The organism is Rahnella inusitata, from assembly GCF_003263515.1.
Classification (GTDB): domain Bacteria; phylum Pseudomonadota; class Gammaproteobacteria; order Enterobacterales; family Enterobacteriaceae; genus Rahnella; species Rahnella inusitata.
The window spans coordinates 1-57,671 of sequence record NZ_JYDE01000023.1 but is presented as its reverse complement, the minus strand read 5'-3'; the positions used below and the strand labels follow the sequence as shown (position 1 = coordinate 57,671).

Below are 57,671 nucleotides of genomic sequence, written 5' to 3'. Positions count from 1 at the left end.
ATCAGGATTTCATGCAACCGCTGGTTGCGACGTTGCAGAATCTCATTATGCAGGCCAAAACGAATCGGGTGTCTTCAGCATTTCGCAGCCTGCCTTCCAAACCGGCGGGCGCTGCGGCGAAAGGCAAAAGCGCCCCTAAACGCCGCAAAGCGAGCACCAAAGGAAAGGAAGCAAACAGTGATGAATAATCTCAAAAAAGTGCTGATGGTTTTACTGACCGGCTCTGCTTTACTGACGACACCGGCAATGGCAAACCGCACCGGTTTCAATAACGGTGCAGACGTTGTCGTGCCGCTGCCGCCGCAAATCTGGGAAAACAGTGGTAACAATAACAACAACGCGGCGCCGACCTGCCACAACTGCTGCGTTTATAATAACCAGAGCTACAGCGAGGGCGCGGTCGTTACCGCCGACAGCGTAGTACTGCAATGCGTGCGCGATCCCAACGTGGTCGGCACCAACGAACTGAAGTGGGAAGTGCTGAAGAAGTAAGCACTGTACACAGACAAAAAAGGCGCGGTACTGAAATCAGTCCGCGCCTTTTTTTATTCGATCTATCCCTTCAGCCGGAAAATCGTTTCAGATATTGGTCGATGAGCGGAATATCTGCCGGTGCCAGTTCAAACGACATCACGTCAGCAGGCGATACCCAGCGGATTTCAGAGTGACACTGTAACCTAATCACGCCGCTGAAACCGCTTACGCGCCACCCGTGCAGACGGATCAGACGCTGAGGTTGTTGCAGTTCGCTGGTGGCGACGAACTCTTCTACCGTCGCCGTAATCCCCATCTCTTCCTGCAACTCCCGCACCAGTGCGGCCTGCTGGCTTTCCCCGGCTTCGACTTTCCCGCCGGGGAACTCCCACAAACCGGCCTGATCGCTTGAGGCATCACGGCGTGCGAGCAGCAATTCGCCGTTGCGCTCAATCAGTGCGGCCACCACGTCGATCGTTTTCACCGGCATTATTTCAGGTCAAACGTCGCCCAGATTGGCGCGTGGTCAGACGGTTTTTCCATACCACGGATATCGTAATCAATACCGGTTTCAATACAGCGCGACGCCAGCGGCGTGCTCGCCATGATCAGATCGATACGCAGACCACGGTTTTCGTCAAAACCGCGTGAGCGGTAGTCGAACCATGAATATTTATCCGCGGTGTCCGGATTTGCAGCGCGGAAAGTGTCAATCAATCCCCAGCCTTTCAGGCGTTCCATCCACTCACGCTCTTCCGGCAGGAAGGAGCATTTGCCGGTGCGCAGCCAGCGTTTGCGGCTATCTTCACCAATACCGATGTCGAGATCGGTCGGGCTGATATTTACGTCGCCCATGACCACAACCGGATTATTGACCGACAGGCTGGTGTTCAGATAATCCTGCAAATCGCGGTAGAACTTCTCTTTAGCCGGGAATTTGGTCGGATGGTCACGGCTTTCGCCCTGCGGGAAGTAGCCGTTGATGACGGTCAGAATGCCCTGCGGCGTTTCGATATCGGCCATGATGATGCGGCGCTGAGACTCTTCGTCATCGCCAGGGAAACCACGGCGTACAGCAACCGGTTCCTGTTTCGTCAGCATGGCAACGCCGTAATGGCCTTTCTGGCCGTGGTAGAAGACGTGGTAGCCGTACTGGCTTACATCTTCCAGCGGGAACATGTCGTCATGAACTTTGGTTTCTTGTAAACCAATGACGTCAGGCTGGTGCTGTTCGATAATTGCCGCGAGCTGATGCGGGCGGGCGCGCAATCCGTTGATATTAAAGGAGACAAACTTCATAGTCGGGAACCATTTGGCGATGAAATCAGAAGGGCGATAGTAGCAGATAAAGGCGCGGATGGCGAAAACCGGTGCGTTGCTGAAAAAGTCAGCAAACCGAGTTTTTGCGGCAAAAAACATGCCCAAACTTTGTGACAATCCGGATTGAGTTGTACAATTATTTTGTCAACTTTTCGTGACAGTCTCTTCTTACGCTGTACACGAAAGAGTATTATGCCACTCAGCGATTTCCGCACCGGCAGAAAAAGGTCAACACTGATGCGTCTGGAAGTTTTTTGCGAAGACCGCTTGGGTCTTACCCGTGAACTCCTCGATTTACTGGTTTTACGCAGTATTGATTTGCGCGGCATCGAGATTGCCTCGATTGGCCGTATTTACCTGAACTTTTCCCAACTGGATTTCGATACTTTTCGCGCCCTGATGGCGGAGATCCGCCGCATCGACGGCGTGACTGACGTCCGCACCGTGCCGTTCATGCCTTCTGAGCGTGAGCATCGCGCACTGCGTGCTTTGCTGGTGTCCATGCCGGAACCGGTGTTTTCCATTGATATGAAAGGTAAAATCGAGCAGGCCAACCCGGCGGCGATGGCGCTGTTCGAACTCGATGAAGACAAAATTCATACTTACAACGCCGCAAACCTGATCCCCGGTTACAACGTCACGCGCTGGCTGGAAAATGAAAGCACGCAGCCGCACAGCGAACGTGTGGTGATCCGCAGTCAGGATTTCCTGATGGACCTGACCCCGATCCACATGGATGACGAAGAGCGCACCGGCGTGATGGCGGGTGCCGTGATCATGCTGAAGTCCGCTGCGCGCATGGGGCGTCAGTTGCAGGATCTGACTGTCAATGATGACAGCGAATTCAATCACATTGTCGCGGTAAGCGGCAAAATGCGTCAGGTTGTGGATCAGGCGCGCAAACTGGCGATGCTGGATGCGCCATTGCTGATTGTCGGCGATACCGGCACCGGTAAAGATTTGCTGGCGCATGCCTGCCATCTGCGCAGCGCGCGCGGCAAAAAGCCGTTCCTCGGTCTGAACTGTGCGTCACTGCCGGATGACGTGGTAGAAAGCGAGCTGTTCGGTTATGCCGCCGGTGCTTATCCGAACGCGGTTGAAGGCAAAAAAGGCTTCTTCGAACAGGCCAACGGCGGCTCGGTGCTGCTTGATGAAATCGGTGAAATGTCACCGAGAATGCAGATCAAACTGCTGCGCTTTCTTAACGACGGTACATTCCGCCGCGTGGGTGAAGAGCATGAGGTGAAAGTGGACGTACGCGTGATGTGCGCCACGCAGAAGAATCTGGTGGAATTGGTTCAGCGCGGTGAATTCCGTGAAGATCTTTACTACCGTCTGAACGTCCTCAGTTTGACGCTGCCGCCGCTGCGCGACAGGCCGGCTGACGTCATGCCGCTCACCGAGCTGTTTGTGGCGCGTTTCTCTGACGAGCAGGGGATGCCGCGCCCGAAACTCTCTTCGCAACTGGCAAATTATCTGACGCACTACGGCTGGCCGGGCAACGTCCGTCAGCTGAAAAACGCCATTTATCGCGCGCTTACGCAGCTTGAAGGCGGCGAACTGCGCCCGCAGGATATCGTGTTGCCGGACTTTGATGCGGAAGTGACGATTGGTGAGGAAGCGCTGAACGGTTCGCTCGACGACATCAGCAAGCGCTTCGAACGCTCGGTGCTGACCCGTCTTTACCGGACTTATCCAAGTACGCGAAAACTGGCAAAACGTCTGGGCGTCTCGCACACGGCGATTGCCAATAAATTGCGGGAATATGGCTTAAGCAGCAAAAAATCTGACAGCAGCGAAGAGTGATATCGTGACGCAAGTTCTGTAATCTTTGCATTCCATGGGATAAAAGCCCCATGGAATGCCCGTCCTTAAGGAACCAGACACACGGCACCGTTTTTGGATGATTTGCCGTTTGTCGTAATGTAACCGTCAGAGATATCCATATAATCCGCGTGAAGCGAGCCGGGAGACCATTCAGTACCAGACCAGAAAAAATACCCGGCAACGTTGGCTCCTTCTACCGAAACATTCCCCCATTCCTGCCACAAAGCAGCAAAAGGTATCTCCCTTTTATTAGCCCCGGTCGATAGCTGGCCGATTGCTGGCATGCTGTATCCTTGTTCCGCACACCAGTCAGAAGCTTCATACCAGGTACGTTCTACCGTACTGAAAACATAGAAAAGGTCGGGATTGAACGTAATCCTGTTAGTGGCTTCCCCATTACTGACCGTGAAAGTCACTGCGCCTTTTGCTTTGAACGTCACCAGACCGCTGGATGAAACGGTCGCAATCTCCTCATTACTGCTTTTCCAGGTCACCTCAGAGGCCACATTGTCGGTTTCCAACTGTAATTTGGCGCCATTCCAGCCAGTATGCAAAATGAGATCGGCTTCTACAGTCTTACTTTGTGTGGTGCCGGGAGCCACGGTGTATTCGGTGATAGTGATAGCATGCGGATTGAAAGCAACAGGGCCATCAACAATATTGTCATCCTGATAGTAACTACTGATGTCGTCTATCGTCAGAAGATCGTTTTCACGTGGGGCACCGGTTAACGTTTGGGGTTGCAGACTGATGCCGATAAAACAACCCAGATCCTTCGAGGTAATGGTGTAACTGTCCACGCCGGTTGCCAAAATACGCTGCCCTTTTTGCGGATGATCGCAACGCCAGACAACAGAAGATACTGAGTCATCGGCATCACCTTCACTGTCGATTAAATTCCACGACAGAGTTACGTTATCGCCCACGTATAACTGGCGGCTGGGATCGTGTTTATCATTTTTATAAAATCGATTTTACCGGTTTCCCCCGAAGCATTAGAAACAGAAGGAACCGTGCCGATAAGCGTACCTGCGGCCCCGGTCAGATTGGAATCTGCACCTCCGGTGAATGGCGCTGCAAAAGATGTATTCAAAGACATTGCGATTAAAAGGATGAAGACAAAGTGTTTAATTAATTTTTTAATCATGCTCCATCCTTTATTTCGAAGAGGATATGAAAGTTGAGCACCGGAATGCCCAACTTTTATTTTTAACTACGATTAAAGGGTATTAACGACTGAATCACCTGTTTATTTATTTACACTTTTCAGCAGTGGTGTGAAGTCAACTTTCAGACTGTAACCCTGAACACCGTCTGCACCGGCCGCCGCAAAGACATTTTTCGCCAGAGCATTGGTTGCAGGGATAGACAGATCTTTATTATTCGTTGAAGTAACCGCATAACCGCCCGCTGTACCGGTAGTGGCACTGGTGCCATCAAAGACCCATTTGTAGCTGTAGTTATTCGTTGCTTCAATTTCGCCAGCGTCCCAAACGTTGTTGTTATTAGCGTCATACCAGGCTTTAAACTGATAGGTATGACCAACCAGTAACTGACTATCTTCCTTACCAATGAGGTTAACAGTAGGTGATGCGGAATCGACGATCATCACGCCAACCGTACCGCCGACTACCGGACCGGTTGGAATACCATCGGTCGCATCATTGGTACTGACATCAGCAATGGTAATGACCTGGCCTTTCGCCGGTGTCCCCGTTGAAGTTTGTTCGGTTATCTCTGCTCCCAAGTAACGACCGGCATCGGATGCCTGCAGGGTATAACTGTCTTGGGCATCATTATCTAAGGCTTTTTTATCACCGCCTTTACCGTCACTGGTGGTGTACCACTTGATGGTGGTTTTACTGTTATCCACATCCCCTTCAGAATCACTGAAAGTATAATTAAGGGTGATTTTATCGCCTGGCGACATCGCTTCGGTAGAACCACTTTTATGGTCGTTAGAGAAAGAGACGCTGTGGTCGGCAGGACTGCTGCCTGTTCCTTTTAATACCGGAACCGTACCGATCAATTGCCCGGCGGACTCTGTCATTTCTGCCATCGCGAGATGTGAACAGCCTACAAATAACAGGCTGGCGAGAAGTGTTTTTTTGAAGGTTTTCATATCAGTTATCACTCAGTAAGTTTATGTTAATTTGAATCATGTCATTGACTGTCAGATTTATGAGTTGCCTGAGCCATTCATTACTTTAAAACCGGCTTCTGATGCTTCAAAATCGACCTTTAATTGATATCCCTGAATTCCGCTATTGCCTGCTGACGCAAATACTTGCGTGGCTTGAGCATTTTCTACAGGAATTTTCAGGTTGTGGTTATTGGTATCCTGGTTGGCATAACCGCCTTTTTCTCCCTGGTCGTTCACTCCATCGAACACCCACTTATAATTTATGAGTGAAACAATAGGCGTGAAATTTTCGTCCGTAAGATTCTCACGATCAGAGGTGTCCCATTTACCGTTTCCATTACTGTCATATGCTGCCCTAAATTGATATTCATGGCCTGGCAGTAATTTATTATCCTTGATTTCAGTCAAGTTCAAATTCGGATTCTGTACGTCGACAATGGCCGTTACAATATCTTTATTTCCTTTGCTAAAATCGATGTACACAGAATTTGTCTTTTTAGTATCGTCATCTGCCGGCGTTGCAATGGCGGTAAATATGCCGGGTAACGTACTGGCAATAGAGGTATTCCCCTGGTTCGGCGATTTAACATAGTAAATACAGCCAGTTGTCTTATCACATTCACTTTGCGAATTATGAATTGTGACTTCGTGCTCCTGGTTTTTATCTGAAGCGGAATAAATATGGAATTTCATATTGGTACTTTCCGCAGGCAGTGGCGTAGTTTCACCTTGCAGGCCTGAAACTTTAGTCCCTGTTGCCGCCAGCTCAACAGAATTCTTACCGTTGGCAGTTCGTTTAATTGCCTTGTCATTATCTGGTGAGTTGCTAATCAATAATTGATAATTTACTGGCGCTTCCACGACTTTAATTTTCACGAGATTTGACTGTTTCGTGTTGCCTTTATCATCGGTAATCGTCACGGCTAATTGATACTGATTTGCATTGCTCGTAGTAGCATTAACCCAGGCGGGGAAAGTGAGTGTCCAATGATTATCCTTTCCTGACCCGATATTATTTTGTGGCGATAACGCCGGTAACCCCAGCGTAGATTCTGCTGAGAATCCGCCGATCGGCACCCACTGTGCTGATGTGATTTTGCGGTGGGATTTGATATCAGCATTCAATGTCCAGTGGCAACCTTCATAAGCTTCGGCAAGATCCGGCTGGTCGGAAATAATACACGGCTGCGCGGTCCCGGTCGGCTTGAGATAAGTATCAATATCCAAATCTTTGACTTCGCGGTACTCAAGGACAATGTCATTGTTGCGGTCAACGAAGTCCATGCGACTCCCGGCCAGCGTACGCATTGCACTGACTGCCGACGGATCCAACTGCTTAGCTATCGGCACACCGATGTGGTAATCCAGGGCAATATCAGCTGTCAGTTCAGTGCTGTCAGTGTTGCCTTTTTTATAGCCCACTCCCATGGTGATCAACGGTACCGGGGTGTAATCCACACCTATCGTTACTGCTGAAGGGTCTTCCTGCAAATCATCAGTACCAAACAGTGCAACCTCATCACCATAATATTGTTCATATACCAGTGAGGAACCCAATTGCGGATATGAAGGCAGATAGGTCTGCAGACGCATATCCCAACCTGCTGCTGGACGTTCTTCATAATTCGCAAAATCCTTCGACTTTTTCCACCCGGAAAGGGGCATATAATAATTGCCGCTGAACTTCAAATAATTAGTCCAGACCTCTGTCCCCAAACTTCCGCGACGATGACCACGACTGATATCGTAATCATAGAATGAGTTAATACCCACCAGCCAATCTTTATTGATATTATATCTCAGCCCTGCACCGAGATTGGCAATGTTTCGGCCATCTTTACTGTGCGTGGAGAATTGATTAAATAATAATGTGCTTTCACCCGCATACCAGGGGATTAAGTAATCCAATGATGAACCATCAAGGCTGCCATCATTAAGGGTTAAATTGGTTTTTACATGCCCATAGGGTGACAACAATTCTTCCACTTTCGATTGCGCCGCACTGGTCGCTGTACTTTTACCATATTGGTATAGCTGACTCGTTGCACCTTCAACCGTCAAATTCTGGAAGTTTTGCTGAGCTTCATTCATTAGAACTTGTGCAGACCGATTCTCTAAACCTTGATCGTTTTTTTTACCTAATGTAGAGGGCGATTTCACTTCTGTTTTATCCGATAAAACATCCTCGCCACCCAAAGTAGGTAACGAGAGTTCATCATGCGCATAGGCAGAAAAACTCAATAAAATACAAACAACCATCTTTGCATATTTGAAGTATTTATTTGTTTTCATATCGTAATGTCAACGTTAGATTAAAATTTCAAAATATGGTCGATGGATGTATCGTGAGACACTCTGTAATAACAACACCCCTATGAACAGGAGGCGCGTTTATGAACATTAATTTCAGGCATCCCTTCGCCAGGATAAAGAGTTACGTGAGCTCAGAAAAATAAATCATAGTGCTCTTCTTTATTAATATATTTATAAAAATGGATAAACAAGATTTTGTTTACATCAACTCAGTGAATGCATCATACCTATAATCATCTCTTAATCATATATCCAAAAATGGATACTACTTGTTGGTGATGCGCAACATGCAGCAGTCATTGGTCCTGACCAGTCGTTGCTTAATGCTATTTGAGCGCATACGGCTGTATTTGATCGATACCAAAGATCAGCACTACACCCATCTAACGCTCTGACGGACACAGGCTGGTTAAGCAGGTGATAGAGGAAGGCAGGGTAAGTGGCGAATTTAGAGTGGTGAGTGCGCAGATGATATTGCCTGGCGCGCCTTGCTTCCGTGGCCTGACGGAACTTAAGAAATTTCAACTGAACGCCCAGACGCTGGCGGGTTTGCGCCTGCAACAGCGCCTGACGCACCAAAGATCTCACACGTAGTCATCGGGCAACAAATCTAAGCAAGATTTTTACGCAGGTTTTTTTGCCTTTTTATTAACCCACAGAAGTGCCGTGCGTAATTCATCGCAATATAAACAGTATGTTGTGTGGTTGACAGACGATATCGAACTTATCGCGACTATAAAATTTCTCTATAAAGTAATTGATGGCATATCAATTGTCACAACCACTTTATTCATTAAAAGGAATTTATTATGGATACGTCATCAACATCAATGATGTCTACAGAAAAAGAAACCAGTCATGTTACGGCATCAAATAAAAGCGCATTACTAGGTGTAAGCGACGGACAGGAATTTAGCCAGTCTGATGCTCTGTCCTTCTCCAGTTTCCGCCGGGGCACTGTTGACCCGCGTACCGGAAGTTTTAATTACGCGATACCTGTCGCCAGGATCACCGGAAATCGTCGCAGAGGGCCATCGCTGGATCTTGTGTTAAAACATAATCATTTTTCCAGCAGAAATGAAGGGTTCGGTGCGGGCTGGTCTCTGGGGTTAAGTAAGTTTTTTAAAGATAACGATCGTATGAAACTGTTGTTGAGAGACGGGAGAATTATCGATCTTATTGAAAAAAATGGGACTTACCTTGTCGAGACAGTTGATCTGAAGAACTTCATACTGACTAAATTAGCCAGCCCGGAAAAGGGTTATAAAATATCCTATAAAGATGGGTCAACAGAGATATTAAAATCCGTCACGTCAGATGACAGATTTATTTATGTAACAGAAATAATTCAAGAGGATGGTTATAAGCTTAATATTGAGTATACGTTTAGAGAATCTGTATCCCCGTCCCCGTTTGTCAAAAGAATTATTGATGAACTTGGGGAGGAATTGTTGCTTGTTTCTCGTACAGGTCTCAATTCAAGGTATAATGTCACGATAGAAACCTTCAAAAACATCAGTAAGTTAGCCTGTAAGTTAATTTTAACAGTAAAAGAGTCGGCCAGTAATTCTATCGAATATTGTCTCGCTGTATCAAACAAAAGCACCAATATATTAACATTCACTTACCAGCAGGGGACTTATTTCAGGTTAATCACAAAGGTCGAAAGTAATTTCTTTGGGCCAGCAACTGAAATCATAAACTATGATATTCCACTTACAGCACCGCTAGGCTCACCTGTCGGTTCATTCCCCGCCGTGAGTTCATACCAGTTCACCATGGTTTCCCCTGTGACTGGACAAATCAGTACCGAAGAGTACAAATACAGTTATGGTGAGAGTATTTGGTCGAATAATTTTCTTGGGAATAATGGCGTAACGGCCTGGGATAAAAATGCCATCGATAATATTTATGCTTGCCCGGCGGATTATACCTATTTTGCGCAAGAAACATTATGGATAGATAATCTGGAAGAGTATAAAAACAAATTCACCTATGATAAATACCATCGTGTTATCAAAGAGGAAGTGAGCGCGTCCCGTGTCGTTGCCCCCGTCTTAGCTCAAACCATAACAACTAAATATATTTATCAAGGAAACACTTCCGCTAAGTATTCATCACTTCCTGCCACTTATAAACTTCCTGTTTCTATCAAAAAAGATTATTTTGAGAAAGACAGCGAAGATAGCCATATCAGGAGTGAAAGCTCTTCGTTTACCTATGATCAGTACGGTAATATCGAAACCAGTACCGATAGTGGTGGTATTTCAATGGATTATATCTATTATCCCGCAGCCGGTGTGACAGGTAAATGCCCAAAAGATAAAAATGGATTTGTCCGCTATCTGCATTCTAGTAATAAATATCAGAATGATATGTCGGTAGATTCGATTGAAAATACCTATACCTATCTCGCTATGCAAGTCAAAGTGGGGTATGACTATGTTGTGGAGAACAGTGAGACGGAAAGAAAAATAATTTCCATGCACTGGAGCGATAACTCTAAAGAAACGACTAAAACTTACTATGGTATGGAAGAGGTGAATCCTTTCAATCGAGGTAAGTTAAAAACCACAAAATTGATTTTAAATGGTCAGCCCGGTATCACCACCCGCTATGATTATTCGCTGAGTACTGACGGTAATGAATTTACACTAACCACAACGCAAACAGGGGCGGACGGCAAGCAATTAGTTTATTCAGAGACCGCTATGACCCGTACCGGGTGGCCAGTTTGTATGACGGATGCATTGGGTGTGATGACCACCCTTACTTACGATAATGTTGGACGTATTGAATCTACAACCAGAGCCAAAGGAACCCCCTATGAAAGCACAACAAATTACAGTTATGCTTTTGATCCCATAACAAATTTTTTCACAAAAACCACTCAGGCTCCGGCAGCGAGCGCGGTGGCTGAAATCTACGACGCATTAGGGAATGTGGTTAAACAGGTTGTAGACGGAAAAGTCGTACACATTGCTAATTTCAACACCCGGTCGCAGTTATTATCAGAAGTACATTATGACTATGACGTACCTATGTTAAATAATAAACTCGGAGACCTGACACTTACCAGGACTCATCTTTATGATGCATTAGGTAATGTGCGTGAGGTGAGAAACAATGATGACTCCGTCAATTTTAGCCGATTTAATATCGGAGATTCCGTACTCACTGAATACACAAAATTGCCTGGGAATAGTTTTCGTTACTGTTATGAAGAGAATGAATATGACCGTAGGAATGGGCTTCCTTTAAGTTCTATAGAGTACAATAAAGACGGTAAAACAAAAGTATCACAGAAAAATTATTATTATGATGCTTTTCATCGGGTCAATAAAATTTCATCCAATGATTATATCAGTGGTTCCACGCTCACTGAAAATTATGAATATGATTTTTTCGACCGGCCAATATTAAGAATGGAAAGTGGGGAGGAGGGCACTGGCCGCACGCTGAAAATGCAGTATTGGGCAAGTAGTCAGGAAAGTAAATTGACTGAAATTACTATCGATGACACGTCGGTCGGTTATCAGGACTATGATTCTTTAGGGCGAATGGTCAAGCAGGACCGCAATCCGTCGCAGAAAGACAAGTTCGTCACTCGCTATAAATATCAGGATAACTGCACGGCTGCCTATGAGAAAATCACGCCTAACGGAGAGGTTATTAACTATGAGTATATCCCTGAGTTAGACCTGCTCCCGGCTAATATAGCGATGCCGGATAATGAGGAAAGTTATCGTTATACTTATGATAAAAATACAGTAAAACTTATCGAAGAAACTCATAAGGTAGGTTTACGTGAATTCATTCGCACGCTTGGCTATGATAATCAACTAAGGCTTATTTCTGAAGAGGTTTCCGATGAACTCGGCAAGGAGAGTAGCAATAATATCTTTTCTTATACCTATTGTGGCCGGTTAATCTCGAACACTAAATCTTTAGCAGAGCAGCCTACTCAGACAACCCATTACCGTTACGATGAGAAGGGGCGTTTGGCAATGATTTCAGCAGGGCATGATAATGAAATCGACCTCGAAATAGAGGTGTCATACCTTGCAGGGAATTACCCTTCGGTCATCAAGTATCGGTTGATTAACACTGATGGGAAGGTGGTGAAGTACAGTATGCAACTGCTTTATGACTATAAATTAAGAATGTCAGAAAAGTGTTATTACGATGAGGCTGGGAATCTTATCTCAAACAATTCTGAAAAATTCAATGGTGCTGGGAAAACAATAAGCAAAGAGTTTTTTGTTAAACCGGATAAAAGAAATATAACAAACTTCAAGTTCGATTACCTTGGTCGGTTAATCAGCGCAGCAATAGAAGAGTCATCGACTCATTATCCTCTGGATCTCAATGCAAAAGAGGTGAGTCGGTTCGATTATCAGTATGATAAATTTAATAATATGACGTCCAGCAGTGCCAGAGAGAGACTCTCTGGGTATATTAGTCAGACCAGCTATTCCTACGCAGGGAAAAACCCTTTTGAGCTGACATCTGTTTCTCTGAGTGGAAATAATCCCAATAGTCCTGTGCTACTTACTTATGACGCCAGTGGTAACGTCATTAAGAAAAAAACGGGGAATGTGGACGCCGCAGAATATCAATATGATACATTCAATAAACTCATTAGATCCAACTTCTCCAGTAATATTATCGATTTAGGTTACAACAGCAGCGGGAATATGCAAAGTTCAGCATTGAGTATCAGCAGTCCCGAAACTCCCTCTCGTTCAAGTTCTTATCATTATAGCAATGGTGTTTTTGACGTATCAGACAGAAAACAATCACCTGGTGCTCGTCGTCAGGATATTGCTGCCTATATTAAAAGTCCTGTTGGCACAGAGGTTATTAATCTTCTTAGTGGCAGTTCTGGTACTTATACGAAAGAACAAACATTAATGTTAAGCGACCGTCTTGGTTCCGTCTACGCGGAATTAAATAGTCAAAATACGGATAATGTTACCGCACTTACCTATACACCTTATGGGCATCTGTTAAACAGTGCATCCATCCCTGCTTATGATCCGGTACGTTTTGCCGGAGAAAAATATGATGATCTTACTGAGTTATATCATTTAGGTAATGGAACACGATCCTATGATCCACTTCTCATGCGTTTCATGCAGTACGATTCGATGAGTCCCTTTGGCGAGGGGGGAATCAACCCTTATAGTTATTGTGGCGGCGATCCGATTACGTTCTCAGACCCTTCAGGACATGGTCGTGATGTTGCCATTTTATTCGCCGCGATGGGGTTGGTGTTTTCGGTGCTCTTCCTTGGGCTTGGTGTGTTGGCGCTGTTAGGGGGGGCGGCACTCCTGCTGGCCGGAATTGCCATTACTTCTGGCATATTGGGCACAACGGGCAGTGCATTAGGCGTCGCTGCTGCCGCTGTTGAGGATGAGGAACTCTCGCAAAAACTATCACTCGCCAGCGGAGTTTTTACCGGCGCATCGTTTGTTTTAGGTTTATTCCCGGCACTGATGTTTGGCGGTCATAAATTATCGTGGAAATTAATGCAAGCCTTCTCGAAGGGCCGGGTATTCCAGGCAAGGGTGCAGAATGTCAGATTCTATTCTGGCGCCAGCTATCGTATTTCTGCGCCGGTTAGATATAACAATCAGTCAGTCAGAGTTATAAATGCACATGGAAATGGAGATAAAGGGCTACTCTCTTACGCCGTTGAAAGTACGTCTAATCCGGGTCAGTGGATCGACAAACCGGCTTCTGTCGAAGAGTTCGCAACCTTTACCCAGAATATTTTGGTCAATAAACTGAGGGACAGCGATAGCGCGCTCTTTATTACCGCCTGTGGCGGTTCCCAGGCCGGTGCGAACAGTAATGCCCAAAGCCTGGCTAATTATATGAACCGCAGTGTTTATGCTTTTCCATCTGGCGTGGTTTCGTCTAATTTTCAAGGGTCAATGGCTGGGGCGAATGTGACATATTATGGCGTGCCGTGGTTTGCAAAACCTAAACTATTTACCCAGGCCACAACCATGGGCAATGCAGTACCTATGTTACCTTTAGCGTAAATATTTAAAGAAGGAGTTCGCTATTTTCCGATATTGCAATGAGGTAATGGCGGGTTAGTTAAAATAAAAACGCACCGAAAATAGAATGTCGGTGCGTTTTTTTATTGCATGCTTAATTACTTTAACACAGCCAGTGCAGATTCATAGTCTGGTTCGGTGGTAATTTCCTCCACCAGCTCGCTGTACAGCACGTTGTCCTGACCATCCAGAACAACCACTGCGCGCGCGGTCAGGCCGGACAGCGGGCCTTCAGCGATAGCCACGCCGTACTCAGATTTGAAATCACCGCCGCGCAGGGTGGAGAGCGTGATCACGTGGGTCAGGCCTTCCGCGCCGCAAAAGCGGGACTGCGCGAACGGCAGGTCTGCGGAAATGCACAGCACCACAGTGTTGTCGATTTCGCCTGCCAGCTGGTTGAATTTACGCACGGATGCCGCACAAACGCCGGTATCGATGCTTGGGAAAATGTTCAGGACTTTACGCTTGCCCACGAAGCTGCTCAGGCTCACATCAGAAAGGTCTTTGGCGACCAGAGTGAAAGGCTTGGCGACGTCGCCTTTTTGTGGGATTTTGCCAGCAACGGTGACCGGGTTGCTTTGAAATTTAACGGTTTGGGTCATAATGATTTCCTGTGTCCATTGGAGTCAAACGGCTTTCAGTTTAGGGTAACATTTGTAGGTTGGATATAGATTATTTGCTAAATAGTTGTATACATTGAATGTATGCCGTCGGGCATTGATCAATTAAGGGAGCCTCTATGAGAAGTGTTCGCTTTTATCCGGAAGCCTGGCCGCTGCACACCGCCTTTGTTATCTCACGCGGCAGCCGCACCGAAGCGCGTGTGGTGGCGGTAGAGATCGAAGAAAATGGTATTCGCGGGGTGGGCGAATGTACGCCGTACCCACGCTATGACGAAAGTGAAGCGTCGGTCATGGCGCAAATCGCCAGCGTGGTCACCGCAATCGAGCGGGGCGCGAGTCGCGAACAGTTGCAACATTTATTGCCCGCCGGTGCCGCGCGTAATGCGCTGGATTCTGCGCTGTGGAATCTCGAAACCCAGACCAGCGGACTGAATTTGTGGCAGCTTACCGGCACAGAACCTCTGGCGTCGATCAGCATGGCGCAAACTGTCAGCATCGGCACGCCGGAAGAGATGGCCGACGTGGCGCTGGCGTTGCAGAAAAAAGGCGCGACGTTGCTGAAAATCAAACTTGATGACCGGCTGATTGCAGAGCGTCTGGTGGCAATCCGCGCCGCCGTGCCAAATGCGTCATTGATTGTTGATGCCAACGAAGCCTGGCAAAGCGACGGTCTGGCAGAACGCTGTCAGTTGCTGGCAGATCTCGACATTCTGATGCTCGAACAGCCGCTGCCGGCCGGGGAGGATTCCGCACTGGAGAACTTTATCCATCCGTTGCCGATCTGCGCCGATGAAAGCTGCCATACGGTGGAAGGTTTACCCGCGCTGAAAGGCCGCTACGAGATGGTAAACATCAAACTGGATAAAACTGGCGGGCTGACTGGCGCACTGCGACTGGCGCAGGAGGCTCATGAGCTGGGTTTCGGCATTATGCTGGGTTGCATGTTATGCACCTCGCGGGCTGTGCGTGCCGCGTTACCGCTCACCGCGGGTGCGAAGTTTATCGATCTCGATGGTCCGACGTGGCTGGCGCAGGATGTTGAGCCGCCGATGAAGTTTCACTGTGGTGGGATCGACGTGGCAGGATCGGCCTGATTTTACGGCGGATGTCGCAGTTTTGTGCGCGGAGGCAAAACTGAAGCGAATTCTTATAGGGTATGAATTGAAGAAATGATACAACTCCTTCATTGCTCATAGTTTTTATGAATGTCAGGAGAAATTCATGCCGCAGGGAAAATCGTTTCCGCTTCTCTCATACTCCGTCTGTGCTGCGCTGGTCGCACTGAGCCTCGGTCAGACCAACGCCGCACAAGTTCCTGCCGGTACCCAACTGGCCGCTAAACAGGAAATCGTTCGCCATATCAAGGACGAGCCAGCCTCACTGGATCCCGTCAAAGTCATTGGCCTGCCGGAAGCGCAGGTAGCGCGTGATTTATTTGAAGGGCTGGTCAATCAGGACGCCCAGGGTAAAAGCATTCCGGGCGTCGCCGAAAGCTGGCAGAACCAGAACAATCAGGTTTACCTCTTCACGCTGCGCAAAGACGCTAAATGGTCAAATGGCGATCCGGTGACCGCGCAGGATTTCGTCTACAGCTGGCAGCGTCTGGTGGATCCGAAAGGGTTATCAAGCGGTGCGTGGTTCGCCGGACTTGCCGGGATCCAGAACGCGGACGCGATTATTGCCGGGAAAATGCCGGTGGATAAACTGGGCGTCACCGCCGTCAGCCCGACGCAGTTGCGCGTCACGCTCGACAAACCAGTCCCGTATTTTGTCAGCCTGCTGGCCAACTTCAGCCTTTTCCCGGTGCATAAAGCCACGGTGGAAAAATACGGCGAAGACTGGACCAAACCCGGCAATCTGGTCGGCAACGGGGCGTACGTCCTCAAAGAGCGCGTGGTGAATGAAAAACTGGTGCTGGAACCCAATCCGCATTACTGGGATCACGCCCGCACGGTGCTGACCAAAGTGACGTTCGTGCCGATCAACAAAGAGTCCAACGCCACTAAACGCTATCTGGCGGATGACATCGACATCACCGAGTCTTTCCCGAAAGATCAGTACAAAAAACTGATGCACGATATTCCGGGGCAGGTCTACACGCCGTATCAGCTTGGTACCTATTATTACGCTTTTAACACCCGCCGGGCGCCGACCGACGATGCCCGCGTGCGTCTGGCGCTGTCGATGAGTATCGATCGTGCGGTGATCAGCGATAAAGTGCTGGGCACCGGTGAAAAACCGGCCTGGCATTTTACGCCTGACGTGACGAATGGCTGGAAACCGGTCAAAAGTGAAATGCAGCAATATTCACAGGAAGAGCTGAATGCGCAGGCAAAAGGCCTGCTGGCGGCAGCCGGTTATGGCCCGTCCAAACCCCTGCATCTGACACTGTTGTACAATACGTCCGAAAGTCACCAGAAAATTGCCATCGCCGTCGCCTCGATGTGGAAAAAGACGCTGGGAGCGGATGTGAAGCTGGTAAATCAGGAATGGAAAACGTATATCGACAGCCGTAACACCGGTAATTTCGATGTGATCCGCGCCTCATGGGTCGGTGATTACAACGAAGCCTCAACGTTCCTGTCGCTGCTGACTTCCACGCATAACAGCAACATCAGCAAATTTAGCAACGCTGATTACGACAAAGCCATTGCAGACGCCAGCCGCGAAACCAACGACGCGCAGCGTAACAACGACTATAACAAAGCCGAGCAAATCATCGCTGAACAGGCCCCGATCGCGCCTATTTATCAGTACACCAACGGGCGTCTGATCAAGCCTTGGGTGAAGGGCTATCCGATTGAAAATCCGGAAGACGTTGCGTATAGCCAGGAAATGTACATTCTTAAGCACTGATTTCTGAGTCTGCACTCTTAAAAAAAAAGCGCCCCGAAAAGGCGCTTTTTCTTTCGATGGAGAGTAGATGGAGATTAATCGTTGCGGCTGACCAGTCGCACCATCAGCGCGGCGGCGGCGGCCACCGTTGCAAGAAGCACTACGCCTGCCCAGCCACCGGATTCCAGCGCTTTACTGCCCAGTGCCGCGCCCACAGACATGCCGATAAACACCACGGTGAACAGCAGGGCATTCAGACGCCCGCGCGCTGCGGGCTCAAGGCCATAAACCAGCGTCTGATGTGCCACCAGCGTTGCCTGAATACCTAAATCGAAACCGATAGCGCTGAGCACAATCAATGCCAGCTGAGCATGAGGCGATAACAACGGCAGCAGGAACATTGCGGCGAAAGAGACCATCACCAGCCCGGCACCGAGTTGTGTCACGTACGCCGGTCCTTTTTTATCTGCCAATGCCCCGGCCATTGGCGCCGCCAGCGCACCGGCTGCTCCCGCCAGACCAAATGCCCCTGCAACAGCACTCCCAAGGTGATATGTATCGTTAAGCATAATTGCCAATGTTGACCAGAATGCGCTGAACGCGATGGAGAGCAAACCCTGCGCCAGCGCTGCACGCCGCAGCGTTTTATAGTGTTTCCACAGGCCGAACATAGAATGCATCAGCGCGGCATAGCTGATACCGGTCGCAGGCGCAAAACGCGGGAGTACGCGCCATAGCGCACAACCAATCAGCGCGACGCTGACTGCGGCCAGCTGATACATCACCCGCCAGCCAAAGTATTCCGCCACAAAGCCGCTGACCACGCGGGACAGCAGGATACCCACCAGCAATCCGGTCATCACCGTTCCCACCGTTTTACCGCGCTGCGCTACCGGTGCAAGATGTGCTGAAGCCGGAACGATATCCTGCGCCATCGTCGCACCGATGCCGGTGATCAGGCTCGCCGCCAGCAGCCCGTGAATGCCGGGCACAAATCCGCACAGCAGCAGCGCGGCGGCCAGCAGAATGCTTTTGAGCAAGATGATAGTGCGGCGGTCGTAACGGTCACCCAGCGGGATCAGAAACAAAATCCCCAGCGCATAACCGGCCTGCGTCAGCGTCGGGATTAGCCCCACCGACGCGGTGCTGGCGTGCAGATGGCTGCCCATAATTCCCAGCATCGGCTGGCTGTAGTAGATAGATGCCACGCTCAGACCGGCGCCCGCAGCAAGAGTGAAGATGATTTTGCCGGAAATCGCCGGTGCGGGTTCAGCCGGTGAGGTTTGAGTGAGGTCTGACATGATGTATTCCTGAGTGAATTGGGTTGTCTGGAAAACATTCTTCACCTGAATGGTCATGAGTGGTAGCCTGCACAAAGGTAAAACTGTTATACGCAGGACGTATGAATACACCTCTTACCAGCGGTATCGACCGCATAGATTTGATGCAAACGTTCATTCGCATCGTAGAAAGCGGCAGCCTCTCAGCCGCTGCCGTGCAGCTCAGTACCAGCCAGCCCACCGTCAGCCGCCGGTTGCAGTCGCTCGAACGCTTATTGGGCGCAAAACTGATTCTGCGAACCACTCATGCGATGAAGCTCACCGACGATGGCGAACGTTGTTATCAGCAGGCGAAACTTTTGCTGGATCAGTGGTCCGCGCTGGAAGATCAGCTGCGCGGGGCGGGCGATGAGCCGGTCGGCACGTTGCGCGTTCGCGCACCGCACGCCTTCGGGCAGGATCAAATGATCGAACCGCTGACGCGATATCTGCAACGTTACCCGAACGTGACGGTGGACTGGATGCTCAACGACCGCACACCGGATTTTCTCTCGGAAGACATCGACTGTGCGATTCAGGTGGGTAACGCGGCGGATCCCTCCATGGTGGCGATCCTGCTGGCTGAAGTCCCGCGTATCGTGGTGGCGACGCCGCAACTGTTGCAGCAACATCCGGTGACGCAGGTGAACGAACTGGGGCAATTACCCTGGGTGGCGTTCAGTACCTATTACCGCAATGAAGTGACACTGCGCCATGACAGCGACGACCGCACCGAAAGCTGCGCCATCTCGCCGCGCATGGCAACGGACAGCTTGTATGCCATTCGCAAAGCTGCGCTTTCCGGGCTTGGGGCGGCGATTGTATCGGCGTGGGTGGTAAAAGATGACATTAAGGAAGGGCGTTTACAGCGTGTATTACCCGGCTGGAACGCCTTGCCGCTGCCGGTCTATCTGGTTTATCCCTACGCGACGTATTATCCGGCGAGGCTGCGGAAATTCTTCGACGTTATGCGCAGCGTGATGCCGGAACTGGCAGAAATGGAGAAACCCGCCACATCCTGACACGCAAAAACTACCTCAAAAATATGGCATCATCGGTCTGGCGTATTAAAGTGGGCAGATTGCAGCGCGGTTGAGTTTTTGAACTTCAAGGGCTTAACGCTAAACTGAAAAGAATGAACGAATTATAAAGCGAGGAACGTCGTGGAAGTCATTAAGGGGAAAGAACTACAGGTAGCCGATGCCGTCTATGCCTTCCAGCTGGACGGTCACGGCGGCGTCACCGACATCAACAAAGCATGCGTCGCGACGGACGAAAAACCTTGCTGGCTGCATCTGGATTACACCCGCCCGGAAAGCGAAAAATGGATCACCAACACGCCTGTATTACCGGACACGGTGCGCGAGGCGCTGGCCGGTGACAGCGTGCGCCCGAAAGTTATCCGCATGGGTGAAGGCACGCTGATCACACTGCGCAGCATCAATCTCAATGCGGATTCACGCCCGGACCAGTTGGTGACTATTCGCGTGTATCTCACTGATAAAATGATCGTTTCAACGCGCCATCGCAAAGTCTTCTCGATGGAAGAGATGATTAACGACATGCAGCAGGGCAGCGGGCCGAAGAGTACCGGCAGCTGGCTGGTGGAAATGTGCGATGCGCTGACCGATCACACCAGCGATTTTATCGAAGATCTGCACGACAAAATCATTGATATTGAAGATGACCTGATGGAACAGCAGGTGCCGGAGCGCGGCCAGATGGCGTTACTGCGTAAACAGCTGATCGTCCTGCGTCGTTACATGGCACCACAACGCGACGTATTTTCGCGTCTTTCCAGCGAGCGTTTGCCGTGGATGAACGATGACGAACGTCGTCTGATGCAGGAAATCTCGGACCGCTTAGGGCGTGGACTCGACGATCTGGACGGCAGTATTGCCCGTACGGCGGTGCTTTCCGATGAAATCAGCTCACTGATGGCCGATTCCCTCAACCGCCGCACCTATACCATGTCGATGCTGGCGATGGTATTTCTGCCGACAACGTTTCTGACTGGCCTGTTCGGCGTCAATCTCGGCGGTATTCCCGGCAACTCGTCACATCTGGGATTTGGAATTTTCTGTGTATCGCTGGTGGTGCTGGTGGGCGGCGTTGCGTGGTGGCTGAAGAAAAGCCGCTGGCTGTAGGGCAGGGAACCTGCGAAAAAAAACCAAAAAAAAGCCGGTCAGAAGACCGGCGTCGTTCGAATCAAAAAGTGCTATGCATTAATTCTAAAAATTTGGAAATAAGACAATATGGAGCACAACGCCCATCGCTTGACGTTGCATTCACCTGCGGAATGGATAGTGCACCGATTCAGCGCTGCTAATGTTGATTTGGCTCAATCTTTTTGAGGTTTCTGTGCTATCAGCCCGGTCTGTGTGGATTTGTGCCATGCGGATCTCAAAACTTACGATCAGGAGTCTGTTTTGCACACCGGAGAAATGATTCATCAGGCGTATGAAAGTACGACCGAAAGGACGCTGGAATTATGGAATGCGCATGGAGAAACCGGTGCAGTTAGAACCGAACCCTTCTACCACCCGACCAAACTGGCTATCACCAGCGGAAACCGCGCGGGGGCAGCGATGGCCGGGCTGCTATCTGATTTAACCACCGCTGCGCAGGGCGATCCGCTGGCGGACATCGCGCCGACCGACGGCATGCATTTTACGTTCTTTGCGATCACACAGGCGCTGTACGACCGGCCTGAAGACGCTGACGATCTCGCCGGGCTGGCGGATATTTTCCAACAACACTGCGCCGGTCATGTGATGCAAATCAGCGAGTTGCAACTTGTCGCACTGCCCAATCAGCTGCTGCTGGCCGGTATTCCTGACGGGGAAAGTTTGCGCGTCAGGCAGTCCCTGGTGGAGCATCTGCTGGCGACAAAATGGGCGGGAAAAATCAAAGACCGCTACCCTGATGCCGCCATTCCGCAAATCTTCTGGCATAGCACGCTGCTGCGTTACAGCGCTGAATTTATATCTGAACCGCTGCGGGCATTCTTTCGCGAAAAACGGCAACAACCGTTCGGCTCAGTCAGCCTGCCGGTAAAACTGGTAATGACCAACTACAACTGGACTGACACGGTTTTTCTGTCCTGAAAGTAAAAAGCCCGCATCAGAGGCGGGCTTTCATTTCTTAACGGCGCGTTCGTGAAAGGTTATTTAATTTCCAGCACGTTCAGGCGCTCAACCGGGGCGACGGTTTCATCGTCTTCCGGCTGCCAGCCGACCGGTTGCATAGGAATCTCTTCACGATCGAACGCCAGATCCCCACCGTCTACCACTTCGCCACCGTGCTGGATCCCTTTAAAATCGAAGAGATTCATATCATTGAGGTGTGAAGGCACCACATTTTGCATCGCACTGAACATGGTTTCGATACGGCCCGGATATTTTTTGTCCCAGTCTTTCAGCATGTCGCCGATCACCTGACGTTGCAGGTTTGGCTGTGAACCGCACAGGTTACAAGGGATGATCGGGTATTCGCGTGCAATCGCAAAACGCTCGATGTCTTTTTCGCGGCAGTACGCCAGCGGGCGGATCACGATGTGTTTGCCGTCGTCGCTCATCAGTTTCGGTGGCATACCTTTCAGTTTGCCGCCGTAGAACATATTGAGGAACAGCGTTTGCAGGATGTCATCGCGGTGATGGCCAAGTGCAATCTTAGTACAGCCCAGTTCAGTCGCGGTGCGGTACAAAATCCCACGGCGCAGACGTGAACATAAGGAGCAGGTGGTTTTGCCCTCGGGAATTTTATCTTTCACGATAGCGTAAGTATCTTCGGTCACTATCTGGTATTCCACACCCAGCTTTTCCAGATACGCTGGCAGAATATGCGCCGGGAAACCCGGTTGCTTCTGATCCAGGTTAACGGCAATCAGTGAGAAGTTCACCGGTGCACTTTTTTGCAGATTGCGCAAAATTTCCAGCATGGTGTAACTGTCTTTACCGCCCGACAGGCACACCATTATGCGATCACCTTCCTCGATCATGCCAAAGTCAGCAATGGCTTTACCGACGTCACGACGCAGGCGTTTCTGAAGCTTATCGATGTTGTATTTTTCTTTCTGAATTGGACTGGTCACAAATTTCTCTTTCGCAAAATCGCGGCGCGCAGGCCGCCAGTGTCTATGCGCAGTAGGGTACGGATTTTGCTGCCTGCTGTCAGGTAGATTTTTGCGTAAATCAGGGTTTTTTGTGGACATAAAATCACCAAAAAACTTCCATTTGTCCGAATCTCAGATGAATGTGAAATTCCTGACTATAGTTAATAGACTCATTGTTAAGAAAAAACCCTAATTCAGGAGGGATGATATGAAAAGGAAAAACCTTATTGCCGCATCACTGGCAGCTGTCTCAATACTGTTTGTTGCAGGCTGTGCCTCGAATCAGGCAATAAAAACGACGGACGGAAAAACCATCGTAACGGACGGTAAACCTCAGGTGGATGACGATACCGGTCTGGTGTCGTACAAAAATGCAGAGACTGGTCAAACAGAGCAAATTAACCGCGATCAGGTTAAAAACATGAGCGAGTTGGATAACTAATTTATCCAATCATTTTGACAAAGGAGAGAACGATGAACAGGAAATTGATTCTGCCACTAGCCGCATTAATCAGTGTCGCAGCGTTGTCAGGCTGCACCCGTACCAGCTATGCCATTCAGACGAATGATGCGCGAACCATCATCAGCGACGGTAAACCCAAAGAAGCCGAAACCGGCCTGTTGGAATATACCGATGCTAATGGTGTGAAACAGCAAATCAGTAAAACTGAAGTTAAGCAGGTGACGGAGCTTCCGAAGTAATATCGCTTTTTGTCTGTTTTTTCCGACATCTAAACCCGCTGAAAAGCGGGTTTTTTTGCTTGTTGTAAAAAAAATGCAGAACTTCGCCACGCAAAGTCCTGCATCGTTTTCTAAACGCCGGTGATTACCGCTGCGACGTCGCGATTTTCACTTTATCCGCCGCTGCGGCTTTTTCGGCTTTCGCTGCGGTCATGCCTTTTTCTGCGCTGCGGTGTAATACCCAGCCGAAAATGAGAATCGACAGGGCGCACAGCAGGAACAGGATCCGTCCCCAGAGCGGGTTAGGGACCAGCACCATCAGCAGTAAACCAGCACCCATGTACATCGAAATACGGCCAATTTTATCGCGTTGCAGCCGGTCGAACTCATCCTGTTCGTTGTCAGCATAGACCGGCGTTTCCATATCGATGAAGAACTGTTTGCGCTGTGCCTCGCGCGAGGTATTCGCTTCACGGTAGAACAGACTTGTCAGGCAGAAGAACCCGCCGGTGAACACCATGTGTGAGAAGATATTCCACATGATAGCCACGTCCAGCAGCTCACGTGCGGTAAGTGTGATCCCCAGCGCGCGTGCAACGTCCGGTGCGGTAAAGACGTTAGCGACAACGTACGATACGCCCAGCCCGAACAGGACGGTGGCCCAACCTGCCCAGTCCGGCGTTTTACGGATAAACACGCCAAGGAACAGCGGCACGACAATCGGCGCCTGCATCAGCGTGCCGACTTTCATCATCAGATCGAAAAGGCTCACGGTCTGCATCGTATGCATGTACTGCGCGACCAGGATCACCAGCACACCGTTCACCACGCAGGCTATTTGCCCGACGCGCAACTGATACTTGTCGCTGCGCGCGCCGTTACGGTTGACGACCGGCGTCCAGAAGCTGCGCACAAAAATCCCCGAGTTACGGTTCAGCGCGCAATCCATGGAGGACATCGTTGCTGCAAACAGTCCGGCCATCAGCAGGCCAACGGTACCAAGTGGCATGGCGCGTTCGGCAAAAATCAGATACACCGCATCGGTGGCGTTTTTGCCTAACTCAGGGTGAGCGGTGGCGGCGTCCGGATACAGAACGGCGACCGCCCACGGCGGGATGAACCAGATAAGCGTACCGACAAACATCAGCACCAGCGCGAACAGCGCCGCTTTTTTGGCATTGAAACTGTCTTTGGCATTCAGAAAACGGTAGGAATCCTGAAGATTATTGATGCTTTGCACGTTCTTGATGAAGAAGAACAGGAAGCAGGCCACCAGCAGCGAGATGTAATGCGGCCCGACGTCCGGCCCGGTAAAGAAGCCGGAAGGGAACTCAGTGACCAGTTTGACCGGTCCGCCGACTTTAAACAGCGCCACCACCGCGCAGGCAATTGAAATAATCGCCACCACCAGCGTCTGAACAAAATCGCTCGCCACCACGCCCCATGCGCCACTCAGTAATGAAATCACCAGCACCACCACGCCGGTGACCCACAGTGTGAGCGTGATGTCGTGCTTGAACACCGCGCTGGCAAACACCGCCAGACTGTTCAGCCATACACCGGCGCTCAGGATGCTGAGCGGAATTATCATCCAGGTAAAAAACTGTTCGTTGCCTTTGCCGAAGCGGTGGTTGATGGCCTCAGTGGCCGTATCGACCCGCAGCTGACGAAAACGCGTGGCGAACCACCACCAGGCGATGAGATAACCGAAGACGTTACCGGCGAACACGCTAACCACATTGAAACCGTAGCGGTAGGCCTGCCCGGCGGCACCGGTGAACGTCCATGCGCTGAACTGGATCATGAACGCGGTCGCGCCAACCATCCACCAGAGCATTCGCCCGCCGCCGCGAAAATAGTGGCTCGAGGAGCCGGACGCCATCTTTTTGAAGGCATAACTGATAGCAATCATTAAGACGAAGTAACCGATCATGACCAGAACATTGATATCCATTGTCGTTACTCTCTCATTTGTAGGTGAGGTGTTTTTGGTTATGTATTGAGCAAGCGTAGAAGAGAGTAATGGAATTAAAAGTCAGACAAATAAGAAATGCTTAGTTTGTTATCGATTTGTGAAGTCGGTCACTTGCTGGGCTATTTGTGGCTTTTTCAGCCAATTCCGACTGGCGCTTATCAACATTCGTTGCTTTATTAGTAGTACTAAAGCGAACGAAAACGTTGTCACCGGAGAACGCATGAGGTTATTTAAGTACCGTACCGTTGGGGTAAAACAGCTTGTTGCAGCGTTAATTATGATGTCTGGCGGCGCAGGAGCATTCGCCGCTGAACCGGCATTTCTTAATACTGTTCAAATGGAAGTGGTGCGTCAGCAACTGCACGACAACACGGCTGCACCACAGACCTCAGACGCGTACCGTCATCTGCTGGCCGCGGCGGATTCGGCGCTAAACAAACCCAATCTCAGCGTGACCGACAAAGGCATGACCCCGCCAAGCGGGTCGAAGCACGATTATCTCAGCCTGAGCGCTTACTGGTGGCCTGACGACAGCAAACCTGATGGTCTGCCGTGGATCCGCAAGGACGGGCACGTCAATCCGGCCAGTAAAAACGATCAAAGCGACGGCGTAAGGCTGGCGGATTTCACCGCACGGGTGCAGAACCTGACGCTGGCCTGGTATTTCTCCGGTGAACAGAAATATGCCGATAAAGCCGCCAGCCTGCTGCGCGCCTGGTTTATCACGCCTGAAACGCGCATGAACCCGAATCTGAATTTTGCGCAGGGTGTGCCGGGAATTTCACCGGGGCGCAACGCCGGTGTACTAGATGGCCGCTATTTCTCCACGCGCATTGTGGATTCACTGATGTTACTGCGCGGCAATCCCGCGTGGAGCGACAACGACGAACAGCAACTCCGTGCGTGGATGTCAGAATATCTGCAATGGCTGCAGGGCAGCAAAATTGCCAGGAAGGAAGGGCGCACCGAGAATAATCACGGCAACTGGTACGTGACGCAGGTGTCGGGCATCGCGTGGTATCTCGGTGATAAAGCCGTGATCCGCGATATGGCAACGCTGATGAAAAGTAAGCTCGACGTGCAGCTCAAACCCGATGGCACGCAGCCTGCCGAACTGGCGCGCACCCGATCCTTTCATTACAGCTATTTCAATTTGCAGGCGATCAGCATGATGGCGGTGCTGGCGCAGAAAAATGGTATTGACCTTTGGCACTACAAAACGCCGCAGGGCGGCAGTCTGCTGACCTCGCTGGATTTCATGGCGCGCTTCACCGATCCGACCGTGGCGTGGCCTTACAAATCCATCGACCAGATCCGCGTTCGCCCGTTGCCGCTGCTGTCCTGGGCGGATAATTCCACCGGCCAGCCGCGCTACCAGCAGAAGATCCGCAGTGCGACTTTCACAGTGCCGCCTGCGGATAAAAGTAAAAAAATGGCCGGTGGCTATCATGAAGACGTGACGCGCGGCGCGGTGATGGAAGCCGAGCGGGAGACCTGGCTGATATCGCTGCCGTCGTTTGCGACCGGCTATGTCGCGCCTCAGCAACAGGAGAGCGGAAAATGAGTCACTGGCAGCCGTTGCTGATTTCCGTTTCTGAGGCCGAAAAACTGCGCGGGCAGAGGGAGGAGGATTCCCTGCTGGGCGCGGCGCTGCGCGGGCAAATCATTTCGCTGGAACGCTTTATGGCGCAGCCGCAGCGCATTCCCGGCCACGGTGAAGCGGGAGGCCCCGAGCATACGCAGCACAAGCAAAACTACCTTTATATCAATCTGGCCGGAAGGTTATTCCTGGTCACCGGCGAGATGCGCTACCGCGATTTCGCGCTGGCGCTGCTGACCGGTTACGCCGACATTTTCCCTTCGCTCGGCAGCGCTACCAGCAAAGACAGCAACGCGCCGGGACGGCTTTTCCATCAGACGCTCAACGAAAATATGTTTTGGCTGTACGCCGTCGAAGGCTATCACTGCCTGATCCCCTCGCTCAGTCAGGAACAATGCACCCATATTGCCGATAATCTGTTCCGGGTGATGGCCGACGACGCGCTGAACCGCCACAGCAAAGATTTCGATATCGTGCACAATCACGGCATCTGGTCGGTGGCGGCGGCAGCCATCAGCGGTTATGTGCTCGGCGATTTATCATTGGTTGAAAAAGCGTTATATGGCGTGAAGGGCGACAGTGAAAGCGGCGGATTTTTTGCCCAGCTCAGCCAGCTGTTTTCACCGGACGGTTACTACATCGAAGGGCCGTATTATCACCGCTTTGCGCTGCGACCTTTGCTGTTGCTGAGTGAGGTGATTGAACGACGTCAGCCGGAATTACAGATTTATCAGTTCCGTGATCAAATCATCCGCAAAACCTGCGAAGCGCTGATGCAGACTGCCTTCCCCGACGGAACCTGGCCAGCACTCAACGACTCCTCCAAAACCATTAATATCCGCGATGACGGCGCAGTCATCGCCGCCAGCGTGTGCTATCACCGTTATCTGCATAACCCGCAGTGGATCGCCGTCGCGCAGCAACAACAGACTGTCTGGGTCAGCCCGGCTGCGCTGGAATTATCCGCGGCGTTGCAAAGTGCGCCAGCGCAAAACGTCGACTGGGGAAGCGTCGAACTGCGCGACGGGCCGGAAGGTGCGCAGGGCGGCCTCGGGATATTGCGCAGCGCAAATCAGGACATGGCGCTGATGTGGTACGGCCAGCACGGCAGCATTCCGCGCCTGCATTCGGCGCTCAATCACGGGCATTTCGACGGCCTGCACCTCAGCCTGTTCAACCGTGGCCGCGAGTTTTTACGCGATTACGGTTTTGGTCGCTGGGTGAATGTCGAACCAAAGTTTGGCGGGCGCTACATTCCCGAAAACAACAGCTACTGCAAACAGACCGTTGCGCACAACACCGTGGTGGTTGATGAGCAAAGTCAGCATGGCGGGCAAAGTCTGGAGGCCGAGAAACGTTGGGGCGAAAGGCACTTCTTCGTCACGGACAGTCCGTCCGGACAAGCCATGAGTGCGCGGCTCAACGGCTATTATCCCGGCGTGCTGCAACAGCGCACCGTGCTGATGCTGGATTTACCCGAATTTGGCTCGCCACTTATCGTGGATGTATTCCGCCTGACCAGCCAGCAGCCGCATCGTTACGATTATTGTCTGCATCACCTCGGTCAGTTCGTGCGCAGCGACGTGGAGCTTGATGTCGCGAAAGTCCTGAAACCGCTCGGAGACAGTCACGGTTATCAACACCTTTGGGACTGTGCACGTGGCACGGTGGCGGCGGGAGATTCGGCGTTATTCAGCTGGCTGGACGGCGATGGCTACAGGACGCTGGTCAGCGCCTTTCCCGAAGGCGGCGAACTGATCGTCGCACGCACCGGCGCCAGCGATCCGCATTTCAACCTTCGCCATGAACCGGCGCTGATACTGCGTACTCACGGTACTCATGCCATTTTCGCCAGCGTGTTTGAAACACACGGGTATTTCGATGAAGCCACCGAAACTTCACTCAATGCGCGGGGCGACGTCACCAGCGTCAGCGTGGTAAGCCACGACGATCTGCAAACAGAAATCAACATTCTCTTCACGGAAAACCGGATGCTGAACGTCCGCATCAATAACCGCGCCGCGCCGACAGCGGAAAATGCGTTCAGCGCGGCGTGGCAATCTGTTTTACCTCTGAACATCCCTGAAAACTGAAGGAGCACGCATGTTTAACGATCTGAAAGGCCAGCGAGTTTTGATTACCGGTTCAACGAAAGGTATTGGTCTGGCGGCAGCAAAAGCCTTCGCGGCGGCAGGCGCGAAAGTGGGCATTAACGGTCACCGTCACGACGCCAGCCTCGAACAATTGGCGGCGGAAATCGCCAAAAATGGCGGTGAAGTCGCGTACTTCGGCGCTGACGTCACGAAATCTGCCGAATGCGAGACGTTGGTGGCAAACTTCGTTGAACGCTTTGGTGGTATCGACGTGCTGATCAACAACGCCGGGGGCCTCGGCGGGCGTCAGGGGCTGGAAAGCATTGACGACGAATTTTACGATCATGTGATGGATCTCAACGCCCGTTCGGCGCTGATGGTCACCAAATTTGCCATCCCGCATTTGCGTCATTCTGCCAGACAGAGTGGTAAAACGACGTCGGTTATCAGCACCGGTTCCATCGCCGGGCGTGAAGGCGGCGGGCCGGGCGCGAGTTTGTACGCGGCCTCGAAAGCCTGGCTGCACAACGTACACCGTAACTGGGTGAAGGAGTTCACCAAAGACAATATCCGCTTCAACGTGGTTTCACCCGGCACCATCGACACGGTTTTCCACGCGGACAAAAGCCCGGAAGTGCGCGAGAAAATCGCCGGAAGTATTGCCATGGGCCGCTTTGGTACCAGCGAAGAGCTGGCACCGAGCTTCCTGTTTTTCGCCTCACACGCGTGCAGCGGCTATATCACCGGTCAGATATTGGACGTCAACGGCGGCCAGATGGCGCCATAGCGCACAGTTCGTGAGTTTCATCGCGGCGGACGCATGCAGCGCTTCGCCGCCTGAACTATGCTGTCGGCAATCTGCACATAAAAAGGGAATAGCATGACGATGCAGTTTGAAACCGCCGCAGGTATGACGCGCGGCCTTAATACCCATATTGCCCGCGATATCGCCCGCAAAATTCTCTCCGGCGAACTGGCCTGCGGTGCCATTTTGCCGAGTGAAATCGAGCTCGGCGAGCAGTTTGGCGTCAGCCGCACGGCCTTGCGCGAAGCGCTGAAACTGCTCACGTCGAAAGGTCTGCTGGAATCCCGCCCGAAAATCGGCACGCGCGTAAAAGAACGTCCGCAATGGAATATGCTCGACCCGCAACTGCTGGAGTGGATGCAGGGCATGGAAGCGACCGAAGAGATTTATCATCAGTTTCTTGAATTTCGCAAAGCCATCGAACCGCATGCCACCGCGCTTGCTGCCGTCAACGCCAGCAAAGAACAGCGGATCGAGCTCTCGCGGATCTATCGCCAGATGTGTCACGTCGCGGAGAATTTCGACGCACAGGCGTGGGTGGACATCGATACCCAGTTTCACAGGATGATTTTCATCTCCTCCGGCAATTGTTTTTACGTCCCGTTCGGCAATGTGCTGACCACCATTTTCAAATGGTTTTTCGAATTTTCCTCAAAGGAAGGCGGAATGTGTCTGAACGAGCATAAAAGGATTTACGAAGCGATCATGGCGGGGGATGAGGGGGAAGCTTATTCAGCGTCATTGAGTTTGATGAAGGGGCATAAGCATCGGCTTGGATCGGGGGGGTAATTCAACTTCAAGTTAAATTCAAATTCAACTTGAAGTTGAATTTGAATTCAAATTCAAGGTCAACACCGTGGGTTGCCACCCACACCGGCCCAAAGGACGCGTAAACGCGCGCCCTCTGGACTCCCGCGTTTTTAAAAACACGTGCCATGCATCCTGGCTATGTTTCAGGTATTACCGCTATTGCCGCAAAATCACGCCGCTCCGCGGTGCCCTTCGCTCGGGTTACAACCCGCGCACAAAGACGCGCGGTTTTTCACCTCTCGCTACGGCGCGATTTTCGAACGCGGCCAGACACTTTTTAGGTCACAACCTCACCGACTCAGGACGAAAAAAGAAAATAAAAACAATATAAAAATAGAAAACAGCCAACAGCCAACAGCCAACAGCCAAGTAAAAATTGAAAATGACTTGGGTCTGTCTTGTCTTTAAAAATGGTGAGATGGCGCGATCAATAAATCCTGCAAAACGGAGCGGGCTGGAGACCTTAGGCTCCAGCACCGAGAGAAGGTACCGCGTAGCGGCAGGGTTTTGCGCCACCCTCCTTAGCCGCAGAACAGGTCCATCATTCCCGCGATAGCGCTTTTTAAAATAAACGCAGGATTGTTAAGGGGCGCGTTTACGCCCCTTAACCCGGTGTGGGCCGGCGCCCACGACTTTGACCTTGACGTTGATTTAAAAGCTGACCTTAGTCAGCACTTTTCCCCGCCAGCATGGCCAAAAACTCATATTTTTGTTTCAGCTCTTTCTCTGCCGCCGCATATAACGCGGTAGCGACTTCCGGCTGCTGGGCATTGAGCCGGCGGAAACGCTGTTCGTTGTTGAGCGTATCCGTCAGCCCTGCGCCCGGCGGACGGGAGTCCAGTGCCAGTGCCGGTTTACCTTCATCTGCGCGACGCGGATCAAACCGGTACAGAGGCCAGAATCCGGTAGTGGTCAGCTGTTTCATCTGATCATGGCTGAGCGCCAGGTCATAGCCGTGCTCCTCGCACGGGCTGTACGCGATAATCAGCGACGGCCCCGGATAGGCCTCGGCTTCCTGTATGGCTTTTACCGTCTGGTTCAGCTGCGCGCCGAGCGAAATCTGTGCGACGTAAACATGACCATACATCATCATGCTGACGCCCAGATCTTTGCGCGATTTTCGCTTGCCTTGTTCGGCGAATTTCGTCACCGCGCCGAGCGGGGTGGCTTTCGACTGCTGACCGCCGGTGTTGGAATAACACTGGGTATCCAGCACCAGCACGTTGACGTTTTCAGTCAGACTGAGAACGTGATCCAGACCGCCGAAGCCGATGTCGTAAGCCCAGCCGTCACCGCCAATCAACCAGATGGATTTATCCACTAAGTGATCGGCGTCGGTCGCCAGCTGACGGGCGTCAGGGGTATCGATGTCCGCCAGAATTTTGCGCAGCGCGGTGACATGCTCGCGTTTCACTTCCGGCGTGACGGTGTCGTCGCGCAGGCCGCCCAGCAATTCAGCCGGAATATGTTCTTCCAATGACGCCACCAGACGCAATACGCGGCGACGGTGCTGATCGACCGTCAGGCGAAAGCCCAGACCGAACTCGGCATTGTCTTCAAACAGCGAGTTTGCCCATGCCGGGCCACGGCCTTCGGCGTTGGTGGTGTACGGCGTTGACGGCAGATTACCGCCGTAAATCGAGGAACAGCCGGTGGCGTTGGCAATCAGCAAACGGTCGCCGTACAGCTGGGTAATAAGCTTAATGTAAGGTGTCTCGCCGCAGCCGGAGCAGGCGCCGGAATACTCGAACAGCGGGGTGATCAGCTGCGAGGTGCGGATATCGATGCGTTCCAGCGTGGTTTTATCAATTTCAGGCAGCTTGAGGAAGAAATCGTAGTTGGCGCGCTCTTCTTCCAGATGATCAATGCGGTCAGCCATGTTAATGGCTTTGATTGACGGATCCTGACGATCTTTCGCCGGACAAACTTCGACGCACAAATTACAGCCGGTGCAGTCTTCCGGTGCGACCTGAAGCACGTATTTCTGACCACGCATATCGCGGGATTTCACGTCCAGCGACTGCAATGCTGACGGCGCGTTTTCCATTTCCTGCGGCTGAACCACTTTGGCGCGGATCGCGGAATGCGGACAGGCGGCGACGCAGTGGTTGCACTGAGTACACAAATCCGGCTTCCAGATCGGCACTTCCTCGGCAATATTGCGTTTCTCCCACTGCGTGGTGCCGGTCGGCCAGGTGCCGTCCGGCGGGAAAGCGGAAACCGGCAGCGCGTCGCCAAGCCCTGCCAGCATCGCGGCAGTCACGGTTTTGACGAAATCCGGGGCGGCATCGGAGACAATCGGCGGACGTTTATGCGGATTTTCCGGGATTGGTTCCAGCGGCACGGCAACCAGCTGTTCCAGCGTTGCGGCGAGCGCCATCCAGTTGCGGGTAACCACGTCTTCGCCTTTGCTGCTGTAGCTGCGGGCAATCGCGCCCTGCAATTCTTTCAGCGCTTCATCACCTGGCAGAATGTTGGTCAGGTGGAAAAAGGCCATCTGCATGACGGTATTGATACGCGCGCCGAGGCGGCATTCGCGGGCAATTTTCGCAGCGTTGATGACGTACAAACGCGCTTCTCGCTGATGCAGCGCAGCCTGAACTTCCAGCGGCAGTCTCGCCCAGACTTCTGCGGCGCTGAACGGCGTGTTAAGCAGGAAGATACCGCCGTGGCGCAGGCGTTCGGCCATCTGATAAAGATCGATAAACTGCCACTGATGACAGGCAACGAAATGAGCCTGTGTCACCAGATAGGCGGATTTGATCGGGTTTTCGCTGACGCGCAGGTGCGATACCGTCAGGCCGCCGGCCTTTTTGGAGTCGTAAACGAAATATCCCTGCGCGTACATCGGCGTGCTGTTGCCGATTATCTTGATATTGTTCTTGGTCGCCGAGACGGAACCGTCGCTGCCCAGCCCGTAGAACAGGGCTTCCAGCGAGGCGCGTTCTGGCAACTCTTCTTCAACCACCGGCAATGAAAGACCGGTCACGTCGTCATAGATGCCAACGGTAAAGCGCGGGCGCGGCTGGCTGAGCGCCAGTTCGCGAAACACTGAAAGCACGCAGTCGGGGCCGAATTCTTTCGAGGATAATCCGTAGCGTCCGCCGATCACTTTTGGCAGCGAATCGCGTTCGCCGCGTGAAAAGGCTTCCGCCAGCGCGGTCATTACGTCGAGATACAGCGGTTCCGCCAGTGCGCCTGGTTCTTTGGTGCGATCGAGCACCGCAATGCTTTTGACACTCTGCGGCAGCACGGCCAGCAGATGTTCGGCGCTGAACGGACGATAAAGACGCACTTTCAGCACGCCGACTTTTTCACCGCGCGCGTTCAGGGTTTCGATGACTTCTTCGGCGGTGCCGATGCCAGATCCCATCAGTACAATCACGCGCTCGGCCTGCGGATCGCCGACGAATTCGAATGGCTTATATTCACGGCCTGTGAGGGCGGCAAAAGCACTCATGGCGTCGATGACGTGCTGGCAGGTGGCGTTGTAATACGGGTTGGTGGCTTCGCGCGACTGGAAGTAGGTGTCCGGATTGGCGGACGTGCCGCGAATGACCGGATGATCGGGCGAGAGTGCGCGGGCGCGGTGGGCGTCAATTTGCGCCTGAGGCAGCATCTGCTGGAGCGTGTCGTCACTCAGCGGCGCGATTTTATTGATCTCGTGCGAGGTGCGGAAACCGTCAAAGAAATGGATAAACGGCACGCGGCTGTTAAGGCTGGCGACCTGCGAAATCAGCGCGAAATCCTGCGCTTCCTGCACGCTGGCGGCAGAGAGCAGGGCGCAACCGGTCTGGCGTACGGCCATGACGTCGGAATGATCGCCAAAAATTGAAAGCGCATGCGTTGCGACGGTACGGGCAGCAACGTGGAGCACAAACGGCGTCAGCTGACCAGCCAGTTTGTACAGCACCGGGATCATCAGCAGCAGACCCTGCGACGAAGTAAAAGAGGTCGACAGCGCGCCGGTTTGCAATGCGCCGTGGACGGTGGAAATCGCACCGGCTTCCGACTGCATTTCCATTACCGTCGGGACGTCGCCCCATAAGTTTTTCTTCCCTTCGCCTGACCATGCGCCTGCGATTTCGGCCATGGTAGAACTCGGAGTGATCGGGTAGATAGCAATCACTTCGTTAGTGCGATAAGCCACGGAAGCGACTGCGTTATTACCGTCAGTGGTGATCATGGAATACCCTTTGCTTGCTCACAAAAACAGGCCAGCAAACTTTTGGTTATGCTGGCAAGAATAATAAAAGCTTAGCAGAGGGCGGAATAATCAATTTATCCTGATTGTGTGCATGGGTTTTTATTAGTCATGTGAATGATTTGGCCGACACGGGAAAGAAAAGTGTTTCGGTTTATGAACAAAAGCCCGTTTTTTAGGAAAAAGTTGATGTTCTTTCGCAGGAGGACTCGACGCAGACGAAAAACGTCGGATATGATGACCGTTCTAAAAAATTCCCCGCTACAACCCTACTTTTCAGGAGCAGGACAGATGATCACTGCGTTTCGCGTGTTACTGGCCACCGGCGTGCTGGTGTTAGCCGCATGCAGCAGCCATGAAGATTCGGCTGATGTTCCACAAAAAGGCAACAGCGTGAACGTCAGCGCGCGTACCGTGAATATGGACAGTCCGGCTTATGCAGCCTGTTCGATGGCGGGCGGGCAATTGCGACTTGCGCCGCAGCTTGATGGCAGCCGCGTTGGGATGTGCTCCATGTCGAATGGCCGCCAGTGTTCCGAAACGGCATTGATGCAAGGCCGCTGCACTGCGGGATAAACGCCAAACTCAGGTTTGGCGTTTTTGCAGGTGAAACGGGTGATTACATCCGGTCTTTCAGGCGGTATACCAGCGTATGTTTACCCTGAGTCAGGGTCAGTTTATGATCCTGCAAGTTTAAGGCTGCGCCATTGTTGAGCACTTCACCGATCACCTGATCCCATTTATTGAGATTTTCGTCGCTGCACAGCATGCGGGTCGAGGCCAGGCCTTTCACGGTCAGCACGCTGTTTTGCAGTTCGCCCTGTCCAAAGAAGTTATTACACATCTTGCCGGAAACGTGCATTTTCTCCCCGAACTCAATCTCCGGAATGCGCCCCTGCGCCGCGGGAACGGTCTGGCCGTCAACGCTCAGCAGCTCAAAACGATGATGCTGTAAGTCGGTTTGTTTAACCGCGGTGTTCTGATTCATGCTGCATGCGCCCAGCGTCATGGCCGTAGCCAGAATAAACAGTGCCTTTTTCATCTTCTCTCCTGAGAAATATTCCATCCGCATTCTTTTTGTCGATAGATTCATCTAACTAATGCGTCGTTTGCCTGCCTATTATAGCGTGAATAGGTAATAGGGTGAATAGGGTGAGGCGTTAACCCCTCTCTTCGTGCGATTTATCACCTCCGGTAACAATGTTATCCGGCTCTGAACCCAGGTCGATTGTCGAAAATAAAACTTATATCACTGTTGTTTACGCCCCAGTGCCAGCGCGCTATATAGACTTGTCATCATTATTACGGTCTAATCATTACATCGGAAATTATCGTTTATAATATGCGTGAGATATTAAGGGATACGCCATTTCACAATTAACGGTGAAGAGATGAAGATATTACGCGTCGATGATTTCTTTCTTTCAGACGATCATGCGTTCAGCTTATTTGATATGCACCATCAGATGATGGAGGATGTCCACGGGCACGAATTTGATGAACTGGTCATTGTCCGGCACGGCAGCGGATTTCATATTATTAACGATCAGGTGCAGTTTATCTGTCAGGGTGATTTCTTTCTGGTTTCTTCCTGCGATATTCACTGCTATGAATCAGCGAATGAATTATCTGTTATTAATATACTGCTGCACCGCACACGAAATTTTCATTTCATCCAAAATATAGACATCCTAAAAGAGGGGATAAGGCAGCGCACATTGTCACCGAAAAACAAACGTCTTGCACTGAATGAAAATGAATTAGAGAAAATCATCCGGCTGGCCGGAGTGGTCAATAATAAAAACGTTACGGACTACGATGCGGATTATTTTTCTTCTACCGAGTCAGCGCTGCTGGCTATTATCAGTTTACTTTATCGCTGCGCGACGACGAAAGAAGAAAAGACCGGCAGGGTGGAAAGCGGCAAGCGGTACCTGATAAATCATCTCCTTGAAAATTATCACTGCGCTATCAGCTGGCAGGGATTATGCGAAACCAGCGGTATCACCAAACGAACTATGTTTCGCTTTATTAAACAGACCACCGGATATACGCCGGAAAAATTCCAGTTACGCTACCGGTTGCTTAAAACACAGGAATTATTGCGCACCACCGATTATTCCATTGGTGAAATTGCGCTGATGTGCGGATTTACTCATCACGCCAGGCTGACCGAAGCCTATAAAAAACAATTCTCCCGAACGCCCTCTCAGGAGCGTGCACGAGTGAGTAATAGCGTGATCTGATTGCAATAATAAAAGATGAAAATAAGTCACAGGGATTAAAAAGATGAAGTATTAATGTTCACAATAACTTCTAAAGGAATCACCATGTCTATAATCAAACAACCCAATCCCTGGTACGTGGGTGTGGTATCAGGGATGGCGTCTTATATTGATTCAGCCGCAATCGTTTCAAACGGCACCGCACTGGTAATATATCAAAAAGCGATCGGCACCACTGCCTTTGAAATAGGCGTCCTCTCCGGAATATTAACCTTATGTATTGCACTCGGCGCATTATTCGGTGGCAGGATGGGGGATTGCTACGGACGCCGTACCGTGTTTATTGCGACCATGATCATGATTATTATCGGCACGCTGCTGTTAGCCTTCGGTCATCAATTTCCGATACTGTTAACGGGCACTGTTTTGGTCGGTCTGGCCACCGGCGCAGATCTGCCGGTATCGCTGGCGACCATCTCTGAAGCTGCCACGGATAAGAACCGCGGGAAAATTATCGGTCTTTCTAATCTGCTGTGGTTTCTCGGTATCGTGATGACCATGTCCGTCTCCGCCGTGGTCGGCGGCTGGGGGCATATTGGCGGACAGGTGATGTATCTGCATGTCTGCGCCGTGGCGGTGATTTTGCTGGCACTGCGCTGCACTATCCCGGAATCACCGATGTGGCTCACTGCCCGAAATGAGTATAAGAAAGGGCTGACCACCGTTCGTGCGCAGAAAGTGGCGTACCGGGATTTGGTTAAAGGCAAATATCTACTGCCCTTTGTCTCGCTGTGTACTTTCTACATGTTCACTAATCTGGCGGCCAATACCGGCGGGCAGTTCGGCACCTACGTCGCGGTCAACGTGGTCGGCATCAGCGTTGAGAAAAACTCCCTTTGGAATCTGCTGACCTTACCGGTAGGCGTGATTGCCGGGATAATCTTCATGCGTTTCGTCGATACGCCTAAGCGGATCCCGACCTTCATTGTCGGCGCATTCTGCTTTGCCGGAGGTTTTTTCCTGCCGGTTATTTTCAACTTCTCGCCGCTATCCTGGTTCTGCTGCCTGTTCTTTACTGCATTGGGCAGCGGACTGGCCTTTGAGGGCATCATGAAGGTCTGGTCGCAGGAATCCTTCCCGACCATGCTGAGATCCACTGCACAGGGCGTCATTGTGGCAATCTCCAGATTGTCCTGCGGGCTGCTGGCGTTTGTGACGCCATTATTACTCGATGCCGGACCTGTCGCGCTCTATTCAATTTTATCCACTGTCGTCGCGTTAGGTCTTTTCATTGGCTGGTTGTGTTTTCACGGCAAACAGCGCAATGAATTCAAAAGTGAATCTGAAAATTATATTGAAAAGAATCATTATATTTCTCCGGGAATGTCCGCAGAAAAAATCTCATCACAACACCTCTGAACCTTCATTAATGTGCCGTAATTAAGGAGTGACGAATTATGCTGTCCATTGCAAAATTAACCCTGGATCTGGAACCGGTATTACACGGTGTGGATCGCATGCCGGTGATTGGCTGGGAAATTGAAAGTGATAACAGGAACGTGAAACAAGTCTCGTATTGGTTGCAAATAGCGCAGAATGAATATTTTAACGCCCTTATTTTTGACAGCGGAAAAGTCAACAGTGAAATATCGAATAACGTGGATATCGGTGAAATAGCATTATTGCCCTCAATGCGTTATTTCGTCCGTGTACAGGTTCAGGATAATCACGGTGAAACCAGCGAGTGGAGTCAGGCTGCAACCTTCATCACTGGTTTACTGAACGCAGGTTGGCAGGCGGAATTTATTTCTGCTGAAACACCCGCAGACAAAAATAGTTCAGCCACCACATCACTGAGAAAAAGCTTCGTAATCGACAATGCCGGGAATATCGCCTTTGCCGTATTACATGTCAGTGCGCTGGGGTTATATGAATTTTATTTGAATGGGGAAAAAGTCGGTAACGATGAACTGACGCCGGGATGGACCAGTTATCATCATCATTTACTTTATCAGACCTATGATCTGACCGGTTTGCTGCAAAGCGGTGAGAATGTCATGGGCGCCATTCTTGGTGCGGGTTGGTTCAAAGGTGATATGGGATTTACCCGTCACCGTAATTATTATGGCGACCAGACCGCGCTGATATGTCAGTTAGAAATTCTCTATAACGACGGCACGAAAAAGAGCATACACTCCGACCAGAACTGGAAAGGTGAAAGCTCACCCATTATTTTTTCCGAAATTTATGACGGCGAAATTTATGATGCCAGAAAAGAAATGAGTGGCTGGAATAATAAAAATTATCCGGCCACATCATGGCGACCGGTAAATATTGTTGATTACGATAAAAAAACGCTGACTGCGCAGGGAAGTTGTAAAGTCCGCCAGAGAGAATTACTGACGGCGAAAGAAATCATCATGACTCCGCAAGGCGAACGGGTGATCGATTTCGGGCAGAATTTAAGTGGCTGGGTGGAGTTTAGAGTATCCGGGCGCGCAGGCGATAAAGTGATATTACGCCACTTCGAAGTGTTCGATGCCGCAGGCAATGTCTATCTGGATAATTTACGCTCGGCCAAACAGCGGGTGGAATATACGCTCAAAGGCGATAGCGAGGAAATTTATCATCCGCATTTCACCTGGCAGGGCTTTCGCTACGTGAAAATCGAAGAATATCCGGGAGAGGTGGCTCTGGACAATTTCACCGCCATCGTGCTGCATTCCGCCATGGAGCAGACAGGCCATTTCAGTTGTTCGAATCAGGATCTTAACCAGCTGCACCATAATATTCTCTGGGGGCTGAAAGGTAACTTTGTCGATGTGCCGACCGACTGCCCGCAGCGCGACGAGCGTCTGGGCTGGACGGGTGATGCGCAGATCTTCTGCCGGACCGCCAGCTACCTGATGCAGACGCGTAATTTCTTTGCCAAATGGCTGACTGATTTGCGCTGTGACCAGACACCGGAGGGCGGTGTTCCGCATGTGATCCCGGATATTCTCGACGGCCACTGCGAGAATGATCGTCTGCTGTCCGGCGGCGGGACGCACTCCGCATCGGCGTGGGCAGATGCGGCGGTGATCAACCCGTGGACGATGTATCTGATGTACGGCGACACGCGGGTGCTGGAAAATCAATATGACAGTATGAAAGGCTGGATCGATTTCATGCAGGCGCATGCCGAAAATAACCTCTGGCGTTACCGGTTGCAGTTCGGCGACTGGGTGGCGCTGGATGCCAAAGAGGGCAGCTACTTTGGCGCGACGCCTGACGATCTCACCTGTACGGCCTATTACGCCTGGTCCACGCTGCTGTTTGCTAAGGCGGCAAAAGTGCTAAACCGGCGCGCCGATCACGAAAGATATCTCGCGCTGCATCACGCCATTGTCCGCCGTTTTCAGGATGAGTTTTTCACGCCGACCGGACGGCTGGCGGCGAGAACGCAAACCGCTCATATTCTGGCGCTTTATTTTAATCTGGTGCCTGACGCATTCCGCCAGAGAACCACGGACACGTTGGTGGAGCTCTTAGAAGAACAGGGCGGCCATCTGGTCACCGGCTTCGTCGGAACGCCGTATTTTTGCCATGCGCTAAGTCAGAACGGGCGGGCGAAAGAAGCCTGGGAACTGCTGTTAAAAGACGATTTTCCGTCATGGTTGTATCAGGTCAAAGCGGGGGCGACCACCATCTGGGAACACTGGGACGGCATCAAACCGGACGGTTCGATGTGGAGCGCGGACATGAATTCCTTCAACCATTATGCCTATGGCGCGGTGGGGGAATGGCTTTACCGGGTAGTGGACGGGATTGAAACAGATGAAGAACATCCGGGCTTCAAACACGCGATTATCCAACCGCTTATCGGCGGGGGTGTGAGTTGGGTGAAAGCCTGTTACCACTCGGTATACGGAGAAATCTGTGTGCAATGGCGAGTCATCGCCGAAAATGTGCAGGAAAAAACCGTGAGGCTGGATGTGACCATTCCGCCGAATGCGACGGCCACGATTTCATTGCTGGCGGCAGAAAGCGTATCCGAAACCGACGGGGCAGATTTTATCCATAGCGTTGGGGGATTCGCCGCAGACGTCGGTTCTGGCCGATATCAGATAACCTATGTCCTCAGACAATGATTAACCTTTAGCGCAAGGCCGGAAAGCGCAGCATCGGGCGTTTTCCGGCCTCTAATTCTGGCTGTCTTCCTGCCGTCATCTCCTCATCATAAAACCGTCATTTTGCCCCGTTAGGTTATGCCCATCACCGGTCAGAGAGAATCATTACGGGCATGAGCTATTTATCACTGCGTCACATTCAGAAATCCTGGGGAAATAAGGTCGCCCTCGACGACATCAGTTTTGATGTGGAAGAGGGGGAGTTTATTGCATTGCTGGGGCCTTCTGGTTGCGGTAAATCCACCATGTTACGCACCATCGCCGGGCTGGAATCCGCTGACAGCGGCGCGATTTTATTTCGTCAGGAAGATGTCACGGCGCTCACGCCGTCAGAACGCAAACTGTCGATGGTCTTTCAGTCTTACGCACTCTTTCCGCACATGAGCGTGCGCGAAAATCTGCTGTTCGGGCTGCGGGCACGCGGCGAGGATAAACGTCAGTTCGCTACGCGGTTAGCCGAGGTCAGTAAGCTGATGGAGCTGGAGCAGCTGCTTGACCGGCTGCCCGCGCAACTTTCCGGCGGCCAGCAACAGCGCGTGGCGCTGGGACGTGCGGTGATCGCCAATAACAAGCTGTGCCTGATGGATGAGCCGCTGTCCAACCTCGACGCCAAACTGCGCCAGAGCATGCGCCGTGAAATCCGCGCGATTCAAAAAAAGCTCGGCCTGACGATGGTGTACGTCACTCACGATCAGACTGAAGCGATGAGCATGGCCGATAAGATCATTCTGCTTAACGATGGCCACATCGAACAGCACGACACGCCGGACAACCTCTATAACAACCCGAACAGCATTTTCGCCGCCCAATTCATAGGCGCGCCGCCGATGAATATCTTGCCGCTGGTGCGTCGCGGTTCACATCATTATCTCGCCAACATGCCGGTGCCAGTGGTGGAAAATCTCGACGAAGGGGCTATCAGCCTCGGGCTGCGTGCAGAAGATATTCAGCTGACTGACGCCGCGCACGCCGGTCTTACGGCACAGGTTGTCAGCCACGAATACATGGGCGCTGACACGCTGGTGGTCTGCGCGTTAGCCGGATACCCCGAGCCGCTCACAGTGAAAGTGGCGGGGATGAAACGCTTTGCCGAAGGCCAGATTGTCGGGCTGCAATGGGCGACGGGCGCCCAGTATTTTTTCTTCAGCGCGGACGGCAAACGCTGTTATCACGCTGAGCACGCCTGTTTGCCTTCGCAAACACGGGTTGCCGTCTGATTTTATATTTTGATTTTATTCACTTTTATGACTTCACACACTATGAATGCCAAAGGGAAAACCATGTCACCTGCTCATCGCTTCTCACGCCTTGCTACTGCTTTGCTGTTGATTACCGGCACCTCAGCCTTCGCGGCCGATCCGGTCAAACTGCAAATGTATTACCCGATTGCCGTTGGCGGAAAAATCAGCCACACGGTGGATACGCTGGTGGAAGATTTCCAGAAAACGCATCCGGATATCAGCATTCAGCCGGTCTACACCGGTGATTACGCGACCACCGTGACGAAAGCGCTGACCGCGTTTCGCGGCGGCAACGCCCCGCAGATCGCGGTGATCGGCGACATCGAAGCTTATTCCCTGATTGACGCGGGTGCCATTGTGCCGGTCAGCAGTCTGGCGAACGATGCCGACGGCAAAAAGTGGATCGACAGTTTCTATCCGGCATTCATCCGCCACATTCAGGGTCAGGTGTGGAGCATTCCGTTCCAGCGTTCGACGGTGGTTTTGTACTGGAACAAACAGGCATTTGAGAAAGCCGGTCTGAACGGTGACACGCCGCCCGCTAACTGGCAGCAGGTGGTCGATTTTGGCAAGAAGCTGGTGGTGCGCGACGGCAGCGATGTTAAACAGTGGGGCATCGAGATCCCCTCCACGCCAAACGGCTACTGGAACTTCCAGGGGATCGCCGCCACCAACGGCAGCCATCTGGATAACGGCAAAGGCACCGCAGTGACCTTCGATACGCCCGCCAATGTCGAGGCTTTGCAGTGGCTGACCGATCTGGCGCAAAAAGAGGGCGTGTCGCCAAAAGGCGCGATTGCCTGGGGCACCACGCCGCAGGATTTCATCGACGGTAAAACCGCCATGATGGTGACCACCACCGGTAACCTGACCACCGTGCGCGACAACGCTAAATTCCCGTTCGGCGTAGCGATGCTGCCGGAGAAAACTCAGCGCGGCAGCCCGACCGGCGGCGGTAACCTGTACGTTTTCAAAAACACCACGCCGGAACAACAAAAAGCGGCGATGGAATTTATTCGCTGGGTGTCCGCGCCTGAGCAGGCTGCGCGCTGGAGCATCGCGACCGGTTATGTCGCGACGTCGCCCGCCGCCTGGGAAACCCAGGTCATGCAGGATTACGTGAAAAAGGTGCCGCAGGCGCTGGTCGCCCGCGAGCAGCTGAAATATTCCCAGCCTGAGTTATCGACGTACAACAGTGTGCAGATTCAGGAACTGATGAACCACGCGATCGAAGCCGCCGTCACCCAGGCGAAAACCCCGGCAGAGGCGCTGAGTTCTGCGCAGAAACAGGCCGACCGCTTGCTGAAACCGTATCAATAAGGAACGACATGAGCACGTTGCACTCTGTCGCACCGGCACCCCGCACACGCGGGTTGTCTTTGCAGCTGTATGGTTATCTGTTGTTGCTACCGGCGCTCTGCTTTCTGCTGCTGTTCACCCATTACCCGGCGCTGGCGACGATTTGGGAAAGCGTATTCAGCGCCGCGCGCAACGGACATCCGGCGCAGTTTGTCGGGCTGGATAACTACCGCGCATTACTCGATGACGACACGTTTTTGCTCTCGCTGCGCAATAACCTGTTGTACGCCGCAATCACCATTCCGCTGTCGGTCATGTTGGCACTGCTGATGGCGCTGGCGGTTAACCGCCGTCTGCGCGGCAACGCCATCACCCGCGCGGCATTTTTTATTCCTTCATTGTTGCCGATGGTGGCGATCGCCAATCTGTGGCTGTTTTTCTACACACCGCAGCTGGGCTTGCTGAACAAACTGCTGGCGCTGTTTTCGCTGCCCGCCGTTAACTGGCTGGGGCAGCCGGATACCGCGCTTTACAGCCTGATGGCGGTATCGGTGTGGCGCGAAGCCGGGTTTTTCATGATTTTTTATCTTGCCGCGCTCCAGCAAATCGATCCGCGCCTTAGCGAAGCCGCCGAAATCGAAGGGGCATCACGCCGCTTTTTCTTTCGCCGCGTACAGTGGCCGCTGCTGATGCCGACCACGCTGTTTATTTTGATCAACGCCTCGATGAACGCGTTTCGTATTGTCGATCAGGTGATCGCCATGACCAACGGCGGGCCGAACAACAGCACCAGCCTGCTGCTGTTTTACATCTACCGCACCGCCTTCAGTTACTGGGATTTGCCGTATGCCTCGGCGATGACCGTTGTGTTGCTGGTGATTCTGGCGTCGATCGCGCTGATTAAATTCAATCTGATGGATAAAAGGGCGCACTATCAGTGAAGCAGACCAATTTTTCTAAAATGTGCCTGAACCTGATCACCTGGCTGGCGGCGTTGCTGTGGTTTTTACCCATTCTGGTGGCTATCTGGGTGGCAATTCATCCCGCCTCTGAGCAGGGCAGTTTTTCGCTGCTGGCGCCGCTGACGACGCAAAACTTCATCAACGCCTGGCACGCCGCACCGTTCGCCCGGTATTTCCTTAACACGACATTGCTGGTGCTGATGATCGTTGTCTGCCAGATGGTGCTGGCCACGCTGGCGGCGTACGCGTTGGTGCGTTTCAAAATGAAAGGCGGCGGCGTTATTTTCGCACTGATTTTGTTACAGCTGATGATTAGTCCCGACGTGCTGATCCTCAATAACTACAAAACCATCGGTGCGCTCGGCTTGCGCGACAGCCTGCTCGGGATCGCGTTGCCGTATTTCGCCTCGGCGTTTGCCATATTTATGCTGCGCCAGACGTTCAAAAGTATTCCGCTGGTGCTGGAAGAAGCCGCGATCGTCGAGGGGGCCAGTCGTTTCTATATTTTGCGAAAAATCTACATTCCGCTGGCGAAGCCGATTTACGTGGCGTTTGCGCTGGTGTCGATAAGCTTCCACTGGAACGATTTCCTCTGGCCGCTGGTCATCACAGATTCGGTTAAAGTGCGGCCAATTACGGTCGGGCTTCAGCTGTTTTCTGCGCCAGAACAGGGCGTACAGTGGGCGCTGATAAGCGCGGCAACCCTGATGACCGTCATGCCGCTGTTGCTGTTATTTTTGGTGTTCCAGCGTCAGTTTGTTCAATCCTTTATGCGGGCAGGCATTCGTTAATCCGCCCGACAGGAGCACGTTATGACCGTAATTCCGTCTTCCCCGGTTTTATCAGCAGAGCAGCAAGAGGCGCTGGGGAAAGTGAGCGTATTTTACCAGCCGCCGGAAGTCTTTAATGAGATGATCTCCGGCCATCGGTTGCGGTTCGGTCTGATTGCCGATCCGCAGTATGCGGACGTCGATGCTGAGAAAGATCGCCACTACCGCAACAGCCTGAATAAGCTGGCCACCGCTATCACCGAGCTTAATGATGTAAAACTCGATTTCGTGGTAACGCTGGGCGATCTGGTGGATCGCGACTGGCAAAGCTTTGATCCGGTCATCGAAAGTTACGAGGCGCTGCGCCATCCTCATGCGGTGCTGATCGGCAATCACGATGCGCAGGTGATTTCACACCATCTGGCCGCGCAGACCCCGGCGCTCGGTTTGCCGAAAAGTTATTATCAATTCAGCCTGCCGGGCTACCGCTTTCTGGTGATCGACGGCAACGACGTCAGCCTGTACTGCAATCACGCCAACGGCGACGACCGTCAGCTGGCAGAATTTATGCTTGATGAACTCACCGAATGCCAGCAGTCGCAGGCGCAGCCGTGGAATGGCGCGGTAGGGCGCAGGCAACTGGAGTGGATTGAGCAGCATCTGAAACAGGCGAAAGCGCAGGGTGAAACGGTGCTGGTCTTTGGCCATTATCCGCTGACGCCGGTCAACAGCCATAATCTGTGGAATTGCGAAACGCTGGTGGAGCTACTGTGCCGTTATCAGGTTCGCGCCTATTTTGCCGGGCACGATCATCGCGGGGGTTACGATCGCGTGGAGAACACCGACTTTATTACCCTGAAAGGCATGGTCGATGGTGAAAACAGCCTGCCATTTGCGACGGTCACGCTCGAAGGGGATGTGCTGACGATTAATGGCTACGGGACGGAGATCAGCAGGGTGCTGAGCCTCTAGATTTTTATCATGAAAAAGGCTCACCGGAGTGAGCCTTTTGACCTGCATGAAACGGCTTACGCCGTCAGGATATTCGGGCAAGTCACGCCTTTTGACAGCTGATCAATATTCATCAGCGTGGTCTCGGAAATACTGGTCAGCGCGTCACTGGTCAGGAACGCCTGGTGGCCGGTAAACAGGACGTTGTGACAGGAAGACAGACGGCGGAAGACGTCATCGAGGATCACTTCGTTGGAGTTATCTTCGAAGAACAGATCGCGCTCGTTCTCGTACACGTCCATTCCCAGCGCGCCGATTTTTTGCTTTTTCAGCGCATCAATGGCGGCGGTGGCATCCAGCAGTGCGCCACGGCTGGTGTTAACGATCATCACGCCGTCTTTCATTTTGGCGAAGGAATGCGCATTCAGCAGATGATGGTTTTCCGGTGTCAGCGGGCAGTGCAGGGAGATGACGTCAGATTCGGCATACAGCGTGTCGAGATCGACATATTCTGCGCCGAGCTCAAGCGCCAGCGGGCTTGGGTACGGATCGTAAGCCAGAATTCGCATACCAAAGCCTTTCAGGATGCGCATGGTGGCCACGCCAATTTTACCGGTACCAATAATTCCGGCGGTGCGCTGGTACATGTTGAATCCGATCAGCCCTTCCAGTGAGAAATTGGCTTCGCGGGTACGCTGATAGGCGCGGTGAATGTGGCGGTTCAGGCACAGCATCATACCGACAGCGTGCTCGGCGACGGCTTCCGGTGAATAGGCCGGTACGCGCACCACGGAAATGCCCAGAGATTTTGCTGCTTCCAGATCAACGTTGTTAAAGCCCGCACAGCGCAGTGCCAGCGTCTTCACGCCCAGTGCCGCCAGCTCCTGCAACACTTCGCGCGAACCCTCATCATTAACGAAAATGCATACCGCATCCGCGCCGATGGCAGTTTTCGCCGTTTGCGGCGTCAGCAGAAAATCAAAGAACTCCAGTTCATAGCCATAATGCTCATTCACCAGTTCCAGATATTTCCGGTCGTAATTTTTAGTACTGTAGACAGCCACTTTCATGGTGTTTCTCCGCAGTGAGTTTGAATCTCTGGCGACACTGTTTCCTGATGTTTTTTAAGGAATAAACCGTTTCAGAAACAATTCGCAATATGCCACCAAACTAGCAGAGCGCGGGGTGGCAGACAATTTATCCTGTGCTATTTGCATTTTGGATACTGGCTTTTCAACCATCAGTTGTTAGGCTAATTATGATATCGTGCGGGCAGTTAGACACTTAGCGAAGAATAAGACAAGGCACGTCATGCGGAACGGACTTAAGAAAAGCGTACAGGTGATCCTGAGTATAGTGGTGATTCTGGTACTGCTGATGTGGGTGTTATGGAAAACTGTGCCGCGCTGGTTACCGTCCGTCGCCGGCCACTGGCTGCCCGAAGGGACTCAGCTTGTGCTGAAAGGTTCCCCGCACTGGTCCAATGGCACGCTGCAACTGCCGGGGCTGCGTTATGTCGCCGGTGACTGCACGCTGGCTGACGCGAAAGATGCGCGTCTGAGCAACGCGTCCGGGCGTTGGGCATTAGACCTCGATACGCTGACCGTCGATACCGCCTGCCTGTCCAAACTGCCGTCTGGTGAGAATCCATCCGCTGCGCTTTCGCTGGCCGATATTCAGAAAATGATCCCTGCCGGTCGCGTCAATATCGCCCATTTCTCTGTCACACCTTGGCAGCGCTACGCCGGTAAATTGCATCTTGATAACACCGATGGCGTTCAACATCTTTCCTTTACCGGTGAATCTCTGACCCTCGATGCCATCCTCGAGGGTAACCGCACGCTGGCGATTCACACTTTCAGCCTCACGCCGCCGGGCAGTGAACAGCCGATCACCCTGAGTGGCAAACTGTTGCTTCCCGCCACGTTCGACCGTCTGCCTGAATCCGGCGAACTGCATGCTGAAATGCAAACTGCGCAGGTGCCCAATCCGCTGGATATTCAGCTGAGCTGGCAGGCGACGCAAGGGGTGCTGACGTTGACCGAAAAGGGCAGCGAACAGCCGCTTGCAATGTTGCCGTGGAAGCTGAATGGCCAGTCGTTGCAGATTGCGCAAGGCCAGTGGCGGTGGCCCTATGCCGCACAACCGCTGGCGGGCGGCGTGAATATCACACTGAGCGACTGGACGAAGACTTTTGATCAAACCGATATCACCGCGCGCCTGAACGTGCTGACCCAGGGGCACAATGGCAAAGCTAACGTCGTACTGACGATGGGGCCGGGGCGCATCGGGCTACTCGACAGTAATCTGGATTTCCGGCTGACCGGTCAGGCAAATTTGCAGGCGACGTCGCTGAGCGCATCGCTGCCCGGCGTGCTCAGCGGCTCGGTGCTGAACCCGACGCTGGCGCTGAAAAGCGGATCCCTGCTGCGTGCATGGGGAAAACCGATGACGAGTCTCACCATCACGGACGCACGCTGGCCGCTGGCGGGCGTGAAAGTGTCGGCGCAGGGCGTAAGCGGGCCGTTGCAGGCGATCCTCAAAGCCCGGCACAGTTACTGGGGAAAATTTGATTTACATCTGAACGGCAAAGCGCAGGCCTTCTGGCCGGACGCCGGACGCTGGGATTTCAACTACTGGGGCAACGGCCATCTGCCGCCGCTCAGTGGGCGCTGGGATATGTCCGGCAAGGGCCAGTGGCATGAAAACGTGATAAGCGTGAACAGCCTGTCCACCGGATTCGCCCGCCTGCATTACGGCATCGTCGATGTAGAGGCGCCGCGCCTGACGCTCGAACAGCCCTTTGTCTGGCAGCGACCGGTTCCGGAGCGTTTCAAAAAGCAGTATCCGGATCTGCCGACGGTATTTAAAGGCGACATCAAACTGGTTGCCAAAAAAATCGCCTTTGATAACGGTGGTTATCTGCCGCCTGCGACCCTGACATTACAGCTTAGCGGCGATACACCGTCACATTTCAATATGCGCGGATCGCTGGATGCGAAACCGATCGGCCCGATCCGCCTTACAGGCCGCTGGGACGGCGAGCGCTTACGCGGTGAAGGCTGGTGGCCGAAACAGCAGCTGACTGCCTTCCAGACGCTGCTGACGCCGGATTTCAACATCAGATTACGTGAAGGGTCTTTCTACGCACAGTCGGCTTTCTCCGCCGCGCGCGGTCAGGGCTTTATCGCCGGTGGTCACTGGGTGGTAAAAAATGGCGGCATGTGGCTGAAAGATGGCGATCTCAGCGGGCTGGATTTCAGCCTGCCATACCGCCTGAAAGACGCTGTCTGGCAACTGGGTGTCAAACAACCGGTTACGCTGCGTATTGGCGAAGTGAATAATCTCATCACCATGAACAATATTACGGCGGATTTGCAGGGCCATTATCCCTGGAGTGAGTCGCAGCCGCTGACGCTGAGCAATCTGGGCGTAGACGCGCTGCGCGGGCACCTCAGTCTTTCGGCGTTGCGGATGCCGCAGCATGATGCGGCGGTGCTTAAGCTGGAAAAAATCAATCTCAGCGAATTGTTTACCGCACTGAAACCCAAGCAACTGGCGATGTCGGGCCTTATCTACGGCGAACTGCCGCTGTATGTCGATAATCCTAAATGGATTATTCACAACGGCTGGATCAAGAACGACGGCGGCCTCACGCTGCGCCTCGACCAGCAATTCGCCGATGCGATGGCGAGCGGTAATTTCGCCAACGGGCTGGTGATTGGTCTGTTGCGCTATCTGGAAATCAGCCGCTCTGAGGCGCAGGTGAGCCTGGATAATCTCGGCGAACTGACCATGGCGGCGAAAGTAGACGGTGTGAATTACACCGATAACAGCCGCGGTGGCGACAAAGAAAAGCGCGAGATCGTGCTTAACTACAGCCATCAGGAAAATATCTATCAGCTTTGGCGCAGCCTGCGCTTTGGCGACAATCTTCAGGAATGGTTGCAGCAGCAGATCGCTTTGCCGGCCAATTCGCTATCGAAAAGCCCCGCTGCGATCGGGCAGAAAGAGGAAAAAACCTTGAGGAAGGAACAATGAAATTGCGACTTATCGGCCCGAGCCTGGCGCTGAGCATCATGATGCTCAGCGGCTGCGTGCCGCGTATCGAACTGGCTGCGCCGAAAGAGCCAATCACCATCAACATGAACGTCAAAATCGAGCACGAGATCCACATCAAAGTGGATAAAGACGTCGAGAATCTGCTGAAAAACCAGAACGACCTGTTCTAGGAGCGCATATGTCCAGAGCCTTTATTAAACGAATCAGCCTCACGTTACTGACCACCGGCTTGCTGCTTTGTGGTCAGGCGTTCGCGCTGACGCTCGGCGAAGCGAAACAGCAGGGGCTGGTGGGCGAAACGCTGTCCGGCTATCTGGCGCCGGTGAAGCAGGATGCACAAAGCATCGAGTTTGCCACCCGCATCAACGATGCACGCAAACAGCAGTATCAGCAGGTCGCGCAGGATAATCAGGTCACCACCGACGATGTCGCCAAACTCGCCGGGCAAAAGCTGGTCGCCAGAGCCGGAAAGGGCGAATGGGTGCGCGGGATTAACGGAAAGTGGTTGCAGAAGTGATCGGCTGACTGGTCAGAAAAAAGGTAAAAAAAAGCGCGCTTTTCAGCGCGCAAGAGGGTTTTCACAACAACATCAGAGCGGGTTTCAGACACAGATTTTAAAGAGAGTAGACCGCGCGCTGATTGTGAAAATCAGGCAGCAGCCAGTTCTTTGATTGCCGCGTCGATAGCCGCTTTCGCATCAGTCTGTGCTTTGGTCGCCACTTCAGGACCGTACGCGATGCCTTCTGCGTAAACGAATTCAACGTCGCTCATGCCCAGGAAGCCCAGGAACAGAGACAGGTATGGCGCAACCAGATCGCTTGGGGTGTCTTTATGGATACCACCACGGCTGGTCAGCACGATTACGCGTTTGCCTTTCACCAGACCTTCAGGGCCTTTCTCGGTGTATTTGAACGTCACGCCAGCACGGGCCACCAGGTCAAAGTAGGTTTTCAGCTGAGTCGGGATGTTGAAGTTGTACATTGGTGCCGCGATAACGATCACGTCATGCGCCTGCAGTTCGTCGATCAGGGTGTTGGACAACGCCAGCGCTTCTTCCTGACGTGGTGACAGCGGAGCATCGGAAGGACGCAGCGCGCCAACCAGTTCACCGTCAAGTACCGGGATCGGGTCAGCAGCCAGGTCACGAACAGTTACGGTAGAACCGCTGTTAGCAGCCTGATACTGGGCGACAAGGTAATCAGCCAGTTGGTTAGACTGAGAGAAGTTAGCCAGAATGCTTGATTTCAGGACGAGTACTTTGCTCATGAGAGAGTTCCTTAACTGTGTGATACATAGGGATGCGGAAGGTTATAACCAGTCCGCCCCCGGAATGGAACTTACTTTATTCACAAAGCTTATGCAGTGATAGCGCAATATTTAGAGACCCTTCATCGATTTTTTTGAACAAGATAAAAAAGGCTAAAAAATTCGAGTTTTCTTCATCCTCAACAGCTTGTGATAACATATCTGCAAACAGGCACGCGTTAACCCGCCTCAAATCATTTCAAATTCAGCCGTCCCCCACTTTATCGACAGCGGGTCGTCTGACTTGCAACAAGGAATATCGAACGTGAAATCACCGCTCGCGGCATTATCAGCGCAGTTAGACGGGCTGATGCTACGTGACCGGCAACGTCTGCAACGTCGTTTGCAGGGTGCCAAAAAGACCTTTAATGACAACGCTAATCCTCAGGCGACTGATGCGCTCAGCGCAGAAATTCAGGCTGCAATCGACGAAAGCCGTAAAAAAGTCAGCTCACGTGAAGCGTCACGACCAAAAATCAGCTATCCGGAAAATCTGCCGGTCAGTCAAAAGAAAGTAGACATCTTCAACGCCATCCGTGACCATCAGGTCGTGATCGTCGCGGGTGAAACCGGCTCGGGTAAAACCACTCAGATCCCAAAAATCTGTATGGAATTAGGGCGCGGTATCAAAGGCGTGATCGGCCATACGCAGCCGCGTCGTCTGGCAGCGCGTACCGTTGCCAACCGTATTGCCGATGAGCTCGATACCACAATGGGTAACACCGTTGGCTATAAGGTCCGCTTTAACGATCAGGTCAGCGAGAATACGCTGGTTAAGCTGATGACCGACGGTATTCTGCTGGCTGAAATTCAGCAGGACCGCATGCTGATGCAGTACGACACGCTGATTATCGATGAAGCGCATGAACGTAGCCTGAACATCGACTTTATCCTCGGTTATCTGCGCCAGCTGTTGCCAAAACGCCCGGATCTGAAAGTCATCATTACGTCGGCGACCATCGATCCGCAGCGCTTCTCGCGCCATTTCAACAACGCGCCGATCATTGAAGTATCGGGCCGCACTTATCCGGTCGACGTGCGTTATCGCCCGATTGTTGATGACGCCGATGACACAGACCGTGACCAGCTACAGGCGATTTTTGACGCGGTGGATGAACTTGGCCGCGAAAGTATGGGCGATATCCTGATTTTCATGAGCGGTGAGCGCGAAATCCGTGATACCGCCGATGCGCTGAACCGTCTGGCATTGCCGCACACGGAGATCCTGCCGCTGTATGCCCGATTGTCGAACAGCGAGCAGAACCGTGTGTTCCAGTCGCATTCTGGCCGCCGTATCGTGCTGGCGACTAACGTGGCAGAAACCTCACTGACGGTGCCGGGCATCAAATACGTCATCGATCCCGGCACCGCCCGCATCAGCCGGTACAGCTTCCGCACCAAAGTGCAGCGCCTGCCGATCGAGCCGGTATCTCAGGCTTCCGCCAACCAGCGTAAAGGCCGTTGCGGCCGTGTTTCTGAAGGGATCTGTATCCGTCTTTATTCAGAGATGGATTTCCTTTCGCGCCCTGAATTTACCGATCCGGAAATTCTGCGCACGAATCTGGCGTCTGTCATTTTACAGATGACGTCACTGGGGCTGGGCGATATCGCCGCGTTCCCGTTCGTCGAAGCGCCAGATAAACGCAATATTCAGGACGGCGTACGTCTGCTCGAAGAGCTGAACGCTATCAATAACGCCGTGGATGGCCGCTATTCTCTGACGCCACTTGGCCGCCAGCTGGCCCAGTTGCCGGTGGATCCACGTCTGGCACGTATGGTGCTGGAAGCGCAGAAAAACGGCTGCGTACGCGAAGTCATGATCATTACGTCGGCGTTGTCGATTCAGGATCCGCGCGAGCGTCCGATGGACAAACAGCAGGCGTCCGATGAGAAACATCGCCGCTTTGCCGATAAAGACTCTGACTTCCAGGCGTTCGTGAATTTGTGGAACTACCTGAAAGAACAGCAAAAAGAACTGAGCTCGGCGCAATTTCGCAAGCTCTGCCGCAGCGATTTCCTTAACTATCTGCGCGTGCGCGAATGGCAGGATATCTACACCCAGCTGCGTCAGGTAGTGAAAGAACTCGGCCTGCGGATCAACAGTGAACCGGCGGATTATCGTAGTGTTCACTGCGCGCTGCTGACCGGTTTGCTGTCGCACATTGGCCAGAAAGACGCGGATAAACAGGAATATACCGGCGCCCGTAATGCCCGCTTCGCGGTGTTCCCTGGCTCCGGTTTATTTAAGAAACCGCCAAAATGGGTGATGGTCGCCGAACTGGTGGAAACCAGCCGCCTGTGGGGGCGTATCGCCGCGCGTATCGAACCGGAATGGATCGAACCGCTGGCGCAGCATCTGGCGAAAAGCAGTTACAGCGAACCGCACTGGGAAAAAGCGCAGGGCGCGGTGATGGCGACCGAAAAAGTCACGCTGTACGGCCTGCCGATTGTCGCGGCGCGCAGCGTTAACTATGGCACCATCGATCCGGTCGTGTCGCGCGAGCTGTTTATCCGTCATGCACTGGTGGAAGGTGACTGGCAAACGCGTCACGCATTCTTTCGCGCCAACCTGCGTTTACGCAGTGAAGTCGAGGAGCTGGAACACAAATCCCGCCGACGCGATATTCTGGTGGACGAAGAAACGCTGTTCCTGTTCTACGAACAGCGCGTCGGCTCGGACGTCGTTTCGGGTCGCCACTTCGATACCTGGTGGAAAACGCAGCCGCAGGACAGCCTGAACTTCGAAAAAAGTATGCTGATCAAAGAGGGTGCGGGCAACATCAGCGCGCATGATTACCCCAACTTCTGGCATCAGGGCAACATCAAACTGCGCGTCACATACCAGTTTGAGCCGGGCACCGACGCCGACGGCGTAACCGTGCATATCCCGCTGCCGCTGCTTAATCAGGTGAGCGAAGAAGGGTTTGACTGGCAGATCCCCGGTATTCGCCGCGAGCTGATCATGGCGCTGATTAAATCACTGCCTAAGCCGTTACGCCGTAACTTTGTTCCCGCGCCAAACTACGCGGATGCGCTGATGGGGCGCATCAAACCGTTCGAAATGCCATTGCTGGATGCGATGGAAAAAGAATTGCGTAAGATGAGCGGCGTGACGTTGTCACGTGAAGACTGGCAACTGGATCAGGTACCCGATCATCTTAAAATGACATTCCGCATTGTTGATGACAAAAACAAAACGCTGCGTGAAGGCAAAGACCTGACGGCGCTAAAATCCGGCCTGAAAGAGCAGGTGCAGCAGACGCTTTCCGCCGTCGCGGATGACGGCATCGAGCAGCGTGACCTGCACGTCTGGAGTTTTGGTACGTTACCTGAGCGCTACGAACAAAAGCGCGGTGGCTATGAAGTGAAGGCCTATCCGGCAATTGTCGATGAAAAAGACAGTATCGCCATCCGCTTGTTTGACAGTGAACTTGAGCAGCAACAGGCCATGTGGGGCGGGATGCGACGTTTACTGCTGCTGAATATTCCCTCGCCGATTAAATATCTGCACGACAAACTGCCCAACAAAGCCAAGCTCGGTTTGTACTTTAACCCGTACGGCAAAGTGCTTGATTTGATTGACGACTGTATCTCATGCGGTATCGATAAACTCATCGCTGAATCCGGTGGCTTAGTCTGGCGTGAAGAAGATTTCGCAAAACTGCACGAGCATGTGCGCGCTAATCTCAACGACGCCGTGGTGCAAATCGCCATTCAGGTCGAGCAGATCCTGACCACAGTTTTCAACATCAATAAACGGCTGAAAGGGCGGATTGATATCACCATGGCGCTGGCGCTTTCTGATATTAAATCGCAGATGTCAGGTCTGATTTACCGTGGTTTTGTTACGCAAAACGGCTGGAAACGTCTGCCTGATACATTGCGATATCTCCACGCTATCGAGCGCCGGATGGATAAACTGGCGATGGATCCGCACCGTGACCGCGCGCAGATGTTGAAAGTAGAAAGCATCCAGAAACAGTGGCAGCAGTGGCTGAATAAACTGCCGCCGGTACGTCAGCAAAGTGAAGACGTGAAGGAAGTGCGCTGGATGATCGAAGAGCTACGCGTAAGCTATTTTGCCCAGCAACTGGGGACGCCGTATCCGATTTCGGATAAAAGGATTTCGCAGACCATGGAACAGCTGGTGTAGAGACGCATAAAAAACGCCTGAGGCGGTTTTTTTATATCTGGGATGTGGTGAACCCTGAGGTTTACTGAATCGCAGGCGTTGCCGGTGTGCTCGCAACGATCGCGCCGGAAGAGAGTGTACTCAGCGCATCGCGAATCGCAGGAACGGCCAGCGCGCGGTTGTCGGCCAGATATCTGTCCTGTGCCGCGGGGGCTGAACTTTGAATCGCCACCAGAGACCAGCCGTCCGCATTTTTAAGCAGTAACGGGGAACCACTGTCGCCCGGCAGCGTGTCACAACGGTGTGATAACACCCCCGGTTGCGCCCAGCCGGTGATCAGACAATCCTGATGCACATACAAATCATCCAGATGATCTTCCGGGTATCCCGCCTGGGTTACTTTCCGGCCTTCCTTTTTAAGAACGGCGGTGAGATCGTCATGCGATCCTTCCCACAAAGGCAGCGGCTTAATCGGTAATGCCAGTTTTTCGTCAGTCAGACGGATCAGCGCAAAGTCATAAGATGCAGCTTTTGGCGGCACAATCCACCCCTCACCATCGGCTTTCAGCTTCTTGCCTAATGCAGGGTCAACCAGCGTTTGCAGCGCAGTAATTTGATAACGCCACTTCTGATTATGAGAAATAAAACGCAGGGCGACGACTTTATCGATATTTCCCGGCGGCGCGAGAACGCAGTGGCCGGCGGTTAAGGCCAGATGTTTGGAAATCAGGGTAGCGGTACATAAATTACCACTGGCAGTTTCAATTTGCCCGATAGCCTGCCACGGCCAGTGTGATGAGTTCAAAACAGGCTGGCGCTGATCGTGACCAAAAAACAGGGCGGTTTTTTCTTTTACAGAGATGGAAGGTGCGTCGTCGTCTGCATCATCCGGGGAATCAGCATGGGCGAGGGAACTGGCGGTAAAACAGAAAAAGCACAAAAACAAAGGTAATGCGATGCGCATAACATTCTGACCTTGAAAACAGGGAGAACCCGTAAACCCGTTATTATGGAACGATTATAGACGGTTATCTTTGGAGATGGATATATTTGTCTGAAAACTCAATCTTTTTAGCAGATAACGAGCGTTATCTCAGCGGGCTTCAAAACTTCAGAAGTAGAAGAACAGGGTGATCAGACCGCACAGGATCAGAGAGCACAGGGTGATTTCGAACAGGTAGCGGCGCAGCATCTTCCATCAGTACCTCAAGATAGAAACCGGAGAAAAAAACACCCGGCGAACCGGGTGTTAAATCATCAGTCTTGATAATGGTGAGTGGATACGCTCACAAAGACTTCTTAGTACGTCTTATGCTGCCGGGGTGGCTTTTGCAGCCGGAGCAGCTTTCTT

Annotated in this window: 44 protein-coding genes (1 of these 44 running past the window's edge); 28 read left to right on the top strand and 16 right to left on the bottom strand. The window is 52.2% G+C overall.

Annotated features, from left to right (window positions below; all coding sequences use genetic code 11):
• Nucleotides 1–188: the 3' portion of a DNA topoisomerase III gene (locus TU92_RS14960; protein ID WP_112168014.1), read on the top strand. Its footprint begins 1,762 nt before the window's first position; only the last 188 of its 1,950 coding nucleotides appear in the window; its start codon lies off the left edge, out of view; it ends in the stop codon at nt 186–188.
• Complete coding sequence (locus TU92_RS14955) at nt 181–492, top strand: DUF1496 domain-containing protein (RefSeq protein ID WP_112168013.1); 312 nt, start codon at nt 181–183, stop codon at nt 490–492. The genes TU92_RS14960 and TU92_RS14955 overlap by 8 nt, the downstream gene beginning before the upstream one ends.
• Nucleotides 493–562: 70 nt before the next feature.
• Here the strand turns inward: TU92_RS14955 and TU92_RS14950 are convergent, their stop codons facing one another.
• Both TU92_RS14950 and xthA read right to left on the bottom strand, forming a co-directional pair.
• Nucleotides 563–964: a pyrimidine (deoxy)nucleoside triphosphate diphosphatase gene (locus TU92_RS14950; protein ID WP_112168012.1), complete on the bottom strand. Its 402-nt coding sequence runs from the start codon at nt 962–964 to the stop codon at nt 563–565.
• Nucleotides 964–1,773, bottom strand: coding sequence for an exodeoxyribonuclease III (gene xthA, locus TU92_RS14945; protein WP_112168042.1), 810 nt, complete (start codon nt 1,771–1,773; stop codon nt 964–966). The genes TU92_RS14950 and xthA overlap by 1 nt, the downstream gene beginning before the upstream one ends.
• Before the next feature lie 258 nt (nt 1,774–2,031).
• On the opposite strand from xthA, the gene tyrR reads away from it, so the two are divergent.
• Entirely contained in the window at nt 2,032–3,600 is a 1,569-nt protein-coding gene (tyrR, locus tag TU92_RS14940) for a transcriptional regulator TyrR (protein WP_112168041.1), read from the top strand.
• A gap of 65 nt (nt 3,601–3,665) precedes the next feature.
• Here tyrR and TU92_RS14935 read toward each other — a convergent pair whose 3' ends face one another.
• The 4 genes from TU92_RS14935 to TU92_RS14920 form a co-directional block, all read right to left on the bottom strand.
• Complete coding sequence (locus tag TU92_RS14935) at nt 3,666–4,547, bottom strand: Ig-like domain-containing protein (RefSeq protein WP_112168011.1); 882 nt, start codon at nt 4,545–4,547, stop codon at nt 3,666–3,668.
• On the bottom strand, nt 4,532–4,768 hold the full coding sequence (locus TU92_RS14930; protein WP_112168010.1) for a hypothetical protein: 237 nt from the start codon (nt 4,766–4,768) through the stop codon (nt 4,532–4,534). The genes TU92_RS14935 and TU92_RS14930 overlap by 16 nt, the downstream gene beginning before the upstream one ends.
• 102 nt (nt 4,769–4,870) lie before the next feature.
• Nucleotides 4,871–5,743 carry a SinI family autotransporter-associated protein gene (locus tag TU92_RS14925; RefSeq protein ID WP_112168009.1) on the bottom strand — a complete coding sequence of 291 codons (873 nt, stop codon included), beginning with the start codon at nt 5,741–5,743 and terminating at the stop codon, nt 4,871–4,873.
• 57 nt (nt 5,744–5,800) lie between these two features.
• On the bottom strand, nt 5,801–8,056 hold the full coding sequence (locus TU92_RS14920) for an inverse autotransporter beta domain-containing protein (RefSeq protein WP_112168008.1): 2,256 nt from the start codon (nt 8,054–8,056) through the stop codon (nt 5,801–5,803).
• An 830-nt stretch (nt 8,057–8,886) separates the two neighbouring features.
• Between TU92_RS14920 and TU92_RS14915 the strand changes: the two genes are divergently transcribed.
• On the top strand, nt 8,887–14,127 hold the full coding sequence (locus tag TU92_RS14915) for an RHS repeat-associated core domain-containing protein (protein WP_112168007.1): 5,241 nt from the start codon (nt 8,887–8,889) through the stop codon (nt 14,125–14,127).
• A gap of 116 nt (nt 14,128–14,243) precedes the next feature.
• Here TU92_RS14915 and tpx read toward each other — a convergent pair whose 3' ends face one another.
• Nucleotides 14,244–14,747, bottom strand: coding sequence for a thiol peroxidase (gene tpx / locus TU92_RS14910; protein ID WP_112168006.1), 504 nt, complete (start codon nt 14,745–14,747; stop codon nt 14,244–14,246).
• A gap of 137 nt (nt 14,748–14,884) precedes the next feature.
• Here tpx and ycjG point away from each other — a divergent pair, with 137 nt between their 5' ends.
• Both ycjG and TU92_RS14900 read left to right on the top strand, forming a co-directional pair.
• Nucleotides 14,885–15,862: an L-Ala-D/L-Glu epimerase gene (ycjG, locus tag TU92_RS14905; protein ID WP_112168005.1), complete on the top strand. Its 978-nt coding sequence runs from the start codon at nt 14,885–14,887 to the stop codon at nt 15,860–15,862.
• 127 nt (nt 15,863–15,989) lie between these two features.
• Entirely contained in the window at nt 15,990–17,624 is a 1,635-nt protein-coding gene (locus TU92_RS14900) for an ABC transporter substrate-binding protein (protein ID WP_112168004.1), read from the top strand.
• Nucleotides 17,625–17,698: 74 nt separating this feature from the next.
• Here the strand turns inward: TU92_RS14900 and TU92_RS14895 are convergent, their stop codons facing one another.
• A complete protein-coding gene (locus TU92_RS14895; RefSeq protein WP_112168003.1) occupies nt 17,699–18,904 on the bottom strand; it encodes an MFS transporter in 1,206 nt (401 codons plus the stop codon).
• A 101-nt stretch (nt 18,905–19,005) separates the two neighbouring features.
• On the opposite strand from TU92_RS14895, the gene TU92_RS14890 reads away from it, so the two are divergent.
• From TU92_RS14890 to TU92_RS14880, 3 genes are all read left to right on the top strand, one after another.
• On the top strand, nt 19,006–19,944 hold the full coding sequence (locus TU92_RS14890) for a LysR family transcriptional regulator (RefSeq protein WP_112168002.1): 939 nt from the start codon (nt 19,006–19,008) through the stop codon (nt 19,942–19,944).
• A gap of 141 nt (nt 19,945–20,085) precedes the next feature.
• The gene (gene zntB, locus TU92_RS14885; RefSeq protein ID WP_112168001.1) at nt 20,086–21,069 is read left to right on the top strand and encodes a zinc transporter ZntB; all 984 of its coding nucleotides are present in this window, start codon (nt 20,086–20,088) and stop codon (nt 21,067–21,069) included.
• Nucleotides 21,070–21,351: 282 nt separating this feature from the next.
• Nucleotides 21,352–22,029 (top strand): hypothetical protein, encoded by a 678-nt coding sequence (locus tag TU92_RS14880; RefSeq protein WP_112168000.1) that lies wholly within the window; start codon nt 21,352–21,354, stop codon nt 22,027–22,029.
• Between the two features lie 59 nt (nt 22,030–22,088).
• On the opposite strand, the gene ttcA is transcribed toward TU92_RS14880, so the two are convergent.
• The gene (gene ttcA / locus TU92_RS14875) at nt 22,089–23,015 is read right to left on the bottom strand and encodes a tRNA 2-thiocytidine(32) synthetase TtcA (RefSeq protein ID WP_112168040.1); all 927 of its coding nucleotides are present in this window, start codon (nt 23,013–23,015) and stop codon (nt 22,089–22,091) included.
• A 229-nt stretch (nt 23,016–23,244) separates the two neighbouring features.
• Between ttcA and TU92_RS14870 the strand changes: the two genes are divergently transcribed.
• Together TU92_RS14870 and TU92_RS14865 are read left to right on the top strand one after the other, a co-directional pair.
• On the top strand, nt 23,245–23,478 hold the full coding sequence (locus TU92_RS14870; RefSeq protein ID WP_112167999.1) for a YgdI/YgdR family lipoprotein: 234 nt from the start codon (nt 23,245–23,247) through the stop codon (nt 23,476–23,478).
• A 32-nt stretch (nt 23,479–23,510) separates the two neighbouring features.
• The gene (locus tag TU92_RS14865; RefSeq protein ID WP_056770375.1) at nt 23,511–23,738 is read left to right on the top strand and encodes a YgdI/YgdR family lipoprotein; all 228 of its coding nucleotides are present in this window, start codon (nt 23,511–23,513) and stop codon (nt 23,736–23,738) included.
• 124 nt (nt 23,739–23,862) lie between these two features.
• Here the strand turns inward: TU92_RS14865 and TU92_RS14860 are convergent, their stop codons facing one another.
• Nucleotides 23,863–25,671, bottom strand: a complete 1,809-nt coding sequence (locus tag TU92_RS14860; RefSeq protein ID WP_112167998.1) for a sodium:solute symporter family transporter — start codon at nt 25,669–25,671, stop codon at nt 23,863–23,865.
• A 241-nt stretch (nt 25,672–25,912) separates the two neighbouring features.
• On the opposite strand from TU92_RS14860, the gene TU92_RS14855 reads away from it, so the two are divergent.
• From TU92_RS14855 to TU92_RS14840, 4 genes are all read left to right on the top strand, one after another.
• The gene (locus TU92_RS14855; RefSeq protein WP_112167997.1) at nt 25,913–27,256 is read left to right on the top strand and encodes an alginate lyase family protein; all 1,344 of its coding nucleotides are present in this window, start codon (nt 25,913–25,915) and stop codon (nt 27,254–27,256) included.
• Entirely contained in the window at nt 27,253–29,385 is a 2,133-nt protein-coding gene (locus TU92_RS14850) for a heparinase II/III domain-containing protein (RefSeq protein ID WP_112167996.1), read from the top strand. The genes TU92_RS14855 and TU92_RS14850 overlap by 4 nt, the downstream gene beginning before the upstream one ends.
• 10 nt (nt 29,386–29,395) lie before the next feature.
• Nucleotides 29,396–30,172: an SDR family NAD(P)-dependent oxidoreductase gene (locus tag TU92_RS14845; RefSeq protein ID WP_112167995.1), complete on the top strand. Its 777-nt coding sequence runs from the start codon at nt 29,396–29,398 to the stop codon at nt 30,170–30,172.
• 93 nt (nt 30,173–30,265) lie between these two features.
• Nucleotides 30,266–30,979, top strand: coding sequence for a FadR/GntR family transcriptional regulator (locus tag TU92_RS14840; RefSeq protein ID WP_112167994.1), 714 nt, complete (start codon nt 30,266–30,268; stop codon nt 30,977–30,979).
• 685 nt (nt 30,980–31,664) lie between these two features.
• Here the strand turns inward: TU92_RS14840 and nifJ are convergent.
• Nucleotides 31,665–35,186: a pyruvate:ferredoxin (flavodoxin) oxidoreductase gene (nifJ, locus tag TU92_RS14835; RefSeq protein ID WP_112167993.1), complete on the bottom strand. Its 3,522-nt coding sequence runs from the start codon at nt 35,184–35,186 to the stop codon at nt 31,665–31,667.
• 309 nt (nt 35,187–35,495) lie between these two features.
• Between nifJ and TU92_RS14830 the strand changes: the two genes are divergently transcribed.
• Entirely contained in the window at nt 35,496–35,780 is a 285-nt protein-coding gene (locus TU92_RS14830; protein ID WP_112167992.1) for a putative hemolysin, read from the top strand.
• Between the two features lie 43 nt (nt 35,781–35,823).
• Here TU92_RS14830 and hslJ read toward each other — a convergent pair whose 3' ends face one another.
• Nucleotides 35,824–36,246: a heat shock protein HslJ gene (gene hslJ, locus TU92_RS14825; RefSeq protein ID WP_112167991.1), complete on the bottom strand. Its 423-nt coding sequence runs from the start codon at nt 36,244–36,246 to the stop codon at nt 35,824–35,826.
• 424 nt (nt 36,247–36,670) lie between these two features.
• Here hslJ and TU92_RS14820 point away from each other — a divergent pair, with 424 nt between their 5' ends.
• The 8 genes from TU92_RS14820 (at nt 36,671) to TU92_RS14785 (ending at nt 46,842) form a co-directional block, all read left to right on the top strand.
• Nucleotides 36,671–37,450: a helix-turn-helix domain-containing protein gene (locus TU92_RS14820; RefSeq protein ID WP_244207790.1), complete on the top strand. Its 780-nt coding sequence runs from the start codon at nt 36,671–36,673 to the stop codon at nt 37,448–37,450.
• Between the two features lie 84 nt (nt 37,451–37,534).
• Nucleotides 37,535–38,848, top strand: a complete 1,314-nt coding sequence (locus tag TU92_RS14815) for an MFS transporter (RefSeq protein WP_112167989.1) — start codon at nt 37,535–37,537, stop codon at nt 38,846–38,848.
• A 38-nt stretch (nt 38,849–38,886) separates the two neighbouring features.
• A complete protein-coding gene (locus TU92_RS14810; protein ID WP_112167988.1) occupies nt 38,887–41,559 on the top strand; it encodes an alpha-L-rhamnosidase in 2,673 nt (890 codons plus the stop codon).
• A 152-nt stretch (nt 41,560–41,711) separates the two neighbouring features.
• Complete coding sequence (locus TU92_RS14805; protein WP_112167987.1) at nt 41,712–42,815, top strand: ABC transporter ATP-binding protein; 1,104 nt, start codon at nt 41,712–41,714, stop codon at nt 42,813–42,815.
• 63 nt (nt 42,816–42,878) lie between these two features.
• Nucleotides 42,879–44,159, top strand: coding sequence for an ABC transporter substrate-binding protein (locus TU92_RS14800; RefSeq protein WP_112167986.1), 1,281 nt, complete (start codon nt 42,879–42,881; stop codon nt 44,157–44,159).
• Between the two features lie 8 nt (nt 44,160–44,167).
• Nucleotides 44,168–45,079 (top strand): carbohydrate ABC transporter permease, encoded by a 912-nt coding sequence (locus TU92_RS14795; RefSeq protein ID WP_112167985.1) that lies wholly within the window; start codon nt 44,168–44,170, stop codon nt 45,077–45,079.
• Nucleotides 45,080–45,099: 20 nt separating this feature from the next.
• Nucleotides 45,100–45,891: a carbohydrate ABC transporter permease gene (locus tag TU92_RS14790; protein ID WP_112168039.1), complete on the top strand. Its 792-nt coding sequence runs from the start codon at nt 45,100–45,102 to the stop codon at nt 45,889–45,891.
• A gap of 21 nt (nt 45,892–45,912) precedes the next feature.
• The gene (locus tag TU92_RS14785) at nt 45,913–46,842 is read left to right on the top strand and encodes a metallophosphoesterase (RefSeq protein WP_112167984.1); all 930 of its coding nucleotides are present in this window, start codon (nt 45,913–45,915) and stop codon (nt 46,840–46,842) included.
• Between the two features lie 56 nt (nt 46,843–46,898).
• Here TU92_RS14785 and TU92_RS14780 read toward each other — a convergent pair whose 3' ends face one another.
• The gene (locus TU92_RS14780; protein WP_112167983.1) at nt 46,899–47,891 is read right to left on the bottom strand and encodes a 2-hydroxyacid dehydrogenase; all 993 of its coding nucleotides are present in this window, start codon (nt 47,889–47,891) and stop codon (nt 46,899–46,901) included.
• Nucleotides 47,892–48,132: 241 nt separating this feature from the next.
• Between TU92_RS14780 and TU92_RS14775 the strand changes: the two genes are divergently transcribed.
• Genes TU92_RS14775 through TU92_RS14765 form a run of 3 tightly spaced genes read left to right on the top strand, consistent with a single transcriptional unit; the run spans nt 48,133 to nt 51,400 of the window.
• Nucleotides 48,133–50,862, top strand: a complete 2,730-nt coding sequence (locus TU92_RS14775) for a YdbH family protein (protein WP_112167982.1) — start codon at nt 48,133–48,135, stop codon at nt 50,860–50,862.
• On the top strand, nt 50,859–51,053 hold the full coding sequence (locus TU92_RS14770) for a YnbE family lipoprotein (RefSeq protein ID WP_112167981.1): 195 nt from the start codon (nt 50,859–50,861) through the stop codon (nt 51,051–51,053). Before TU92_RS14775 ends, TU92_RS14770 begins: the two co-directional genes overlap by 4 nt.
• Before the next feature lie 8 nt (nt 51,054–51,061).
• Nucleotides 51,062–51,400: a YdbL family probable chaperone protein gene (locus TU92_RS14765; protein ID WP_112167980.1), complete on the top strand. Its 339-nt coding sequence runs from the start codon at nt 51,062–51,064 to the stop codon at nt 51,398–51,400.
• Nucleotides 51,401–51,531: 131 nt separating this feature from the next.
• Here TU92_RS14765 and TU92_RS14760 read toward each other — a convergent pair whose 3' ends face one another.
• Nucleotides 51,532–52,149: an FMN-dependent NADH-azoreductase gene (locus TU92_RS14760; RefSeq protein ID WP_056770427.1), complete on the bottom strand. Its 618-nt coding sequence runs from the start codon at nt 52,147–52,149 to the stop codon at nt 51,532–51,534.
• A gap of 304 nt (nt 52,150–52,453) precedes the next feature.
• On the opposite strand from TU92_RS14760, the gene hrpA reads away from it, so the two are divergent.
• The gene (hrpA, locus tag TU92_RS14755) at nt 52,454–56,341 is read left to right on the top strand and encodes an ATP-dependent RNA helicase HrpA (RefSeq protein ID WP_112167979.1); all 3,888 of its coding nucleotides are present in this window, start codon (nt 52,454–52,456) and stop codon (nt 56,339–56,341) included.
• Between the two features lie 61 nt (nt 56,342–56,402).
• Here hrpA and TU92_RS14750 read toward each other — a convergent pair whose 3' ends face one another.
• Together TU92_RS14750 and ydgU are read right to left on the bottom strand one after the other, a co-directional pair.
• A complete protein-coding gene (locus tag TU92_RS14750; RefSeq protein ID WP_112167978.1) occupies nt 56,403–57,284 on the bottom strand; it encodes a trypsin-like serine peptidase in 882 nt (293 codons plus the stop codon).
• A gap of 147 nt (nt 57,285–57,431) precedes the next feature.
• Entirely contained in the window at nt 57,432–57,512 is an 81-nt protein-coding gene (gene ydgU / locus TU92_RS22665; RefSeq protein WP_455567028.1) for a small membrane protein YdgU, read from the bottom strand.
• Between the last annotated feature and the right edge of the window lie 159 nt (nt 57,513–57,671).

Bases quoted from the DNA above. Each gene is read 5' to 3' on its own strand.
- TU92_RS14955 (WP_112168013.1), top strand. From the start codon at position 181: ATGAATAATCTCAAAAAAGTGCTGATGGTTTTACTGACCGGCTCTGCT.
- TU92_RS14950 (WP_112168012.1), bottom strand. From the start codon at position 964: ATGCCGGTGAAAACGATCGACGTGGTGGCCGCACTGATTGAGCGCAAC.
- xthA (WP_112168042.1), bottom strand. From the start codon at position 1,773: ATGAAGTTTGTCTCCTTTAATATCAACGGATTGCGCGCCCGCCCGCAT.
- tyrR (WP_112168041.1), top strand. From the start codon at position 2,032: ATGCGTCTGGAAGTTTTTTGCGAAGACCGCTTGGGTCTTACCCGTGAA.
- TU92_RS14930 (WP_112168010.1), bottom strand. From the start codon at position 4,768: ATGATTAAAAAATTAATTAAACACTTTGTCTTCATCCTTTTAATCGCA.
- TU92_RS14925 (WP_112168009.1), bottom strand. From the start codon at position 5,743: ATGAAAACCTTCAAAAAAACACTTCTCGCCAGCCTGTTATTTGTAGGC.
- TU92_RS14920 (WP_112168008.1), bottom strand. From the start codon at position 8,056: ATGAAAACAAATAAATACTTCAAATATGCAAAGATGGTTGTTTGTATT.
- TU92_RS14915 (WP_112168007.1), top strand. From the start codon at position 8,887: ATGGATACGTCATCAACATCAATGATGTCTACAGAAAAAGAAACCAGT.
- tpx (WP_112168006.1), bottom strand. From the start codon at position 14,747: ATGACCCAAACCGTTAAATTTCAAAGCAACCCGGTCACCGTTGCTGGC.
- ycjG (WP_112168005.1), top strand. From the start codon at position 14,885: ATGAGAAGTGTTCGCTTTTATCCGGAAGCCTGGCCGCTGCACACCGCC.
- TU92_RS14900 (WP_112168004.1), top strand. From the start codon at position 15,990: ATGCCGCAGGGAAAATCGTTTCCGCTTCTCTCATACTCCGTCTGTGCT.
- TU92_RS14895 (WP_112168003.1), bottom strand. From the start codon at position 18,904: ATGTCAGACCTCACTCAAACCTCACCGGCTGAACCCGCACCGGCGATT.
- TU92_RS14890 (WP_112168002.1), top strand. From the start codon at position 19,006: ATGAATACACCTCTTACCAGCGGTATCGACCGCATAGATTTGATGCAA.
- TU92_RS14870 (WP_112167999.1), top strand. From the start codon at position 23,245: ATGAAAAGGAAAAACCTTATTGCCGCATCACTGGCAGCTGTCTCAATA.
- TU92_RS14865 (WP_056770375.1), top strand. From the start codon at position 23,511: ATGAACAGGAAATTGATTCTGCCACTAGCCGCATTAATCAGTGTCGCA.
- TU92_RS14860 (WP_112167998.1), bottom strand. From the start codon at position 25,671: ATGGATATCAATGTTCTGGTCATGATCGGTTACTTCGTCTTAATGATT.
- TU92_RS14855 (WP_112167997.1), top strand. From the start codon at position 25,913: ATGAGGTTATTTAAGTACCGTACCGTTGGGGTAAAACAGCTTGTTGCA.
- TU92_RS14850 (WP_112167996.1), top strand. From the start codon at position 27,253: ATGAGTCACTGGCAGCCGTTGCTGATTTCCGTTTCTGAGGCCGAAAAA.
- TU92_RS14845 (WP_112167995.1), top strand. From the start codon at position 29,396: ATGTTTAACGATCTGAAAGGCCAGCGAGTTTTGATTACCGGTTCAACG.
- TU92_RS14840 (WP_112167994.1), top strand. From the start codon at position 30,266: ATGACGATGCAGTTTGAAACCGCCGCAGGTATGACGCGCGGCCTTAAT.
- nifJ (WP_112167993.1), bottom strand. From the start codon at position 35,186: ATGATCACCACTGACGGTAATAACGCAGTCGCTTCCGTGGCTTATCGC.
- TU92_RS14830 (WP_112167992.1), top strand. From the start codon at position 35,496: ATGATCACTGCGTTTCGCGTGTTACTGGCCACCGGCGTGCTGGTGTTA.
- hslJ (WP_112167991.1), bottom strand. From the start codon at position 36,246: ATGAAAAAGGCACTGTTTATTCTGGCTACGGCCATGACGCTGGGCGCA.
- TU92_RS14820 (WP_244207790.1), top strand. From the start codon at position 36,671: ATGATGGAGGATGTCCACGGGCACGAATTTGATGAACTGGTCATTGTC.
- TU92_RS14815 (WP_112167989.1), top strand. From the start codon at position 37,535: ATGTCTATAATCAAACAACCCAATCCCTGGTACGTGGGTGTGGTATCA.
- TU92_RS14810 (WP_112167988.1), top strand. From the start codon at position 38,887: ATGCTGTCCATTGCAAAATTAACCCTGGATCTGGAACCGGTATTACAC.
- TU92_RS14805 (WP_112167987.1), top strand. From the start codon at position 41,712: ATGAGCTATTTATCACTGCGTCACATTCAGAAATCCTGGGGAAATAAG.
- TU92_RS14800 (WP_112167986.1), top strand. From the start codon at position 42,879: ATGTCACCTGCTCATCGCTTCTCACGCCTTGCTACTGCTTTGCTGTTG.
- TU92_RS14795 (WP_112167985.1), top strand. From the start codon at position 44,168: ATGAGCACGTTGCACTCTGTCGCACCGGCACCCCGCACACGCGGGTTG.
- TU92_RS14790 (WP_112168039.1), top strand. From the start codon at position 45,100: ATGTGCCTGAACCTGATCACCTGGCTGGCGGCGTTGCTGTGGTTTTTA.
- TU92_RS14785 (WP_112167984.1), top strand. From the start codon at position 45,913: ATGACCGTAATTCCGTCTTCCCCGGTTTTATCAGCAGAGCAGCAAGAG.
- TU92_RS14780 (WP_112167983.1), bottom strand. From the start codon at position 47,891: ATGAAAGTGGCTGTCTACAGTACTAAAAATTACGACCGGAAATATCTG.
- TU92_RS14775 (WP_112167982.1), top strand. From the start codon at position 48,133: ATGCGGAACGGACTTAAGAAAAGCGTACAGGTGATCCTGAGTATAGTG.
- TU92_RS14770 (WP_112167981.1), top strand. From the start codon at position 50,859: ATGAAATTGCGACTTATCGGCCCGAGCCTGGCGCTGAGCATCATGATG.
- TU92_RS14765 (WP_112167980.1), top strand. From the start codon at position 51,062: ATGTCCAGAGCCTTTATTAAACGAATCAGCCTCACGTTACTGACCACC.
- TU92_RS14760 (WP_056770427.1), bottom strand. From the start codon at position 52,149: ATGAGCAAAGTACTCGTCCTGAAATCAAGCATTCTGGCTAACTTCTCT.
- TU92_RS14750 (WP_112167978.1), bottom strand. From the start codon at position 57,284: ATGCGCATCGCATTACCTTTGTTTTTGTGCTTTTTCTGTTTTACCGCC.
- ydgU (WP_455567028.1), bottom strand. From the start codon at position 57,512: ATGCTGCGCCGCTACCTGTTCGAAATCACCCTGTGCTCTCTGATCCTG.